The 57,671-nt window shown below is 31.8% G+C and carries 49 protein-coding genes (2 of these 49 only partly in view); 11 read left to right on the top strand and 38 right to left on the bottom strand.

All coding sequences use genetic code 11. The features are described from left to right. From lpxB to surE, 3 genes are all read right to left on the bottom strand, one after another. Positions 1-1,048 carry the 5' portion of a lipid-A-disaccharide synthase gene (gene lpxB, locus GQ47_RS05000; protein ID WP_035645778.1) on the bottom strand. 71 nt of this gene lie to the left of the window's left edge, so 1,048 of the gene's 1,119 nt are visible here — the first part of the coding sequence; it begins with the start codon at positions 1,046-1,048; its stop codon lies beyond the left edge, outside the window. 68 nt (positions 1,049-1,116) lie between these two features. Further along, positions 1,117-1,389, bottom strand: a complete 273-nt coding sequence (locus tag GQ47_RS04995) for a hypothetical protein (protein ID WP_035645776.1) — start codon at positions 1,387-1,389, stop codon at positions 1,117-1,119. Beyond that, positions 1,382-2,161: a 5'/3'-nucleotidase SurE gene (gene surE / locus GQ47_RS04990; RefSeq protein WP_035645774.1), complete on the bottom strand. Its 780-nt coding sequence runs from the start codon at positions 2,159-2,161 to the stop codon at positions 1,382-1,384. The genes GQ47_RS04995 and surE overlap by 8 nt, the downstream gene beginning before the upstream one ends. Positions 2,162-2,374: 213 nt before the next feature. Between surE and GQ47_RS04985 the strand changes: the two genes are divergently transcribed. Together GQ47_RS04985 and GQ47_RS04980 are read left to right on the top strand one after the other, a co-directional pair. Continuing rightward, positions 2,375-4,558: a carboxy terminal-processing peptidase gene (locus GQ47_RS04985; protein ID WP_035645772.1), complete on the top strand. Its 2,184-nt coding sequence runs from the start codon at positions 2,375-2,377 to the stop codon at positions 4,556-4,558. A gap of 93 nt (positions 4,559-4,651) precedes the next feature. Next, positions 4,652-5,440 (top strand): DNA/RNA non-specific endonuclease, encoded by a 789-nt coding sequence (locus GQ47_RS04980; protein ID WP_035645771.1) that lies wholly within the window; start codon positions 4,652-4,654, stop codon positions 5,438-5,440. On the opposite strand, the gene rpe is transcribed toward GQ47_RS04980, so the two are convergent. The 21 genes from rpe to GQ47_RS04875 form a co-directional block, all read right to left on the bottom strand. Continuing rightward, positions 5,417-6,079: a ribulose-phosphate 3-epimerase gene (gene rpe / locus GQ47_RS04975; protein WP_035645769.1), complete on the bottom strand. Its 663-nt coding sequence runs from the start codon at positions 6,077-6,079 to the stop codon at positions 5,417-5,419. The genes GQ47_RS04980 and rpe overlap by 24 nt on opposite strands. Before the next feature lie 360 nt (positions 6,080-6,439). Further along, positions 6,440-7,303 (bottom strand): sigma-70 family RNA polymerase sigma factor, encoded by an 864-nt coding sequence (locus tag GQ47_RS04970; protein WP_007804760.1) that lies wholly within the window; start codon positions 7,301-7,303, stop codon positions 6,440-6,442. Between the two features lie 83 nt (positions 7,304-7,386). After that, a complete protein-coding gene (locus tag GQ47_RS04965; protein WP_035645766.1) occupies positions 7,387-8,868 on the bottom strand; it encodes a PorT family protein in 1,482 nt (493 codons plus the stop codon). Beyond that, the gene (locus GQ47_RS04960) at positions 8,858-9,409 is read right to left on the bottom strand and encodes an RNA polymerase sigma factor (RefSeq protein ID WP_035645763.1); all 552 of its coding nucleotides are present in this window, start codon (positions 9,407-9,409) and stop codon (positions 8,858-8,860) included. Before GQ47_RS04960 ends, GQ47_RS04965 begins: the two co-directional genes overlap by 11 nt. A gap of 160 nt (positions 9,410-9,569) precedes the next feature. After that, a complete protein-coding gene (locus tag GQ47_RS04955) occupies positions 9,570-11,285 on the bottom strand; it encodes a hypothetical protein (protein ID WP_035645760.1) in 1,716 nt (571 codons plus the stop codon). Continuing rightward, on the bottom strand, positions 11,273-12,511 hold the full coding sequence (locus GQ47_RS04950) for a DUF4249 domain-containing protein (RefSeq protein WP_035645757.1): 1,239 nt from the start codon (positions 12,509-12,511) through the stop codon (positions 11,273-11,275). Before GQ47_RS04950 ends, GQ47_RS04955 begins: the two co-directional genes overlap by 13 nt. Positions 12,512-12,516: 5 nt before the next feature. Beyond that, complete coding sequence (locus GQ47_RS04945) at positions 12,517-15,255, bottom strand: TonB-dependent receptor (RefSeq protein ID WP_035645754.1); 2,739 nt, start codon at positions 15,253-15,255, stop codon at positions 12,517-12,519. A 19-nt stretch (positions 15,256-15,274) separates the two neighbouring features. Beyond that, a complete protein-coding gene (locus tag GQ47_RS04940) occupies positions 15,275-15,994 on the bottom strand; it encodes a hypothetical protein (protein WP_035645751.1) in 720 nt (239 codons plus the stop codon). Between the two features lie 209 nt (positions 15,995-16,203). Then, a complete protein-coding gene (locus GQ47_RS04935; RefSeq protein ID WP_081909317.1) occupies positions 16,204-17,922 on the bottom strand; it encodes a hypothetical protein in 1,719 nt (572 codons plus the stop codon). Positions 17,923-17,942: 20 nt separating this feature from the next. Then, entirely contained in the window at positions 17,943-19,166 is a 1,224-nt protein-coding gene (locus GQ47_RS04930; protein ID WP_035645746.1) for a DUF4249 domain-containing protein, read from the bottom strand. 12 nt (positions 19,167-19,178) lie between these two features. Then, positions 19,179-21,941 (bottom strand): TonB-dependent receptor, encoded by a 2,763-nt coding sequence (locus GQ47_RS04925; RefSeq protein ID WP_035645743.1) that lies wholly within the window; start codon positions 21,939-21,941, stop codon positions 19,179-19,181. A gap of 2 nt (positions 21,942-21,943) precedes the next feature. Next, complete coding sequence (locus tag GQ47_RS23405; RefSeq protein WP_035645740.1) at positions 21,944-22,717, bottom strand: hypothetical protein; 774 nt, start codon at positions 22,715-22,717, stop codon at positions 21,944-21,946. Between the two features lie 176 nt (positions 22,718-22,893). Beyond that, entirely contained in the window at positions 22,894-23,145 is a 252-nt protein-coding gene (locus GQ47_RS04915; RefSeq protein ID WP_035645737.1) for a hypothetical protein, read from the bottom strand. A gap of 189 nt (positions 23,146-23,334) precedes the next feature. Continuing rightward, entirely contained in the window at positions 23,335-24,081 is a 747-nt protein-coding gene (locus tag GQ47_RS04910; RefSeq protein ID WP_035645734.1) for a LytR/AlgR family response regulator transcription factor, read from the bottom strand. Next, positions 24,074-25,615, bottom strand: a complete 1,542-nt coding sequence (locus tag GQ47_RS04905; protein WP_152561000.1) for a tetratricopeptide repeat-containing sensor histidine kinase — start codon at positions 25,613-25,615, stop codon at positions 24,074-24,076. The genes GQ47_RS04910 and GQ47_RS04905 overlap by 8 nt, the downstream gene beginning before the upstream one ends. A gap of 292 nt (positions 25,616-25,907) precedes the next feature. Then, entirely contained in the window at positions 25,908-26,303 is a 396-nt protein-coding gene (locus GQ47_RS04900; protein WP_035645729.1) for a hypothetical protein, read from the bottom strand. Between the two features lie 326 nt (positions 26,304-26,629). Then, positions 26,630-28,234, bottom strand: a complete 1,605-nt coding sequence (locus GQ47_RS04895; RefSeq protein WP_152560991.1) for a hypothetical protein — start codon at positions 28,232-28,234, stop codon at positions 26,630-26,632. Between the two features lie 71 nt (positions 28,235-28,305). Then, on the bottom strand, positions 28,306-29,478 hold the full coding sequence (locus GQ47_RS04890; protein WP_035645727.1) for a DUF4249 domain-containing protein: 1,173 nt from the start codon (positions 29,476-29,478) through the stop codon (positions 28,306-28,308). 18 nt (positions 29,479-29,496) lie between these two features. Beyond that, positions 29,497-32,259, bottom strand: a complete 2,763-nt coding sequence (locus GQ47_RS04885; RefSeq protein WP_035645726.1) for a TonB-dependent receptor — start codon at positions 32,257-32,259, stop codon at positions 29,497-29,499. A 19-nt stretch (positions 32,260-32,278) separates the two neighbouring features. Beyond that, complete coding sequence (locus GQ47_RS04880) at positions 32,279-32,992, bottom strand: hypothetical protein (RefSeq protein WP_152560990.1); 714 nt, start codon at positions 32,990-32,992, stop codon at positions 32,279-32,281. Positions 32,993-33,350: 358 nt separating this feature from the next. Then, positions 33,351-34,313, bottom strand: coding sequence for a helix-turn-helix domain-containing protein (locus GQ47_RS04875; protein ID WP_035645723.1), 963 nt, complete (start codon positions 34,311-34,313; stop codon positions 33,351-33,353). A 107-nt stretch (positions 34,314-34,420) separates the two neighbouring features. Here GQ47_RS04875 and GQ47_RS04870 point away from each other — a divergent pair, with 107 nt between their 5' ends. Further along, entirely contained in the window at positions 34,421-35,497 is a 1,077-nt protein-coding gene (locus GQ47_RS04870; RefSeq protein ID WP_035645720.1) for a fatty acid desaturase family protein, read from the top strand. Between the two features lie 73 nt (positions 35,498-35,570). On the opposite strand, the gene GQ47_RS04865 is transcribed toward GQ47_RS04870, so the two are convergent. From GQ47_RS04865 to GQ47_RS04845, 5 genes are all read right to left on the bottom strand, one after another. Beyond that, positions 35,571-37,706, bottom strand: coding sequence for a polyribonucleotide nucleotidyltransferase (locus GQ47_RS04865; protein WP_035645717.1), 2,136 nt, complete (start codon positions 37,704-37,706; stop codon positions 35,571-35,573). Between the two features lie 166 nt (positions 37,707-37,872). After that, entirely contained in the window at positions 37,873-38,139 is a 267-nt protein-coding gene (gene rpsO, locus GQ47_RS04860) for a 30S ribosomal protein S15 (protein ID WP_007804772.1), read from the bottom strand. A 92-nt stretch (positions 38,140-38,231) separates the two neighbouring features. Continuing rightward, positions 38,232-39,182, bottom strand: a complete 951-nt coding sequence (locus GQ47_RS04855) for an energy transducer TonB (RefSeq protein ID WP_035645716.1) — start codon at positions 39,180-39,182, stop codon at positions 38,232-38,234. Between the two features lie 99 nt (positions 39,183-39,281). Beyond that, a complete protein-coding gene (locus GQ47_RS04850) occupies positions 39,282-39,890 on the bottom strand; it encodes a toxin-antitoxin system YwqK family antitoxin (protein ID WP_238567946.1) in 609 nt (202 codons plus the stop codon). Between the two features lie 119 nt (positions 39,891-40,009). Then, the gene (locus GQ47_RS04845) at positions 40,010-40,465 is read right to left on the bottom strand and encodes a GAF domain-containing protein (protein ID WP_035645710.1); all 456 of its coding nucleotides are present in this window, start codon (positions 40,463-40,465) and stop codon (positions 40,010-40,012) included. 71 nt (positions 40,466-40,536) lie between these two features. Between GQ47_RS04845 and xrtF the strand changes: the two genes are divergently transcribed. The 6 genes from xrtF to GQ47_RS04815 all read left to right on the top strand — a co-directional run bounded on the left by xrtF (position 40,537) and on the right by GQ47_RS04815 (position 45,259). Continuing rightward, positions 40,537-41,073, top strand: coding sequence for an exosortase family protein XrtF (xrtF, locus tag GQ47_RS04840; RefSeq protein WP_035645707.1), 537 nt, complete (start codon positions 40,537-40,539; stop codon positions 41,071-41,073). Then, a complete protein-coding gene (locus tag GQ47_RS04835) occupies positions 41,063-41,509 on the top strand; it encodes an exosortase F system-associated membrane protein (protein WP_035645704.1) in 447 nt (148 codons plus the stop codon). The genes xrtF and GQ47_RS04835 overlap by 11 nt, the downstream gene beginning before the upstream one ends. Positions 41,510-41,554: 45 nt before the next feature. Continuing rightward, a complete protein-coding gene (locus GQ47_RS04830; RefSeq protein ID WP_035645701.1) occupies positions 41,555-41,953 on the top strand; it encodes an HYC_CC_PP family protein in 399 nt (132 codons plus the stop codon). A 103-nt stretch (positions 41,954-42,056) separates the two neighbouring features. Next, positions 42,057-44,063: a TonB-dependent receptor plug domain-containing protein gene (locus GQ47_RS04825; protein ID WP_035646813.1), complete on the top strand. Its 2,007-nt coding sequence runs from the start codon at positions 42,057-42,059 to the stop codon at positions 44,061-44,063. 30 nt (positions 44,064-44,093) lie between these two features. Further along, entirely contained in the window at positions 44,094-44,435 is a 342-nt protein-coding gene (locus GQ47_RS04820) for a heavy-metal-associated domain-containing protein (RefSeq protein WP_035645699.1), read from the top strand. 137 nt (positions 44,436-44,572) lie between these two features. Next, on the top strand, positions 44,573-45,259 hold the full coding sequence (locus GQ47_RS04815; RefSeq protein WP_035645697.1) for a DedA family protein: 687 nt from the start codon (positions 44,573-44,575) through the stop codon (positions 45,257-45,259). 175 nt (positions 45,260-45,434) lie between these two features. Here GQ47_RS04815 and rodA read toward each other — a convergent pair whose 3' ends face one another. The 6 genes from rodA to purH form a co-directional block, all read right to left on the bottom strand. After that, on the bottom strand, positions 45,435-46,670 hold the full coding sequence (rodA, locus tag GQ47_RS04810) for a rod shape-determining protein RodA (protein WP_035645694.1): 1,236 nt from the start codon (positions 46,668-46,670) through the stop codon (positions 45,435-45,437). Positions 46,671-46,685: 15 nt separating this feature from the next. After that, positions 46,686-48,650 (bottom strand): penicillin-binding protein 2, encoded by a 1,965-nt coding sequence (gene mrdA, locus GQ47_RS04805; protein ID WP_035645691.1) that lies wholly within the window; start codon positions 48,648-48,650, stop codon positions 46,686-46,688. Next, positions 48,647-49,153, bottom strand: coding sequence for a hypothetical protein (locus GQ47_RS04800; protein ID WP_035645688.1), 507 nt, complete (start codon positions 49,151-49,153; stop codon positions 48,647-48,649). Before GQ47_RS04800 ends, mrdA begins: the two co-directional genes overlap by 4 nt. Continuing rightward, positions 49,146-49,970, bottom strand: coding sequence for a rod shape-determining protein MreC (gene mreC, locus GQ47_RS04795; RefSeq protein WP_035645686.1), 825 nt, complete (start codon positions 49,968-49,970; stop codon positions 49,146-49,148). The genes GQ47_RS04800 and mreC overlap by 8 nt, the downstream gene beginning before the upstream one ends. Positions 49,971-50,079: 109 nt before the next feature. Continuing rightward, positions 50,080-51,108 (bottom strand): rod shape-determining protein, encoded by a 1,029-nt coding sequence (locus tag GQ47_RS04790; protein ID WP_008466528.1) that lies wholly within the window; start codon positions 51,106-51,108, stop codon positions 50,080-50,082. A gap of 56 nt (positions 51,109-51,164) precedes the next feature. Then, positions 51,165-52,691, bottom strand: coding sequence for a bifunctional phosphoribosylaminoimidazolecarboxamide formyltransferase/IMP cyclohydrolase (gene purH, locus GQ47_RS04785; protein WP_035645682.1), 1,527 nt, complete (start codon positions 52,689-52,691; stop codon positions 51,165-51,167). Positions 52,692-52,857: 166 nt separating this feature from the next. Here purH and GQ47_RS04780 point away from each other — a divergent pair, with 166 nt between their 5' ends. Then, entirely contained in the window at positions 52,858-54,105 is a 1,248-nt protein-coding gene (locus GQ47_RS04780; RefSeq protein WP_035645679.1) for an ABC transporter permease, read from the top strand. 89 nt (positions 54,106-54,194) lie between these two features. Continuing rightward, positions 54,195-55,082, top strand: a complete 888-nt coding sequence (locus tag GQ47_RS04775; RefSeq protein ID WP_035645676.1) for a cupin-like domain-containing protein — start codon at positions 54,195-54,197, stop codon at positions 55,080-55,082. Between the two features lie 125 nt (positions 55,083-55,207). On the opposite strand, the gene GQ47_RS04770 is transcribed toward GQ47_RS04775, so the two are convergent. The 3 genes from GQ47_RS04770 to fbaA all read right to left on the bottom strand — a co-directional run. After that, entirely contained in the window at positions 55,208-55,825 is a 618-nt protein-coding gene (locus GQ47_RS04770) for a hypothetical protein (RefSeq protein WP_035645673.1), read from the bottom strand. Between the two features lie 82 nt (positions 55,826-55,907). After that, positions 55,908-56,762 carry an acetyl-CoA carboxylase, carboxyltransferase subunit beta gene (accD, locus tag GQ47_RS04765; RefSeq protein ID WP_026728501.1) on the bottom strand — a complete coding sequence of 285 codons (855 nt, stop codon included), beginning with the start codon at positions 56,760-56,762 and terminating at the stop codon, positions 55,908-55,910. Positions 56,763-56,871: 109 nt separating this feature from the next. Continuing rightward, positions 56,872-57,671: the 3' portion of a class II fructose-bisphosphate aldolase gene (gene fbaA / locus GQ47_RS04760; RefSeq protein WP_035645669.1), read on the bottom strand. The gene runs 268 nt beyond the window's last position; the window shows 800 of its 1,068 coding nt (coding positions 269-1,068); its start codon lies beyond the right edge, outside the window; its stop codon occupies positions 56,872-56,874.

The raw sequence follows: 57,671 nt of genomic DNA, 5'->3' as shown, positions 1-57,671 counted from the left end.
GTTCCAAAACATCATAGTTCTTCAATAATTTTTCGCGGTAAGCTGGCTCTAATAATTTTTGAAGTTCTTCTTTGATTCGTTTTGTGTTGCATTCACTTTGAATCAATTCAGTCACAACTTCCTGATCCATAATTAAATTGACAAGCGAAATGTATTTTAAAGTGATAATGCGTTTTGCAATTTGATATGAAATCGCACTTCCTTTATAGCATACAACTTCGGGAACTTTAAAAAGAGCTGTTTCTAAAGTTGCTGTTCCAGAAGTTACTAAAGCCGCAGTTGAAGAACGCAACAAATCGTAAGTTCTGTTAGAAACAAAGGCAATATTTTTATTTTTTATAAACTGCTGATAAAACTCGTAATCCTGACTTGGAGCGCCGGCAATTACAAATTCATAATCCTGAAAATCATCTACAACGCTCAACATAACACTTAGCATTTTTGTGATTTCCTGTTTACGGCTTCCCGGCAAAACGGCAATAATTGGTTTTTCGCCTAATTTATTTTCTTTTCTAAATGTTGCTTCATCAAAAGCAGGCTGATTCTGGATAGCATCAATTAACGGATGCCCGACAAAATCAACTGGAAAATGATGCTTGTCTTCATAAAAACTTTTTTCGAAAGGAAGAATCACAAACATCTTATCGACATCTTGTTTGATTGCTGTAATTCTATTTTCTTTCCAAGCCCAAATTTGCGGCGAAATATAATAGTGTGTTTTGTAATTTAAGGCTTTTGCCCATTTTGCAATACGCATATTGAAACCCGGATAATCAATAAAAATTAATACATCAGGCTTGAATTCAGAAATGTCTTTTTTGCAGATTTTAATATTATTCAAGATTGTTTTTAAATTAAAAACAACTTCAACAAATCCCATAAAAGCTAAGTCGCGATAGTGTTTTACTAAAGTTCCGCCAGCTTTCTGCATTAAATCACCACCCCAAAATCTGATTTCAGCCTGCGGATCTTCTTCATACAAAGCTTTCATTAAATTAGAACCATGTAAATCTCCAGAAGCTTCGCCAGCTATTATGTAATATTTCATATTGAGTTTTTTAAAAGTGTGCTGTAATTTTAAAGCACAGCATTTTTTTTGCAGAACAAAGATAAGATTTAAATAAACAAAGTCGAAATTGCCAAAACAATCACAGCAAAAACAACGCCTCTCGCCATTAATTCTTTGTTTCTTTTTAACAGAAATAAGAATAAAAGAAGATCTAAAACGGTTCCTAAAGTGATTACTTTCCCTAAATATCCGTATTGTTTTATGGTTTGAAGCCCATTTGAAAGATCAAAAGAGGTAAATAATTTAATGAAAAGATAACTTCCTATAAGTGAAGTGATAATTCCGATAATAAAACCAATAAGTATGTCTAATTTATTCATTTAATTTCCAAGTATTAAGTTGTTGCATTGAATGATGAGCCGTTAAGTCAAACTGAACGGGAACAACAGAAATATAACCATTTTCGAGAGCCCATTCATCTGTATCTTCACCCTTGTCTTCGTTTGTGAATTTTCCGGTCAGCCAGTAATAATCTTTTCCAAAAGGGGTTTGTCGTTTGTCAAATTTCTGTGCATAATACGCTTTCGCCTGGCGACAAATTTTAATTCCCTTTATTTCGTTTTCTTTTAATTTCGGAAAATTTACATTTAAAACGACACCTGTAGGCAATTTATTGGCAAGCGTTTCAAGAACTATTTTTTTAACGAAGGATTTTACGGGCTCAAAATTGGCATTCCAGTCAAAGTCAAGAAGAGAAAAACCTATTGCCTGAATTCCTTCGATTCCCGCTTCGACAGCAGCGCTCATTGTTCCAGAATAAATTACATTGATCGAAGAGTTTGAGCCGTGATTTATTCCCGAAACACAAAGGTCTGGTTTTCTTTTCAAAATTTCATTTACTGCCAGTTTTACACAATCTACGGGAGTTCCAGAACAGCTGTATTCGGTTACAGCATCATCATCTTTAGAAATTTTATCTAGAAATAAAGTGTTGTTGATTGTTATGGCATGCCCCATTGCACTTTGCGGCTTATCAGGTGCAACAACCACAACTTCTCCAATAGTTTCCATAACACTAATCAAGGCTCTAATTCCGGGAGCCAGAATTCCGTCGTCATTGGTTACTAATATTAAGGGTTTTTCGTCTTTCATGCTATGGTTGAATTTTTTGTTTTATCAAAATTAAAGCTTCTTTAGGCAAATGTAGTAACAGATTTTGGTAGATTTCTAACAAATAAATAAAAATTCTAAACTAAATCTTAAAGGACTTTTGAACAACAAACAATTTTATATCTTTAACAAAAAATTATAGTGAGCTTGGCTTTGTTGGCACAGTTTTTACCGTAACTTAGATTAAAAAATTTGATGAATGCTATTATTAAGTTTATGAAAAGAAATTATAAAATACTTATAGCCGTATTATGCTTATCTGTTACCCTGTTTGCATTTAAAATAAATGCTGATAAGTCTGAAGATCCGGATCCAAATAGAGACAAAACGCTTTTAGAACTGCTTGCCTTTGTTATTGAAAAAGGACACTATAGTCCGGCTGAGATAAATGATGAATTTTCTAAGGGAATTTTTAAAGATTATATTGATGCACTGGATCCTTCAAAAAGGTTTTTCCTGCAGTCAGATATTGATGAATTTAAGCAGTACGAATTACAGCTTGATGACCAGTTTTTAAACAAAGATCTTACGTTTTTTAATCTTACTTATACAAGATTGATGAAGCGTATGGAAGAAAGTAAAAAACGTTACAAAACAATTTTAGCACAGCCTTTCAACTATAATGTTGACGAGACTTTTAATGCCGATTATGAGCATCTTCCTTATGCTAAAAATGCAACTGAAATCAATGAAAGATGGAGAAAACAGATTAAATTATCTACACTTTCTTCATTGGTTACAAAACAAAAATTAGAAGATGATAAAAAGAAAAGCGATCCTGCTTATAAAGAAAAATCATTTGAGACTTTAGAGAAAGAAACTCGCGAGAGTTCTTTAAAATCGTTAGATGATAATTTCAGTTTGATTAAAGATTTGAATAAAGGAGATTGGTTTTCTGTATATGTTAACTCAATCATGACTCGTTTTGATCCTCATACAAGTTATTTTGCTCCAGAAGAAAAAGATCGTTTTGATGTTAACATCAGTGGAAAATTAGAAGGAATTGGAGCTCGTTTAACGAAGAAAAATGATTTCACTCAAATTGATGAATTAATTTCTGGTGGGCCAGCATGGAAAGGAAAACAGCTTGAGGCAGGTGATATGATTTTGAAAGTGGCACAAGGAAACGAAGAGCCAGTTGATGTTGTAGGAATGCGTCTTGATGATGTTGTGAAAAAAATTAAAGGTCACAAAGGGACTGAAGTAAAACTTACAGTTAAAAAAGTTGACGGTACTATTAAAGTAATTTCAATTATCAGAGATGTTGTTGAAATTGAAGAAACATACGCTAAATCAAGTATTGTTGAAAGAAACGGATTGAAATACGGTGTAATTTATTTGCCAAAATTCTATATTGATTTTGAAAATAAAGATGGCCGTGACGCCGGAAAAGATATTGCTCTTGAAGTTGAAAGACTGAAAAAAGAAGATATTAACGGTATTGTTCTTGACGTTCGTGATGACGGAGGAGGATCTCTTTCTACAGTTGTTGATATTGCTGGTTTATTCATTGAAGAAGGACCAATTGTACAGGTAAAATCTGCTGGTAAAAAGAAAGAAGTTTTATACGATAAAGATAAAAAAATCGAGTGGGATGGACCATTGGTAATTATGGTGAACAGTTTCTCAGCTTCGGCTTCAGAGATTTTGGCTGCTGCAATTCAGGATTACAAACGTGGAGTTATCATTGGAAGTAAACAAACTTACGGAAAAGGAACAGTGCAAAATGTTCTTGATTTGAATCAGTTTGTGCGTAACGCAAATTATGGTGATCTTGGAGCTTTGAAAATCACAGGGCAAAAATTCTACAGAATCAACGGTGGATCAACTCAGTTAGAAGGTGTTCATAGTGATGTTGTGATGCCAGATCGTTATGCTTATTTAAAAATGGGTGAGCGTGATATTGATAACGCAATGCCTTGGGACAAAATTGATCCAGCTGATTACAGCACTTGGACTTCTAATGAAAAATTCAACCAAGCAATCAATAACAGCCGTAACAGAATTGCTAATAATGATCAATTCAAATTAATTGAAGACAATGCAAAATGGATTGACATTAAAAATAAAGAGAACACTTATAGTTTAAATATTAAAAACTTTAAAGCGACTCAGGAACAAGTTGAAAGTGAAGGTAAAAAATACAAACCAATTGCTGATTACAAAAACAATCTGGTTTTTAAATCATTGCCTTATGAAGAACTTGAAATGAATAATGATGCTACATTAAAAGAAAAAAGAGAAGCTTGGCACCAGGCATTAGCTAAAGACGTTTATGTAGAAGAAGCTTTAAATGTTTTAGATGATTTGCAAACTAAAGGCTATGTAAAAAATACGGTTACTCCAAAAATGAAAAAGGATAAACTGGTAAAATCTTAGTTCGAAAAGAATTAATTTGTTATTAAAATGCTCCATAGATGTACTATTTATGGAGCATTTTTTTGTAAGTTTATTTCGTAATAAAAATAAAAGATGAAGAATTATATTGTTTTAGTTTTGATAGGTTTGGTATTGTTTTCTTGTAAAAAAGAGAATTCAGAAAGAGTAGAAGCACTGCCAGAAAAACCGGCACCTTTTACTTCGGCTTCAGTGCAAAACACTACAGATTCTTTGTATACTGTTTCCTATTTGCCAACTTCAACCACAGGACAGATTGTAAAGCACAAATACTATACACTTTCATATAATGAAAAATTTGAACAGGCTGAATGGGTTGCGTACGAATTAAAAAAGGAATATTTAAAAAATAATGAATACAAACGTCCTTATTTTATTGAAGATCCAAAAGTAACAACGGGTTCTGCAGATTGGAGAAATTATAAAAAATCAGGTTATGATAAAGGGCATCTCTGTCCTGCCGGCGATATGGAATTCAATAAAGATGCTTATAACGATACTTTTTATACCTCTAATATTTCTCCTCAAAAACACGATTTCAATAGCGGAATCTGGAACAGAATTGAACAAAAAACACGTTATTGGGCTGGAAAGTATAATGATATTTATGTAGTAACGGGAGGAATTCTGAAAGATTCAGACAAAAAAATAGGGACAGAAAATGTTGCTGTCCCTAAATATTTTTATAAAATTGTTCTAGCTAAATCTGGGAAAGAACATAAAGCAATTGCTTTTTTGGTTCCGAATGAAGACAGTGACAAGTCTATTTATGATTTCGTTGTTCCGATTGAAACTTTGGAAAAAATGACTGGAATTGATTTCTTTCCGAATTTGAAAAACTTAAAAAGCAGTAAGGACTTTTAATTCTTGAATAGTCTGAGTTGGATTTTCGGCTTTAAAAACAAAGCTTCCTGCAACTAAAACATCAGCTCCGGCTTCTACTAATTGTTTTGCATTTTTGCTGGTAACTCCGCCGTCAATTTCAATTAAAGTTGAAGCGTTTTTGCGTGTAATTAAAGCTTTTAGTTTTTGAATTTTTGCATAAGTATTTTCAATAAAAGATTGCCCTCCAAAACCTGGATTAACGCTCATAATGCAAACTAAATCAATATCATTTATAACATCTTCTAATAAATCGATATTTGTATGAGGATTAATAGCAACTCCGGCTTTCATTCCTTCAGCTTTAATGGCTTGCAAAGTTCTGTGCAAATGCGTACAAGCTTCATAATGTACTGTTAGTCCATTCGCTCCTAAATCTGCAAAAGTTTTAATGTAGCGATCGGGATCGATAATCATTAAATGTACATCAATATATTTTTTTGCATGTTTTGAAATAGCTTCTAAAACGGGCATTCCAAAAGAGATATTCGGAACAAAAACTCCATCCATGATATCGATATGAAACCAGTCAGCTTGGCTGTTGTTTATCATTTCTACATCGCGTTGCAGATTTGCAAAATCGGCAGCAAGAACTGAAGGAGCTATAAGTGTATTTTTCATTGTGTAGTGGTGTGTTGTTTTTTACAAAGATAAATTTTTTATGATTTGCATTGAAATTTAACCGCAAAGTGCGCTAAGATTTACGCAAAGCACACAAAGTTTTTTAAAGAATCTCGCAAAGTCGCAGAGTCGCAAAGAATAATAAACTTTGCGACTCTGCGACTTTGCGAGCATATTTCTATAAATAACAAACTTTTCAGCTAAATATAAAATAAAAAACTCCGGTAATCAGCCGGAGTTTCAATCATCAATCAAAAAACGAACAGTCAATCAAACTGTTGTTTGCGTTACAAAGGTTTCATGTTTTATGTTTCAAATTACAAAAACAACCTGAAACTTTAAACCTGAAACAAATATTGTTTATCCTAAATAAGTTTTAAGGATTTTACTTCTAGAAGTGTGTTTCAATCTACGGATTGCTTTTTCTTTAATCTGACGAACACGCTCACGAGTTAAGTCGAAAGTTTCTCCAATTTCCTCAAGAGTCATTGGGTGTTGATCGCCAAGACCAAAATACAAACGAACTACATCAGCCTCTCTTGGAGTTAATGTTTCTAATGAACGCTCGATTTCAGTACGTAATGATTCGTGAATTAATTCTCTGTCTGGGTTTGGAGATTCTCCAGAACGTAAAACGTCATAAAGGTTAGAATCTTCACCTTCAACAAGAGGTGCATCCATAGATAAGTGACGACCAGAGTTTTTCATAGACTCTTTTACGTCATTTACAGTCATGTCAAGTTCTTTTGCAATTTCTTCAGCAGAAGGTGGGCGCTCATTAGATTGCTCTAATAATGCATACATTTTGTTGATTTTATTGATAGAACCAATTTTGTTCAAAGGTAAACGAACGATACGAGATTGTTCTGCCAACGCCTGAAGAATCGATTGACGAATCCACCAAACTGCGTAAGAGATAAATTTGAAACCACGAGTTTCATCAAAACGTTGTGCAGCTTTGATAAGACCTAAGTTTCCTTCGTTAATTAAGTCAGGAAGAGTTAATCCTTGATTTTGATATTGTTTAGCAACCGATACAACGAAACGTAGGTTGGCTTTTGTTAATTTTTCTAATGCTCTTTGATCACCCGCCTTAATTCTTTGTGCTAATTCTACCTCTTCATCAGCGGTAATTAGGTCAACTTTTCCGATTTCTTGTAGATATTTATCTAACGATGCAGTTTCACGATTGGTTACCTGCTTGGTGATTTTAAGTTGTCTCATGTTTTTGTCTCCTCAATTTTTAAGTGTACAAGTAGTTATACGTATGAAGTGTCAAAAAAGTTACAACTAAATAAAAAATATTTTTAAAATTTATAATTTATCCCTGTTTGAAGCGATAAACTATAGGGTTTTGCTTCTCCATTTTCTTTAAAAGTATTCAGATAATATTTGAAAATCGGATTTAAATCTAAGCCAATTTTATCGGTTAATTTGTATGTGAAGCCTATTCCGAGATCATAGGAAATATTGACTCCAGAAATATTTTTTGCTTCTCCAATTACTTGTTTTTCAACTTTTTCAGATTTCAAATAAAGCTCATTTTTGTCTAATATTAAAAAGCTGAATCCGGTAAAGGCATCGATTTCAAATTTAGTATCGTCTTTTTTTAGTGCATAATCAAAGGCCAGCGGAATTTCATAATAAGAAAGTTTTTGTTGCAATTCAATGTCGCTCGAATTTGCAAAAGTATCTTTTATATTAATGTCCGATTTCAAATCGATGTTATTATAATTTGTAATTAAATTTTGACCGAGTGCTGTCGTAATTTTTAAATTAATTTTTGAAAAACCAGCTCGGAAACCGAATTTATCAAACATAGTTTTGACATAAACTCCATAATGCGAGCTTACAGGATGACTTTTTGAAAGATCGTCCATAGTTGGGTTAATCAATGATTTGCCATTCAAAGAGCCAAACATTGCCGGACCATAAAAAGCATGAATACTCACATCTGGATTTAATTCATTTGTTTTAGTGTTGTAAATTGTTTTTTTGTATTCTCTTTTTGCCGTTGCTTTTACAGGGGTTTTTAGACTATCAATAGTTATAATGCTGTCTTTTTTTATTTCCGTAATTTTTGGAGATGTTTCAGCTTTTACGATTATTAAAGTGTCTTTTTGTACAATACTTTTTTGTGGAGTTGGTGTAAAAGGAGATTTTTTAATTTTCCCTTTGTTTTGTTTAGTGCTTTGGCTTTTATTTGTTTTTTTTGAATTTACTTTTGTAGTTTTTTCTTTTGATGATTTTTTTAAGTTTGCCGAAAAACTTGGTTTAGCTGTTTTTTTGACAGCTTCTGGTTTTATAGGTTTTGTATTTCTTTCTTCTTTTCTAATAACTACTTTATATTTTTTTACCACTTCATATTCTTCATATTCATTTGTAGAGGTAATTAACTTACTGGATTCTTTTATAAGTTTAACATTTTTGGTTTTTGAAACCGTAGTAATTTGGTCTGGTTCTGTTTTTAATAATATAGATTTTGGATTTGGAACTTTACTTGATTTTAAAGTCTGATTTTTTGTATTAGCTTCGCTTTTTGATTTTGTTTGCTGTGTTTGCTGTGTTTGCTGAGTTTGATTTTTTTCCTGAAAATCAGATTTAAGATAAAGTAATGAACAAGAAAGCACGACAGCAATTAAACTTGGAATTAACCAAGCCAAAACTCTTCTGCGTCTTTTTTGATTTAAATCTGTTTCAATTTTTGACCATAAAGCGTCATTCGGACTTTTGTCCAAATTATTTAAGTGATCTCGGATTGCTTTTCCTATTTCAGTTCTATTTTCCATTTTTTTGTTTAGAATAATAAAATGTACTTTTTGATTTAATTTTTTCCTTTAAAATTTGTTTTGCTCGATGCAAATTTGATTTTGAAGTGTTTTCAGAAATTGACAGCATTTCGGCAATTTCCTGATGTGAATAATCGTCTAATTCATATAAACTGAAAACCAATCGATATTGATGTGGCAATTCCTGAACAAAAGATAAAATTGTATCTAGCGACAAATCGATTTCATTTTCATTAATAAAATCATCATCCGGATATTCATCTTTAATTGCTGTTAAAAGATAAGATTGCTTATAGCGGGCTATTGCTTTGTTGATTGTTATTCTTTTGATCCAACCTTCAAAACTTCCTCTTCCTTTATAATTTTTTATATTGCTGAATATCTCTATAAAAGCATCATGAAGATTGTCCTCAGCCTCAACTTCATTGGTACAATACTTAAGACATAACACATAAAGCACTTTCTTATACTCTTGGTATAATTCTTCTTGCGCTTTTCGGTTTTGCTTAATGCACTTTTTTATGAGTTCGTCTAAATTCAAATTTTATCTTTTGATTTTGTAGTATTGTTGTAAAGAGATCTTCGGTTTATAATTAATAGTGTAAAAAAAAGAAAAAGGTTGCGTTAAATAAGAAAAAAAATAAACCTCTATTTCAAATTTAGAAACAGAGGTTTATTTGGATGTTTTGATCAGAATAAAACTAATTGCTGGCTTCTTCTTTTATTTCTATGAAATCTTTTATAAAAACGGGTTTTCCAGAAGCTGAAAATCCTTCAAGTGTCACTTCATATTTTCCTGATACATCAGAAGCATAAAATTTACTATTTGATGTTTTGCTCAAATCAATGTTTGGCTGCCATAGAAGCTGATGTCTGTAATCTGGAATTCTTACGTTCTTATTGCTTATGTAATCAGGACTAAAATAGTTTTTCTTTACCTGAGGTCTTAAAATTTCTGGCCTAACAATAAATTTTCCTTTGAGTTTAGTATCATAATCACCATTTTTTGTTGTGAACGAAACGATTCCATTAAAAGATTTTGAGCCATAATAATAAATTCCTCGCACTACATTTACTTTAAAAAGACTCTTAGGATTAAAGGCAAAAAACTCATTTAAGTCTTCAATAATTAATCCATCAACAATAATCATGGTTGGTAATGCCGATTCATAATTATCATTATTGTCAAAAACATGAATGGAGTAAATATTATCGTTTTTTCGATAGTAAACACCTTTTAGGATTTCTGTAATTGTTTCCTCGATATTTGGGAATCGCGTAAAATCATCTAATATAAATTCTTCAGATTTTGCTCCGAAAAAAGGAAGAGCTATTGCCGGTGATATTACGCTATCTTTTTTGACATCATAATAAGCATTTTCAACTTGAGTCGAAATTAAGCGGTCAGTGATATTTTGTTTGAAATCTGAATTGAATTGAACGACAGGAAAAGTTAAATTAGAAAAATCTACGTCCTTTTGTTTATCAATTTCAATTACATAATCTTCTTTGCCGCTTTCAAGAACTTGAACGATAATATTTGAATTTGAGTTCTCTTTTTCTAAAATAACAATGAATTTGCCTTGATCATCGGTTTTTACAATTTTCAGGTCGGCATTTTTTCCAACAATAGAAAGTGCTACTTTTTTGTTTTTAATTTCAGCATTTGCCGAAGATATTTTTCCTGTTATGATTTCACCTCGCAATTCAGGCAATACAAATTGGCCGCTTGTGATTTCGCCATTTTGGTAGGTTTTACCGCTAAAAATTGCTTTGTTTTGAACTAAAAAACCATCTGTTTTTCTAACGGACAAAGTATAATTTCCTTTTGTAAATTCGTCAGAATTTGATTTGACATTTAGTTCAATCAAATCTCGTGTATTGTAAGATTTGTTTTTTATATCAAATGAAATATTGCTGTTGTTTACAGTTTCTGAAGAAACGGAATTGTACGAAACTGTACTGCCACTTGGATTTTCTTTATACGGATTTACAATGTAAATATCGGTAGAAAAATAATCCGGTACAGTTTTATTAAGCATCCAGTTTGTATAACCAATCAATTTGTAGCTTCCGGTTTCCAATGTGGTTGGAATAAAAAAGTCACCATTTCCTGTTGCTTTATCAAGAAACAATTTATGTGCAAAAACCGTTTTTTTATTATTGTCAATTAACTGTACGTAAGCTATTTTGCTGAAAATTGAAGCAGTATTTGCTAGTTTGTCGATACAGAATAATTTGTATTGCAAAGTTTCGCCTGTCAAAAAAGAATTTGCATTTGTGCTGATATAAATTGACTCATTAATTTTTTTGTCAACTTCATTCAGTTCATTTACAGAATTGTTTTTTTGAGCAAATACAATCTGCTGGCTGCTAAAAGCGAGCGCTAGATATAATATGTATTTTAGTCTATCCAAAATGGTGGTTTTACGTTTGATGAAAATGAAGTACAGTCTCCGCATTCTACTGGATACAAAATATAGTTATTGGGTAATTCTGTCGGATAAAAGACTTTAATGCCGCTGGCCAATAAATTTAATATTACATCTCCTTGACATTCCAGTAATGGATCTTGGCTAAAGCAGTATTTGAATATATATTCTCCTCTAGAAATATCTGGAATTGGAGAAGGACATTCATATTGGTATTCTGGGAATGGCTGGCCATTTAGCAAGTCAGTGAAATTGAAAAAAATCCTTTTTTCAGAATATGACGACACATCAAAATAACCAATAACTTTTTCCTTTGGATTAGCAACTGATTGAATGTTGCCGTAAAAAAATCCTGGCTGTGTTTGTGATAAGATGCTTCCTATATTAGATATCTCTTTTAATGTTGCGAAAAAAGTATGTGCAGCAAGATTTTGCACATATTGTTTTACCAATATGCTGTATCTGTTTCTTATAATAGGATCAGTACTGGCAATAAATCGAACAGGGAAATTGATTACCTTATCTTCAGATAAATCGCTTGTGCTGGTTAAAATCAGTTCGTTTGAACTTTGGCTTAAGTAGCAAATTCTTGCTTCAGTTGTTCTGTCCTCAAAAACCACTTTTCCTGGAGGATTAGAACCAGGAGCAAAAAAAACAGGGACAGCTTTTTGAGCATACCATTTTGGTGCTACAACTTTATAAGCTTCGTCATATTCATATCTGTAATAATGCGAGCTATTTGTAGGATCTGTGCTATTTACAGTGATTTCAATACCAAGCTGATTGTTTTTGGTTTTTGCTTTGGCTTCTACACTTTCAATATTAGTTTGTTGTGGTAGTTTTTCAGTGGTTGAAACATAATCTCTTCCATCCTTAGTGCGAACATGCAATTGATATTGCCTATCTGGAGCGGCCTGAAACGGAGCAACAGAAGTATAATTTTCAGCATTTTGTTTGAAATCGTATTTATTGCCCATATTATCGGTAACAAAAACAGTAGCATTAGTTTCAAAAGTTGGCGTTTTTTCATCAAGCTTATAGGCTCTTGTAACTTTTACTTCATGAGTTTTATTTTGATTTGTGATAGTTGCTTCAATTACAATAACATCTTCATAAGCGCTACTAGATTGGTAATCGTATGGCGTTGTACAACCCAATACCGATAAAAATAAAGTTATTATTAGAAATCTAACTATAAAGACTTTTTTCATAACGGTTAAAATTTAAAATTATAAGTAATAGTTGGTACTGGAACTGCAAAGATTGAGGTTTGATAAGCTTTTACTTGACCATCTTTGGTTACAAAAAAGACTGAATACGGATTGTTTCTGCCCAATACGTTATAGATCGAAATATTCCAGAAACTATGTGCTAATTTCTTAATCTTATGGTTTCCTTCAATGTTTAATCCAATATCTAAACGGTAATAATCAGGTATTCTGAATTTGTTTCTGTCGGTATATAAGGTGTATTCTGCACCACTGTAATAATACTTTCCAATAGGATAAGTGATTGGTCTTCCTGTTTGATATACAAAATTAGAAGAAAAACTGTAACGATGCGTAAACTTGTAATTCATTACAATGCTGAAATCGTGTGGTTTATCAAAATTACTTGGAAAATATTCACCGTTGTTTACTTTTTCATCATTAAACTGACTGTCTAATTTTATGAATGACCTCGAATAGGTGTAACCAATCCAACCATTAAGTCTTCCGATCGATTTTCTTAATAAAAACTCAATTCCATAAGCTTTTCCATCACCTTGAAGTAATTCGGTCTCTAAATTTTGATTTAAAAGAAGCTGCGATCCTACTTTATAATCTAAAATGTTTTTTGAAGTTTTATAATATCCTTCAAGACTTAATTCAAGATCATTGTACTCCAGTTTTTTGAATATACCCAACGAATATTGTAAACCGCTTTCAGGTTTTACATTCAAATCAGATAATTTCCAAGTATCAGTTGGTGCTTGAGTCGTATTGTTTGTGAGCAAATGGATGTATTGGTAGTTTTTGTCGAAACCAGCTTTTACAAAAAGACTTTCGTTAAAAATATAACGCAAACCGACTCTTGGCTCAAAACCACCATTTCGGGTAATTACTTCGTTATTACCATACGTTTTTTGCTCAATTACAGTTGCAGGCGTTTTTGGCACGCCTTCCTGATAAATATTTTGCGTTGATGGGCCAAGAGCCATATAATAAGAATATCGGGCCCCAATATCTAATAATATTTTTTCAGAAATTTGAAATTTATCAGATAAGAAAGCGGCTGATTCCAATCCTTTTTCATTTTCAACAGTAATTGGAGTGACTATTGAGGTTTCTCCATATGGAGACAATTCTCCAGGATTTACTTTATAAAGTTTAGTCGAAACTCCATAAGTTAATTTATGTTTTGCATTAAGCTCGCTGCCAAATTTTAAAACGGCCTGACTTTCGTTTATTTTATATTTTAAAAGAAAAGACTCAGGATTAATAGATTGATATTTAATGCTGTATTTGTACTCACTATTTGTAACATTGAATTCACTATTGTTTTTTTCGTTGAAGGCGTGTTTCCATTTCAATGAAACTAATCTGTTGCTGTATTTAAATAACGAGTCTGGAGTCAAGGTATAAGAATCTTTGCTGTAATAACCTGTTCCTTCAACCGAATTGTTTTTGTTGATTTTATGATTGTATTTGGCAAATAGGTCATAGAAAGAAGCATGGCTGTTTTTTAATCTTTCGTCATCTAAGGTTTTTAAAATCCAATCCGAATAGGTTGCGCGTCCGCCAACTAACAAACTTGCTTTGTCTTTTACAACAGGTACAGAAAGAGTAAGATTGCTGGTTACTGGTCCAATTCCTCCTTCTCCAGAAATCTTTTCGGTATTTCCATTTTTAGAAACAATATCAAAAACAGAAGATAAACGCCCTCCAAATTCAGAAGGAATTCCTCCTTTGTAAATATCAACTTTGTTGATTGTATAAGGATTTATTGAAGAGAAAAAGCCAAAAAGGTGCATAGGATTGTAAATCGTAGCATTGTCCAGTAATACTAAATTTTGATCTTCTTTTCCGCCTCTGACATTGAATCCAGAAGATCCTTCGCCTGCCGTTTTGATACCAGGAATTGTTAATGCAACTTTCAAGACATCTCGCTCTCCAAGAACTAAAGGAATAGTTTTTACGCCTTCAGCTTCAATTGTTGTAACTCCTGTTATGGCAGTTCTAATGTTTTGATTGTCTTTTCCTTTTACTAAAACTTCGTCTAACTGATTGATTTTTTCAATAACAGAAAAATCTAATGTACCATTACTGTAAATCATTATTTTTCTGGAAGTACTGTTGTAAAATAATGATTCAACTTCAATTGTGCTTAGCCCTGTTGGAAGTTTAAAACTATAAAAACCTTCGGCATTGGTGGTCGAAATTATAGCGGTGTTTTTTACTTTGACATTAATATCGGCCAAAGGTTTTCCATCTTTCAGGTCCGTAATATGACCAGATAAAGTATATAAATCCACTTCTGAATCAACAGCTTCTTTTCCAATTAATGCAATTGGAGCTGTTGTTCCGGATTTGTCTTTTTTGACCGAATCATATTGCTGGAAAAAGATTGGAGCATTTGCATCTTTTTTATTGTTTTGAAACTTATCATAAATGATGCTGTTTTTTGTCAATATGATTTTATTCTTACTAATGTAAAAATTAAGCTCAGTATCTTGTAAAACTTTAGACAAAACTTCTTCAATAGTTTTGTTTTGATAATCTCCAGAAATTAATACGTTTTTATCAAACCAATTGTCTTGGAAATAAAACTTGTATGAAGTTGAAGCTTCAATTTTCTCCAAAACAGCCACTCTGTTTATATTGTTGAACGTAAGGTTTATTGTCTTTTTTTCGCCTTGTGAATGCAGAATCTGATTAAAACCGAAAAATAATAAAAGGATAGTAAATATTCTCATTTGTATGTTTCTTCGGGTTTTAATTATTAATGTATTTCATCAGGTTTTTCATGAATAATGGAGGGTTTTCTTTTCGTAAACTTCTATTCATGAGATAGAAATCATTTATATTTCTTTTACTTTCAGGGAATAGAGCTATAATTTCTTTTTTTTCATTGATTAAATTGAATTTGCTGTCTTTCCATAAAATAAATTCATACCGAGGCTTATAGTCGACCAAGTCTAATTCTTCCTTGATATTTTTCTTTTTTTCTTTGTAATATTTAATATAAAGCGCTTGATTATTTTTGATTACAGTTTCGTTATAATAACCACCTTTAAAAGAAGAATTGTTCAAGTCTTTTAGTTTTACAAAGTTTTCATCACCAATCTTAAAATGAGTAATGTTTGCTTTTATGAGATCTATTTTCGTGGTGTTTTGCAGATCATAAGGGCGTAAAACAAGTTGATCAGCGAAGATGTCATATTTTAAGTATACATCAAAATAATCTTGACCATTGTAGTTAATGCTTCCTTTTTTGAATTCATCAGCATCATAGTATCTGTGCTGATTGCCAATCGTTCTGTCAAAGTTTAAATGCGCAGGACCATTTTTAATGTCTAAGGATTCTATTCCTGCATTTTTATCAAACCAATTGAAGATTTCGGTTTCTTTGATACTTTGACTGTGTATCGAAGGAATGTTTAATAATAATCCAAATAAGCATAGTAATAGTATCGTTTTTTTGGAATTTTTCAAAGGATTGGTGGATTTTTGGTTTAGTTTTGGTTAATTTCAAAAGTATTAAAAAAAAGTTATAAATGGCAGTTAAAACTGTTAAAATGCGATAAAATATTCATGTTTTGTTTTAAAAAATCCGACAATGTTTAAACAAATTCAAAAAGGGGAAATCAGATTTCTTAGATTTTCTTCCTTGTGGATGACCATAATAAAGATATATTTTTAGATTATTTTACTTCAAAACTTTCTTTTAGCGATACTGGAACTCCATCTTTTGTAAATCCCTCTAAATTTATTTCATATTGTCCGGGAACATCAGAAGTAAAGAATGAAATTGTTTTTTCATTACTATCTAATAACAATTCAGGCTCCCAAAGCAATTGATATCTGTAATCAGGAACACGATCATATTTGCTTTTGTTCGTATAATCTTGTTTAAAAGATGTTATTTTGTTCAAAGGTCTTTGAATATCCGTTTTTAAAATATGAGAACCTTTTTCTTTGGTGCTGTAATCATTGTTTTTTGAAGTAAAATTGATGATGCCATCAAACGCAGTTGGTCCATAAATATACACTCCTGGAACTAGGCTGATTTTGTAAATTTCATCCATTTTAAGATCAACTAATTCATTTGTGTTTTGAATTAATACTCCATCGACCAACACTAATGAAGGTTCAGAGAAAAAATTAAGATCATAATTTATGTCTCTAACATGTAATGTGAAATTTTTGTTTTCTTCTCGATAATACATTTCCTTAACTACTTCTATGGTTGTTTCTTTCAAGGTTGGAAATTTGGTATAATCTCCAAGAATATATTCTTTTTCCAGAGGATGATAGAATGGAAACTTTTTAATCTCCGGCTGTATACTGTCTTTTTTTAAATGATAATACGAATTCTCTATTTGATTTGCAATCGATCTTTCTTCAAGACTAGCCTTATAATCAGAGCTAAGATAAAATTCTTCACCTTGTTTTAATTCAGATAGATTGTATCCTTCGTATTTGTCAAGTTCAACCGCATAATCATTTTTGTCTTCTCCGACAACCTGAATAATTGCATTAGAATAATTTGGGCTCTTTTCTAATATGAAATTAAATTTTCCCTCTTCATTTGTTTTAACAACTTTAAAAGCAAAATCTTTACCAGGTAAGGATAAGGCAATGTTTTTGTCGGCTATTTGCTTTGGATCTTTATTGTTTTTAATAGTTCCTGATATGACTTCTCCACGAAGTTCGGGTAGAAAAAATGAATTGTTATTTAACGTTTCACCACTATAAGATTTTGTGAATTCATATGAATTCATCTGTTTTTTTGAAGGTAAACTATTCGTTTTTCTTATCGAAAGAGAAAAGTTTCCATTGTTGGCAATTCCGTTTAATGATTTTATTTTAAGTAAAATTTGTTCCCTTTTTGTGGCAACTTTTTTATTTAATTCTAAGGCAAAAGATTGATCTTTTGCTGAAGAGTTTGTTGTAATTGATTGATTTTCCTGATTTTTCTCCTGGTCATTTTGAGTTTTAGAAACAGGTTTTTTTCTAGTACTAACAATGTAAGGGTTAATAATAATAAGATCGGTTACAGCTGTTTTGGTGTTTGTGTTATTTAACATCCAATTCGTATAAGCAATTAATTTGTAATTGCCTGTTTCGATTGTTGTTGGAATAAAAAAATCACCTTCGCCAGTGCCATTTTCAAGATAGATTTTGTTGGCAAAAATTACCTGATTTTCGTTGTTTATAAGTTCTACATGTGCAATTTTACTAATAGAACTAAAATTATTCTTAGGTGAATTTAAACAATAAAATTTGCAATGCAGGGTTTCTCCCGCTACTAATGTTGTATTGTTGGCGTGAACAAATATATTTTCGATGTTTAATTCCGTAGTTTCATTTTTAGCCAATGAACCACTTTGTGCAATAGCTGCATTTACAGCTATCAACATAATTGTGCGTATAATTTTTTTTAATCTATCCAAAATAAAGGTTTTATGTTAGATGAAACACTGGTGCAGTCACCACACGGAGTTGGAACAAAGACTATTATATCCATATTAAGGCGGCTACCATAATATATTTTTTCAGGCACAGGAGATTTAACTAGGGCCAATATGGTGGCGCCAGCACAGCCTTTTGCATCCCAGCAATTGCTTAATTCTTGCGGTTGACATTCCATAAAGAACGGCGGATATGGCTCGACTGGGAAGATGTCTCTAAAATTGAAAAAGATTCTTTTTGAAGAAACAGATGAGACTTCAAAATAGCCTATTACTTTTTCTTCAGGGTCGTCATTGTTTTTGATATTTCCGTAATTAAATCCAGGCTGTACTTGTGAAAATAAACTAGAAGAAGTAGAAAGCGTTTTTAATGTTTTATAATAAGTATAAGATTCAGAACTTTGTACATACTCGCGTACTATAATGCTATATCGTTCATTAAGAAGAGGGCTTGTCATCTCTATGAAACGTATCGGAAAATTGATACGATCTTCGCTTTGTCCCGCATTGCTAATTAAGATTAAATCATCTGATTTTTTTGTCGTGTAACAAACTCTTGTTTCTTTATTCCTTGGAACAACAAGAAAATTAGGCTCTGGATCATTGATCATACTTGGATCCACGATAAGTTTGTTGGGATTCCAGTAAGGCGATACGATTTTGTATGTTTCCTCGTATTCAAATCTATAAAATTTTGAACTTGCAGTAGGGTCATTGCTGCTGACCATTATTTGTACACCCTTCACATCGTCCACTGTTTCTACTTTTGGTTCTACATTAATTTCACTAACTGAAGTTAAAGTTTGTAAAGCAGATGAATAGGATTTACCATCTTGGGTAGTAATATTTAATTGATACGATCTTCCCGGAACTGCCTGAAAAGGATTTTTTGAAACATAAAGACCTGAAAAATCTTCAAGTTCAAATTCATAATTATTGTTTTCACTGTCAGTTACATAAACATTTGCTCCTTTTTCAAAAGTTGGTCCGTTTTCTTCAAGACGGTATGATTTGGTAAGTTTTACTTCTTGTTTCTTTAATTCATTTGTAATATTTGCCTGAACCACCAAAATGCTTTCAAATGTATTGGTCTGAAAAACGTATTGCTCAGTACAGCTACTAAAAGAAAGACAGAAAATTGTAAAAAACAATATCTTGTACAAGTGATTAATATGCTGGATTCTAAAATTCATTTATTTTGATGATTAAAATTTAATATTATATGTTATTGTTGGAATTGGCACAGAAAATATAGAAGTTTTGTATGCTTTTATTTCTCCATTTGTCGTTATAAAAAAGATCGAATATGGATTATTTCTGCCTAAGACATTGTAAACAGATATATTCCAAAAGCTATGAGAAAGTTTTTTTATTTTATGATTGCCTTCTATATTAAAACCAATATCTAATCGATAATAATCAGGAATTCTATATTTATTTCGGTCACTGTACAGTGTATATTCCATGCCATTATAAATATAACTTCCAATTGGGAAGGTGATAGGTCGTCCTGATTGATATACAAAATTACTCGATAAACTGTATCGTTGTGTAAACTTATAATTGAGCACGGCGCTTACTTCGTGCGGTTTGTCAAAGTTTGTTGGGAAATAATGTCCATTGTTGACTTTTTCATCAAGAAACTGACTGTCTGATTTTATAAAAGTTCGTGAATAAGTATAACCTAACCAGCCATTAAGTTTTCCGACATTTTTTTTCAATAATAACTCAACTCCATACGCTTTTCCTTCTCCTTGTAAAAGCTGTGTTTCGGTGTTTTCCTGCAACATTAATTCAGCACCTACTTTATAGTCGAGAAGATTGTATGATTTTTTATAATAACCTTCTAAACTTAATTCTAAATTGTCGTTATCTAGATTTTTATAAAACCCTAAAGAATATTGCTGTGCTTCCTGAGGCCTAATATTTAAATCGGATAATTTCCAGGCGTCAGTAGGAGATTGTGTTGTGTTGTTCGTTAATAAATGAATATACTGATATGTTTTGTCATAGCTGCCTTTTACAGAAAAATCGTCTGTAAACAGATAACGCATTGCTATTCTTGGTTCAAATCCGCCATAGGTTTTTATGACTTCATTTTTTTTGTAGTAGTTTGTACCAATTACATTATTGTCATTGACTGGAGCATTTGGCTGGTAAACACGCTGTGTAGATTCTCCCAATGCAGAATATGTTGAATATCGAAGTCCGAGACTAATTAATATTCTATCATTTAAAGTATAATTGTCAGAAAAATATAGAGCAGATTCCAAAGCCTGTTCATCGTCAATTTTTATTGGAATAATTTTAGAATCTGTAGTTTTTGGATTTAAATAACCAGGTTCAACATTGTAAAGCTTGCTCGATAAACCATAATTAAAAGCATGCTTGCTGTTTAATGAATAATTTGCATTTGCAATAAATTGAGTTTCGTTTAATTTGTATCCATAATCAAAAGAGTTTGGAGTTCCGTTATCAAAATCAATATTAAATTTATATTGGCTATTAGTGAAAATAAAATCGGCTTTAGTTTTCTCGCTGAATGCATGATTCCATTTTAATGAAATTAACGCATTACTGTATTTATAAACAGAATCAGAAGAAATACTAAAACGGTCTTTACTGTAATACAAAGTTGATTCAATGTTGTTTTTAGCGTTTATTTTGTGATTGTATTTTATGATACCATCAAAAAATGCAGCCTGACTATTATTTAGGTCTTCATTGTCTATTTTTTTTAAAATCCATTCTGAATAAGTAGTTCTGAATCCAACTAATACGCTGGCTTTGTTTTTTATAATTGGAGCTCCAATAGATAAATTACTCGTCACAGATCCAATTCCGCCTTCGCCAGAAAATTTTTCAGGATTACCATTTTTAGAAGCGATATCGAAAACAGAAGATAATCGACCTCCAAATCTTGCGGGAATACTTCCTTTATAAATATCAACTTTGCTTGTTGTATAAGGATTTACAGCAGAGAAAAAACCTAAGAAATGCGAAGTATTGTAAAGAACAGCATTGTCTAAAAGAATTAAATTCTGGTCATCTTTTCCTCCTCTAACATTAAATCCTGCCGATCCTTCACCAGTAGTTTTGATTCCAGGTAAGGTTGTGGCAACTCTAAAAATGTCTCTTTCGCCAAGAACAAGCGGAATGGTTTTTATTTTTTCAACATCGATAGTTGAAACCCCGGAAATAACATCTTTTACGTTTTTGTTTGCGCTGGTTTTAATAACAACTTCGTCTAATTCATTAAAGCTTTCTTCAAGAGATACATCAAGTTTTCCATCGTCATAAACCATTATCGTTTCTGTGGTTTTTTTGTGATTTACTAATTCAATGTCGATATAATTAAGACCGTAAGGCACTACAATTTTATAATGACCTTCATTATCAGTAACGGTGCTGCTATTTTTCCCACGGACTCTTATAGTAGCATTCGAGAGCGTATTTTTTGTTTTTACATTTTTTACAGAACCAGAAAGCGTGTATGATTTTAACTCACCTCCCTTTTTTTCTTTTCCAATATAGATAATTCCTGGAACGCTACTATTTTGCGCTATTGCATCATACTGCTGATGGAATAGTGGTTTTGCTACAGTATTATCAGATTGTGGTACTGTAGTTTCAAAATAACCTTCAGGCAATGAACTGTGGATTGTGCTGTTTTTGGTTAAAATTATTTCATTATTTCTTATGATGTAATTTAAAGAAGTATTTTCAAAAAGATTATTTAGCAAATCTTCAATAGAAATATTGTTATAGGTTTTATTAATTAAAATAGTTTCGGCTGTAAGCCAGTTTTCATCAAAATAAAATTTATAACCGGAGGCTTTTTCAATATTTTCTAAAGCAGTTTTTAGATTAGTATTGTTGAATTCGATAGATATTTTATTGCTTTTTTCCTGACTAAATGATATTGTATAAAAGGCTAATAAAAATAATGTTAGTATATTTTTTTTCATTTTTAATTAGATTCAGGGACTAGAAAATTGTTGATTTCCTTTATTAAATTTTCAATAAAGACTTTGTTATCTGATTCTTCTAATTGATCGTTATTACTGTAATAATCTTTTATTTTGCTTTTATATTCGGGGAAAATTTTAATGACATCATTTTTTGATGCTATTTTGTAGTAAGTATTTTTGTATTTCAATACAAATTCATTTTTTTCTATAAATGAATCTGTTGTAGATTGATTAGAGCCTTCTGCAATTGATTTGTTGTCAATTACTTTTGTTCTGTTTTTATGATGCTTGATGTATAAAATATTGTCTTTAGAAAATATAATTTCCTGATAATATCCATTCATAAAAGCGGGACATGAAGGATTGTTATAATTGATGTTAATGAATTGTTTGTCATAGATTTTAAAACTACCAACATTATCTTTTATAAGACTAATGCCTAAATAATCGAATTTGCCAATAGGCTTAAGTACTAAAACATCATTATTAATGTCATACTTTAAATCTACATTGTAATAGCTTTGATTTTGATAGTTTAAATCTCCGGAAATAAAGTTACCAGAGATGTAATAACAATGTGTATTGTCTAAAGATCTATAATAATTGATATAACGAGGCCCATTGAATATCGGTAAATTTTCATTTTCTACAGTCTTGTCAAAGAGATTATGAATCGATATCGTATTGCTGTTATTTTGGCTATAGATGGATATAATGTTTAAGAATAAACCAAATAAGATGAATATGGTATTCTTTTTTTGGGAATTTTTCAAAGGATCGGTGGATTTTTTAATTTGTTTTCGGCTGAATTCAAAAATATTAAAAAAAAGTTACAAATAACACTTTAAACTGTTAAAATGTAATAAAATGATTATATTTTAACGCAAAAAACACCTCAATTTTCGAAGAAACTGAAGTGTTTTTAAATAAAAAGGGGCAAAATTTATTTTTAATTTAAGGTGTCATCTGGGGTATCCAAAATTTCATCAAATATTTTTTTCAGCGATTTTAAATAAACAGGAAATGAGATAATTAGCAAAATGTACTCTTTTCTCAAAACAGTAACATCATCCAGAATGATATATAAACTTGGAATTATTATCGCTAGTGACGCTAAGGCGCCAATCCAGGGATTTGTTATGAATTGTTTTAAAAGTGATAAAAATTTCATTTCTGGTTTGTTGGTTAGCGCAATTTTCATTTAAAACTATTTTGGTTTATTTGTTGGGGCAAAAATAATTTCGATTTGGTTTGTTTGGTCTAAAAATGTCATGAAAGCCATTTTTCTTGTCATGAAATCCTGAAAAGTGAGAATGGTTTTAAAATGTAGCTCTTAAAAACAAAAAAATCCCCTTAAAAAGAGGATTTTGAAACGTTTTAAGATTGTGATTTATGATAAAATATTCATCTTTTTGATGAAATCTTTATAAGTATCGCTTAGATTTATTTTATGATTTCCTTTTAAAATAATAAGATTATCAGCCAGTATAATTTCTTCAATTTTATCTGAGTTTACAATCGTATTTCGATGTGTTTTTATGAATTTATTTTTATCCAGCAATTCATTTATTTTAGTCAATGAAATTAGAATTACGAATTTTTCTTTTTCAGTAACAATATTGCAGTAACGTTCTTCGACTTCAATATAAAGAATGTCGTTTGTAGCAACCTTTTTTAATACGTTTTTCTTTTTTATGAATAAATGATTATTGCTGATAACAGTATTTTGTTCCTCACTTAAAAAAACATTGATTTGATCATAAAATTTTTCAACAGCCATTTCAATTGCGTACAAAATTTCGAGTTCGTTGAAAGGCTTCATCAAAAAGCTGAAAGGTTTTGTAAGTTTGGCTCGCTCAAAAATTTGACGATCTTGTGAGCTGGTCAAAAACACAAAAGGTTTTGAGGCATTTGGAATAATATTAATTGACTCGGCAAAAGTAATTCCGTCTGGTTTCCCGTTCAGAAAAACATCAATAATAATAATGTCAATCGTGTTTTCGTAAAAAAGTTTCAATGCATCAGTAAAATTTCTTGCAACGCCCACAACTGTATAATTGTGTTGAAGCAATACTTTTTCCAGTGCATCACTTTGTTCTGGTGTATCTTCTATGATTAAAACATGAATATTATCCATTGTTTGTTATTTTTGGAAATGTCAATATTATTTTCGTCCCGATATTAATTTCACTTTCGATCGTAAAAGTGCCATTATTTTTCTTGATCATTTGTTTGCAAAGCTGCATTCCTAAGCCAGTCCCGATAATTTCAGAATCATTTTTTTTAGCTAAAAGATCATTGTCGGCAAGTAATTCTTTAATAGTCTCCTGACTCATTCCAATTCCGTTGTCTTCAATTACAAGCTCGCAATATTCAGAGTTATTTTCTCTTGTATAGAAACTAATTTTTCCATTTTCATTTGAAAATTTTATAGCATTGTCCAACAGATTTCGGAATATAATTTTTAGAGAATCAATATCTGCTAAGATAAAGATGTTTTTTGGGACTGAATTTTCAAAAGTAATCGATTTATCGAGTAGCAAAGGTTTGTAATTGTATTCTATTTGCTGAACAATAGAATTCAAATGAACAGATTCTTTATGGAAATACAATTGTTTTGTTTGCAGCATTGCCCAATGCAATAAATTATCCAATAAACTGTATGCGCCATTTGCAATAGCACTATTTTGAATAATAAGCTGGTTTAATTCCTCATAATTTTTAGTTTCGAGTGTCGTAGATAATTTGGAATTGCTCGTTTTTAATGCATTTACGGAAGAGCGCAAGTCATGACTTACAATCGAAAATAATTGATCTTTTGTGTTATTAAGCTGATCGAGTTTGTTTTTTTGTGTTAGTATGATTTTGCCATTTTTTGCTTTTTGCGCATATAGATAAACACCTCCTGTCAGGATTATTAACAAACCAATCGCGGAGAAAAACAAACTATTACGCTGCGTATTTTTTAGTTGATTTTCAACCTCAAGAACTTTGATTTGTTTTTGTTTTTGAGCAACAGCAAATTTTTTCTCATAATCGGCGAGCGCCCAAATCTTATTTTGATTCGTTAGTGAATCTTTCCATTGTTCGAATTCTTTTCTGTAAACTAAAGATTTTTTGAAGTTACCTCTGTTTTCTTCAACAACTGCCATGTTTAATGCTGCGTCTCTTTTTTTATCAAAATCTTTTATTTGCTTTGAAAGCGAATATGATTTTTCAAAATAAGTAATGGCCTTGTCGTCTTTGTATTGAATGTAATACAAATTAGCAATATTCATGTAGAGATACGTTAAAGAAGCATTGTCATTTTCTTTTTCTTTTAATTCCTTGCTTTTAAAAAGATATTCTTCTGCTTTGTCGAACTTTTGAAGATGTAAATAACAAAGACCTAAGTTTTGATAAATTACACTTATTTTATAATCGGGAGTTTGTGCAGGAGTTCGTTTTTCTAATTTTTCAAAATGGGAAATTGCTTTATCAAACTCTTTTAGTTCCAGATAAATTTCGCCTAAATATTTATCAGCCAAATAATAAAACGGAAAATCTTTTGAAATCAGATTAAGTTCTTTTTGGGCTTCTTTAAAAAGTTTTAATTGTCTGAAAGAATTTCCTCTTATATAATGGCAGTAATCGGATAATTCTTTGTTATTGCCAGAACTCAGTTGTTTCATGGAATATACCAAAGTTGAATCCCATTTTTTATTGATAAAAAAGTATTGAGCTTTGTTAAAGTTGCTTTCTTGGTCAAACTGAGCTGCCTTTTTCTTCAATATTTCGTTAAATGAATTTTTAACGGTTTGGTTTTGAGGATACAGTAAAATTGAATATAAACACAGAATAAAAACCAAATTTGTTTTTAGTTTACACATTTTATCTCTTGAGTTGTTTCGATAATTTGAATGAAAAAGCATCTATTTTAACAATCGTAATTGCTAAAATAGATACTTGTATTATGGTCAGGAATTAACTATCTACTCCTGTTACTGTTCCTCTTGATGTTTCAGGGTCAATATCTTTTAAGAATGAAACTACTTCGGTGATGTTACTGATTGTGGCAGAAGTATAGTCTACTTCAACATACCAAACATCACAACTCTCCGGGGTTTCTTCAGAAAAATTGTAATCAAAAAATATTTGTAGCGAATTGCCATTTTCTGTAGGTTCTTCAACCTTTGGGTTGTTTGGATCCTCAGAGTTGATATATAAGGTTGCTCTGATTTTCAATGTTAATTCTCCCCCTGGAGGTGTGTAGAATCTTGCAGAAACTAATGGGGAAACGGGGTAACTGACTGTTTTTGGGTGTAGAAAAATAAAATCACCGGTATTAATTTTGGTATTCTGTAAAACGGTATAAGCCATAAGAATGGTTTTTAAGATTAATACTATTATTTTTGGTGTGTTAAAGATATTTTTTTTCTTTCAATTAGCACTATAAAAACCTTGATTTTTAGCACTTTTAGATATTGTTTTATTTAAAAATTCAAAAAATATTTGTTTCAGAAAGCATTCAAAAGCTTAAACAAAACTGGATAAAAAAGAAACTTCCACTATTCACTTGACAGTTTAAGGAATAAGAAAGAGTATAGAAATGAAAACCAAAAACCCCAATTCCATTACATCAATTGGGGTTTTTGGCGAATAATTTTGGTAAGGTTAAAAATTTAATTTTAACAGAGTTGATTCACTTATTCAATTTTGAATGTTTTATAAAAACGAACATTCTTTCCCGTTTCTGTAAGTCCTTCCAATATGATTTCATAATCTCCAGAAATATCAGAGGCATAAAATGGGATGCTCATTTCGCTATTGTTAAAAGCAATATTAGGTTTCCAAAGTAATTGATATCTGTAGTCAGGAATTCGGCTGCGTGTATTAGGAGCTTCATGTTTCGGTTCAAAATATACTTTTGCCGATTCTGGTCTAAGGATGGTCGTTTTTAGAATATTTTTGTCAATATAAATAGTCGCAAAATCTTTGTTTTTTGTAATGATACAAACAATTCCGTTGAATATTTTAGGGCCATAACAATAAGGTCTGTCAACAACGCTAATACTTTCAATTTGAAAAGCATTGTAATTAAGTAATGCATTTATATTCTGAATTTGCAATCCATCAACCAAAACTAGGCAGGGTTCTGGCGATTGTGTTATATTGTATTTGATATCTCTTAAATATAGTGAAGGAACTTGATTGTAATCTTTAAAATTAAGTTCGGTTACAATTTCTACTATGGTTTCTTTAAAGGTTCTAAATCTTTCGAAATCATCTAGATTGTATTTTTTTTCGGTAGGTTGAAAAAAGAAGTCGGTATTGTTGGCTTCGATCAGGCTATCTTTTTTTTGCGAAAAATAAACGTTTTCTACCTGCGACGCCAATGAGCGTTCTTGAATCGCTTTTAAGTTTTTAGCAGAAATTGATGTTTTGTTGGAGAAAATTAAATTTGATAAATCCGGACTTGGTGTTTTGTCTATTTCAATAATATAATTTTCTCTGTTAGTTCCTGATAATTGCACATAACAGCCCGATGTACTGGTTTGCTTGTCTATCAAAAAAATAAATTTTCCGTTGCTATTTGTTTTGGTCGTTTTGAAGATGAAATTTTTTCCTGGAATAGAAAGTGTAACTATTTTAGTGTTTAAATCAGAATTGGCAACTTTCGATGTTATATAGCCAGTTATGATTTCACCTCTTGTTTCTGGAAGAACCGTTATATCTTCTTTTAAATTTATATTAGTATTGATAGTTTCGTTATTTGGGTATTCAGGTATAAAATCTATTTTTCTGATATTTAAAAAGTAATTTCCTCTGTCCAATGTTTTTGGCAGTAAAAGTGTCGCTTTTTCCCTCTTCGAATATTTTTCTTTGTCAAGGTTTAAGGAGATATTTTCAGATGTGTTTTTTGTTTCGTTTTTATAGACGTCAAGTTTCTTTGAAGTGCTATCAATAACCATATTGATATGTTCTTCAAATGGATTTATAATGGTAAAGTCTTTTTCAAAAAAGTTATTTTGACTGTTGTTTAACATCCAGTTCGTATAAGCAATAAGTTTATAATTTCCTGTTGTTAATATTGTTGGAATAAAATAATCCCCAGATCCAATTCCGTTTTTTAAACTAATTTTAGTTTTGAAAACACTTTCTTTATGATCATTAATTATTTCTAAATATGCAAGCTCACTAATGTCAGAAAAAACAGTTGTTTTATTTAAACAGTATAATTGATAGTATATCGTTTCGCCAGTTAATACCACCGAGGTATTGGTTTTGACTAATACTGATTCTGTACTCAAAACAGTATTATTTTGAGCACTGCTTTTATAAGTGAAATTTACTAATAACAGTAAAAAAGCTAATTTTATGTTTAATTTTCCCAAAATGAAGGTATTACGTTAGAAGAAAATGATGTACAATCTCCGCATGCCTTTTCAACCATGTAGAATCCTGTAGAAGTTAATCCGGGACCATCTCCAAGAAATTCATGTGTTTTAAGCAACTCATAATTATTTTTTTCTATTTCATCAAAGCCAAAGAGTCTGGCATCACAAGTTTTAAAATATTCGGTTGGTTTTTCGGAAGGGAAAAAATCTTTGAAACTAAAAAAGATTCTTTTTTTAGAGACAGAAGCAACTTCAAAAAATCCAACAACTTTTTCCCGGATATCCGATGTCGATTTTATGTTTCCCACAACATATCCAGGCTGATTTGGAGATAATAACTCTCCTGAATCAATCATTTTTTTTGATTTATAATAATAATCATATGCAGATTGGCTTTGTGTAAATTGAAAAACCATAATGCTGTAGCGATTTGTTAACATGTAATCGGTGTCGTTGATGAAACGGACAGGATATTTTACACGATCTTCAGTTAAATTGATCGTATTGGTTTGTCTTATTCCTGTAGAATGCTTGGTGGTGTAACAAACTTTGATGTTTGTATCGACAGGAACTTTTTGGTAGATGTAATGGCCATTTTGTTGTACCAATTTAATACGGTCATCGACCGCATATGGAGTTATTATTTTATAGGTTTCCTCATACTCGTAACGATAATATTTTGAAGTATTTGAAGGGTCAAAACTTTTAACGTTTACTTGAACGCCTCTAGCGCCGTCTTTTTCTGCAATTTCTGTTTCTAGGTCAATAGTGTTTTGTGTTGTTAAAACTTCTGGAGAAGAAATGTATGATTTTCCGGATTTGGTTGTTATTTTTAATTGATAGGTCTTATTTGGTTCAGCTTTAAATTCATTTGCAGAAATATATTTCCCGTTTTTTTCGTCAAAATGAAATGCATTACCATCGCTATCAACAACAATAACGTTAGCTCCAGATTCGGATTTTTTTACTGTATCGTTAAGAAATCTTGTTCTTGAAATGTTTATTTCCTGATATTTTAATTCGTTTGTTATTGTGGCTTCAACAGTCATTGCGTCTTCAAAATCTTGGTTTTGAAAAACATATTGTTCTGTACAGCCCGATAAAATAACACACGAAAAAAAAGCCAGCGTCGTTTTTTTGATGATTGATAAATTCATATTGATGTGATAAATGAATTAAAATTTAATGTTATACGTTATTGTCGGAATTGGAACAGAAAAAATGGATGTTTTATAAGCCTTTATTTTTCTGTCTTCTGTAACAAAATACACATTGTACGGATTATTTCTTCCAAGAACATTATAGACAGAAAGATTCCAGAAACTATGAGCCAGTTTTTTTATTTTGTGATTTCCTTCAAAATTAAGACCTATATCCAGCCTGTAGTAATCTGGAATTCTATATTGATTGCGATTGCTATATAAAGTAAAATCCTCTCCAGCGAAATCATATGACCCAATTGGAAAAGTGACAGGCCTGCCGGTTTGGTAAACAAAATTAGTCGACAAACTATATCGCTTTGTGAATTTATAGTTTAAAATAGCGCTGAAATCATGCGGTTTGTCATAATTCGTAGGGAAGTAATCTCCGTTGTTTATTTTTTCAGAATCAAATCTGCTGTCCAATTTTATTAGCGCTCGGGAATACGTGTAGCTTAGCCAGCCATTAAAATTTCCTTTTTCCTTTTTGATCAAAAATTCAATTCCATAAGCTTTTCCTTCTCCCTGAAGAAGTTCAGTTTCTATGTTTTTGTTCAAAAATAATTCGGCACCAACTTTATAATCCAGAATATTTTTTGAACGTTTATAATAACCTTCTATACTTAGTTCTAATGATTTTTCGATTATATTTTTGAAAAGCCCCAGTGAAAATTGATTAGAAGATTGTGGTTCAGTATTTAAATCTGAAAGCTTCCAGACATCCATCGGAGATTGGGTCGTATTCGTTGACAGTAAATGCATGTATTGATAGGTTCTGTCAAAACTTGCTTTGACGGATAAATCTGGAAGTATAAAATAACGAGCAGAAATTCTAGGTTCAAAACCTCCATAGGTTTTTATAGATTCATTATTTGAATAAGTTTTAGTATTAATAACAGTTCTTTCAGATTTAGGCAGTCCATCCTGATAGATGTTTTGGGTAGAAGGACCAAGTGCAGAATAAAAGGAATAACGCAAACCTAAATTGATTAAAAGTTGGTCATTGACTTTATAATTTTCGGTAAAAAACAAAGCCGATTCTAAAGCTTTTTCCTTCTCTAATGTGGTTTGTTTAATTTGAGAATCACCGCTTGTTGGTTCTAGAAAACCGGGATTAACATTGTAAATTTTGCTGCTTATGCTATAATTAAATAGATGCTTTTCATTCAGAATGTATTTCATTTTAAAAACAAACTGAGTTTCATTTACTTTATAACCATAATCAAATGATTTTTCAGGTTGAGAATCGTAATCGATGTTGAATTTATATTGACTATTAGTGACAATCAATGAAGATTTGTTTTTTGAATTGAAATCATGATCCCATTTTACTGTTGCTAATAGGTTGCTGTATTTGTAAATTGAGTCTGAATTGATGCTGTATTTGTCATGACTATAATATAAAGAGGTTTCCAGATCATCTTTTGTTGAGATTTTATGATTGTACTTCAAAAGCAAATCATAAAAAGAGGCTTGACTATTATCCAGTTCGGGATCTTTAATTGTCTTCAAAATCCAGTCAGAATAACTTGCTCTGCCGCCAAATAATAAGCTTGATTTTCCTTTTACTATCGGAATTTCGAGCGTAACGTTACTCATTACTGGACCAATTCCTGCTTCACCAGAAACTTTTTCGGTATTTCCACTTTTAGATTTAATATCAAAAACCGAAGAAAGACGCCCGCCAAATTCTGCAGGAATGCTTCCTTTGTATATATCGGCCGATTTTGTTGTAAATGGATTTACAGAAGAAAAGAAACCTAAAAAGTGAGATGGATTGTATAGAGAAGCATTGTCTAGTAAAAATAAGTTTTGATCGTCTTTTCCTCCACGAACATTAAAGCCCGCAGATCCTTCTCCCGCCGTTTTTATTCCGGGCAGAGTTGTAGCAACTTTAAAAATGTCTCTTTCGCCTAAAATTAAAGGTACGTTTTTGATGTTTTCGACATTAATACTTGTGAGACCTGCAACTGCTGAAGTTGTATTTTTTGTTCTTTTGTTTTCGATAACAACTTCTTTCAGGGCATTTACATTTTCATCTAAATTAAAATCAACTTTTCCATTGCTGTACAGTACAATTTTTTTAGTCTTTGATTCATGTTTGATAGATTGAGTTTCAATTATGTTGATGCCGGCGGGAACTCTAAAACTATAATAACCATTTTCATCACTTGTTGTACTTATATCTTTGTCCTTTACTTTGACAATAATATTATATTCTGGTTTTCCAGAAACCCGGTCTTTAATATAGCCGGAAAGGGTGTAAGACTGAGATGCGTTTAGTAAAGATTGTTTTCCAAGGGAAATAATTGAATCAGAATCTTTCTTAGAATCATTCAGATATTGCTTATTGTATATTGGAACAATTTGAAAATTTGAAGTTTTGCCGATATTTATGTTATCAGCATTTTTAAAATAATCCTCCGTTATAGCGTTTGATATCAAAAGACCATCGCTTAGAATAATATTGTTTCCATCGATAATATAATTTATGGTTGTATTATTAAAAATAGAATCTAAAATTATTGAAATAGATGTGTTGCTGAATTCGCCTGAAATACGTTCATTGTCAGAGAACCACTGATTCTCAAAGTAGAAGTGAAAAGAAGTGTTTTTTTCGACTATTTCAATAGCTTCTTTTCGTGTTACATTTGAATATTTTATAGAAATGTTTTTTTCTTGCGAAAAAAGAATGATTGGCAGTAAGAAAAATAAATAGAAGATTAAGTGTTTTTTCATTTATATTTAGGAGTAGAGCTTATAAATTGTTATCAATAAATTGTATCAAATCTGCTTTGAACTGATATGGATTTGTGTCCTCCGGAATTTTATTTTTTTTATAATAATCTCTTATTTCTTTTTTTAGTTGAGGAAATGCTGTGAGGATTTCTTTTTGAGTATTTACAGCTGTAAATGTTGAATTATAAAGAAGTTGATAATCGCTGTACTCTTTGAACTCATTATACAAACTAGACTCAATAATAGTTTCTTTAGCCGTTTTAAAGTGCTTTATATATAAGGAGATTTTTTTGCCTAAATATTTTTCTTCAAAAAAACCAGTGATGACTTTTGGGAATTTATATTTATTGTCAATATTGACAAATCGTTTGTCTTCGATTAAAAAATAATCTGTTTTTTCATTTGTGAGGGTTATACCAAATGAGTTGTTGTTTTCAAATGATTTAACAAGTTGGTCTTTGTAGATATCATACTTTATCAGAACGTTTTCGTATAGTTGACTGTCATAAAAAACAGATCCTTTGATAAAGTTTTTATTTGAATAATAATTGTGGCTGTTTTTTAAATTATAAGGATCAATATGAATTTTGCCGTTATTGATGTTTAAAATTTCTTCTCCAATTATTTTGTCAAAATAATTGGAGACTTCTTTTTTTTTATTAGTTTGAGAAAAACTGTTGATTGAAAGTAATAGTAAGATGAAAATTACTGATGAGCAATTTGTGGTTTTCAATGGTAGGTTTTTACAATAGAGTTTGAATTTAAAAGAGACAATAAATAATATTGTTTTAATTCTTGACCTTGCAATACCTTTTTTCATCAATATTTTAGTTTTGTAGTTGTTTTCTATATAAAACTATGTTAATGACAATCCTTTAAAAAATAAATTAAACCAACAACATTGATTTTTAAACCAACAACATTATTTAATCTATAATATGTTTTCTGAAAACGTTGTAGATTAGTATTTTGACCGTTTTATTTTAGGTTGGAAAGTAGATGTAAAAACCGAAAAACCCCAATTCAATTGAATGAATCGGGGTTTCTTATAAATAAACTTTTAATAAGTTAATATGGAAATGTTTTTGTATTTAAAATAATAAATCAACTTGAGAATTTATTCTTTCCATGTAGTAGTCTATTTTTCGGATAGCTCTGTTAAAAAAAAGATTTTGTTCTTTAATGCCAGATTGACCTAAAGGGATTGAATTTAAAATTTGCTGTTTAAAGAACTCATGAACATTTTTACAACTGTCTTCGTTGTCTGTAATGAAATATCCTAAAAGTGTATAAGGAACAAACATGGTTAGTCTTTCTTCAGTTTCTATAAGCATATTGTTGTTTAGTAGTATAAGCTCATTGTAATAAATAGAGAATTTTTTGTTTGGTTCATTGCATTTTACTTTTATCAAATCAATAATCCTTTTTAGGTCGATACAGAGTGCATAGGCGCTTTTTAAACTCAAAAGGCCGGCTTCATAAAAATAGAGGATCTGCTGTAAACTACTGTTTATGGTGGTGTCATTCCATACTTCGTTTACAACAGTGTTTTCATGGATTTTTTTCAGCTTTTGCATGTATTCTGTAAAAGATTCATCAATGACAAAATTTTCAAATGAAACTTTCTTTTGACTTGAATTCAAGAGATTGAGCCATACAAAAGCTTTAAACTTTGATAAAATAGTGCCATCCATAAAATAGAAAAGGGGAATGTCCTTTGCAGAATAAAAAAGTTTTGTTTTCTTATTTTTTGTAAGCGCTTCTATATTTTCAGCCGATGATTTGAAATACTGAAGCATATCTTTTAAGTTTTCTATTTCAATTGTTTTTTCCACAATTACTTTTTCCTTATTTGAAAATAAATTATCCAATGAAATATTGTAATGGCTAGCCAGTTTGATGGTTTCGTCAATAGAAAATTTACTCTTTCCTGAAATTCTTCGGTGTGAGGCATCATAGCTGATCTCTAAAACTCCTGCAATCTCATCTATTAAAGAAACTGATTGCGAGATTTTCTGTCTAATTGCTTTTAAAAATAATTCTTGTGATTTCATTTTTTTTTGCGATAATCACAAATATATAAAAATGTTTTATTGGTTTACGCAAATTGATATGTGATAAATGCAATAGGTTTGCCCTGTAATTTTAAAAAGACAGTTTCATGAAAGCTAAATATTTTAATAAGTTAGAAGAAGAGAAAGTATTTTTTATGGCCTTAAAAGAGAAAGTACATGAAAAACTAAAGGGTAAAAGTATTTCTCACGGAGATGCCAGATTTTGGTTTAAAGGATTGTTTTGGACTTTGATTTGCTATTCTTCCTATTCATTGCTTTTTTTGGATTCTGTGAGTAAAATATATTTTTGGATATTTTATGTGATTTTTCAGTTATCCGGATTGCTTATCGGATTTAGTTTTGGTCACGATGCTTCTCATAATACGGCATTCAAAAATAAAAAGGCAAATTCGGTACTGCATTTTTTTAGTTTTTTAACCGTTGGAATAGACCCATTGCTTTGGGGATTAAGGCATATTCGTTCACATCATTTGTATGCAAATGTTGAAGGAAGCGATATTGACATCGACAAAAATCCATTTTTGAGATTGAGTCCAACGCATCCGTGGAAACCAAAGCATAAATATCAGGCTTATTACGCACCATTTGTTTACATGTTTACCTTGTTGCATTCTGTTTTTATGAGTGACTGGATCTATTTGTTTTCAAACGAATATGATTGGATGAAAAGAGGGGTTTCTAAAGCTGCATTGTATTTTAGATTTTTATTGTATAAAGTATTTTATTTTTCTCTAGTATTGGTTTTTCCATTGTTATATGCTCACTTTTCATTGTCTTTTATTGTTTTAACCTTTCTAACGGCAAGTGCTTTTACTTCGATGGTTTTTATTATAATGCTTGTAGGAACGCATTTCTTTGATGGAGCAGATTATCCACAGCCCGAAGGAGAGTTTTTAGAACATACTTGGGCAGTTCATCAGCTTTATACCAGCTGCGATTGGGATGCTAATAAAAGCTGGGCAAGATTTTTAAGCGGTGGGTCTAATTGTCACGCTGCGCATCATCTTTTCCCGAATATCTGTCATACGAATTATAGTGAAATCAATAATATAATTGAAGAGACTACAAAAGAATACAAACAGCCTTATCATCATAAAACATTATTTGAAATGATGTTTTCTCATTTTAAACATTTACATAAAATGGGAAATCCGAAAGAATAAAATTTAAAAACCCCAATTCAAATAAATGAATTGGGGTTTTTTATGAATAAACCTTTAGTAAACTAAGATCTGATTACTCTTTTTTCTCCTCACGTGGAGGTCTTGGAACAAGTGCTTTTTTAGACACTTTTTCTTTTTTAGTTTTTGGGTCAACTCCTAAGTATTTCACTTGGAAAACATCTCCCATTTTAACTACATCAGCAACGTTTTCAGTACGTTCCCAAGCTAGTTCAGATACGTGAAGCAATACTTCATTTCCTGGTGCAGCAGTGTATTCAACTACAGCTCCAAAATCAAGCATTTTGATTACCTTAACTTCATAAGCTTCTCCCATTTGTGGTTTGAAAGTAATAGAAGCAATTTTTGCTAATACCGCTTCAATTCCAGCAGGATCTGTACCTAAAATTTCGATAACACCTTGCTCATCAACTTCGTTGATTACAATAGTTGTTCCAGTAGCTTTTTGTAATTCCTGAATTACTTTTCCACCAGGTCCAATTAATGCTCCAATAAAGTTTCCAGGAATAGTTCTTGTGATGATTTTTGGCGCATGAGCTTTTACGTCAGCTCTTGGAGCAGCGATTGTCTCAGTTAATTTTCCTAAAATATGCAAACGTCCATCACGAGCTTGAGCTAAAGCTTGCTCCATAATGTCATAACGTAAACCATCAATTTTGATGTCCATTTGACAAGCAGTGATACCATCAGCAGTTCCGGTTACTTTAAAGTCCATATCTCCTAAGTGATCTTCGTCACCTAAAATATCAGACAATACAGCAAATTTCTCTCCGTCAGTAATCAATCCCATAGCAATTCCAGAAACTGGTTTTACCATTTGAACTCCAGCATCCATCAAAGCCATTGTTCCAGCACAAACTGTTGCCATAGAAGAAGAACCGTTAGATTCTAAAACCTCAGAAACAATACGAATTGTGTAAGGACAATCAGCAGGAATCATATTTTTTAATGCTCTTTGAGCTAAGTTACCGTGACCAACTTCTCTTCTTGAAGTTCCTCTTAATGGTTTTGCTTCACCAGTTGAGAAAGGAGGGAAGTTATAGTGTAAGTAGAATTTCTCTTCACCTTGTTCAGACGGAGAATCGATTTGGTTTGCTTCTCTGGAAGTTCCTAAAGTTACAGTTGCCAAAGCTTGAGTTTCTCCACGAGTAAATAAAGATGAACCGTGTACTCTTGGTAAATAATCAGTTTCACACCAAATTGGTCTGATGTCTGTAGTTTTTCTACCATCTAAACGAACACCTAATTCTAATACAACATTACGAACAGCTTCTTTGTTTGTTTTGTAGAAATATTTAGAAACTAAATCACCATCAGCAGCTAATTCTTCTTCAGTAAATAAAGCTTTTACTTCTTCTTTTACTTCAGCAAATGCAGCGCCTCTTTCGTGTTTAGCTGAACCAACTTTTGCAATAGCATAGATTTTATCGTATGCTGCAGCTTTTACTTTTTTGTAAATTTCTTCGTTTTCTTTCTCACCTTCGTAAGTACGAATTTCTTTTTTACCAAAAGCTTCTTGTAAACGGTATTGAGCCTGAATTTGAACTTTGATAGCTTCGTGAGCAAACTTAATAGCTTCGATCATTTCAGCTTCTGAAATTTCTTTCATCTCACCTTCAACCATCGCAACTGAGTCCATAGAAGCTCCAATCATCATATCGATGTCTGATTTTTCTAATTCTTCTCTGCTTGGGTTGATTACTAATTTTCCGTCGATACGTGCAACACGAACTTCAGAAATCAAGTTGTAAAATGGAATATCTGAAACGGCTAATGCTGCAGAAGCAGCTAAACCAGCTAAAGCATCTGGCATAACAGTTTCGTCATGAGACATTAATTGAATCATAACTTGTGTTTCAGCATGGTAATCGTCTGGGAAAAGCGGACGCAAAACACGGTCAACTAATCTCATTGTCAATACTTCGCTGTCGCTTGGACGTGCTTCTCTTTTAAAGAAACCTCCCGGGAAACGACCTGCTGCTGCGAATTTTTCGCGGTAATCTACCGTTAACGGTAAAAAATCAACGCCTGGGTTTGATGTGCGAGCTGAAACTGCTGTTGCAAGAATCATAGTGTCGCCCATTCTAACTACTACAGAACCATCAGCTTGTTTAGCTAAACGTCCTGTCTCGATTGTGATGCTTCTGCCATCACCTAAATCGATCTTTTCTACAAATAATTGTGGAATCATAAATTTTTTCCTTATTGATTATACAATGGGTTTTAGTTGTGTTGTAGTGTTGTTGTGTGTAGTTGTTGTTATCTAAAACCCAATGAAAAACCAAACTTTTTTTCTTGTATTATGCGTGTAATGTAAAAACAAAAAGAGGCACTTTCGCACCTCTTTTCTATATTGATTATTTTCTGATATTCAATACTTTGATAATCTCACGATATCTGTTAATTTCTTTCTTTTTCAAGTAATCTAACAAAGCTCTTCTTTTACCTACTAATAGTACAAGAGAACGCTCAGTGTTGTAATCGTGACGATTTTTTTTCAAGTGTTCAGTTAAGTGAGAAATTCTGTAAGTGAACAATGCAATTTGACCTTCTGCGCTTCCAGTGTTTGTTGCACCACCGTGTTGTGCGAAAATCTCTTCTTTCTTTTCTTTAGTTAAATACATTCCAATATTATTTAATGATTTTTATGTATGTCTTTACAACTTTTGTAAGACGGGTGCAAAATTAAAACTTTTTTTTCGAAAAATAAACTTTATTAGCTCTTTTTTGCAATTGTTATTGGTAATGAATAAAGAACTCGTACAGGAATACCTCGATATATACCTGGATTCCATTTTTTAGCTTCTTTAATAATTTTTATTGCATTCTCGTCTAAACCGTAACCTAGACCTTTTAATATTTTTGGTTCAACCAGATTTCCTTCTTCATCAACGATAAAGGTTAAAAAGATTTTTCCATAAACGGTATTTCTGGCTTCAACAGGAATATTCATTGATTTTCCAACATAGCTATAAAAAGAGTTTATGCCTTTTTTTGGAGCAGGCTGTTGGCGTATTTCGGTGTAGGGATGCTCAATGTTTAAAGAGTCTTTAGTGATGCCTGAAACTAATTTTCCATTTTCATAATTTTCAGAAAAACTTAATTTCTTTTTGAAATGTTTTCCTGTCCAGATTCCGTCAGGCTGACCATTTTTTAGTTTTCCGCTTTCTTCGCTATATTCGTCTTTGTATGTATAATCTCCATTGCCATCTATAACCGTATGCTCTTTTTGAGTATTCCAGAAATTATTGATTTTGTAATCTGTTGTTTTATCTTTTAATTCAAAGTATTCAAATTCCGATTTTATATCTCCGTTTTCATACCAATTGAATTCTCTTCCTGTCTTTTTGTTATTTACATAAGTTACAGTTGATTTCTTTTTGCCATTTTCATAATAGCTGATAAATTGTCCATCACGTTTTAAGATATCTTTATCTAATGTATGACCGATGGCTTTCAGTTTTTCAGATTTATAGTAATCTTTAAAAACATAAGATTTCTCATCAGAATAATACTTTTCAATAAGTCTTATATAATGATAATTGTCTGCTGTAGTTTCTGCCCAGGTCGAATCCAGATAAATTATTTTATTTGCTGGTAAGGCATTTTGCGAAACTAGTTTAGTCGAAATGAAAAGAAAAAATAATACGCGTAAAATAGCTTTCATGTTAGGTTTGTTAATGAAAAAGCTAAAGTAGTATTTTTAATACAAGCAAACAAGGATTCAGCGTTAGCTTAAAGTAATCTTTGCTTTTGATTTTAATTGCTATTTTAATTTTGGATTTTTTTTCAAAGCGTATTTTTCTGTTAAAGAAGAATATGTAGTTTTTACATTGTTTTGATCTATGCTTTCTCCAGAGATTAAAATTCCTTTATCGTAATTATCAATGAAAGTAATTTTTTGAGCATTATCATTTCCTTTCCAAATACCCTGTTTTAAACCATTTTTCAGGGTTCCTTTTTGAATTATGAATTTGTCAGTTTCTTCAAAATCTCCTTCACCATCAACGACGGTCTGATTTTTATCTTCATCCCAAGCATTAAGTATTAAAGTCTGAACACTTTTAGTTTTTGGGTTCCAGATATTCTGTTTTTCGGATTTTTTACTTTGGTTTTCATACCAGTTAATCTCTTTGCCTTCTTTATGATCCTGAGAATAATTTACCACAGATTCTTTTGCGCCGTTTTTATAGTAACAAATAAATTCTCCGTCCTTTTTTAGAACATCTTTGTCTAAAGTTGTGCCGGTCATTTTCTTTCTTCCGTTTTTGTAAAAATCGGTTACAACGTAGCGAACGCTTTTTTGGGAATAATTGGTGATTACTCTCGTGTAAGTATGTTTTTCAGGCGTACATTCATTATTTAACGAGTCCAAAAAGATTTTTTTTGAGACCATGTTAATTTGCGCGAAGAGATTAACTGAGAATATAAGAAGCAGAAAAATGAAGATGTTTCTTTTCATTCAGTTCTATTTTTTACCTAAAAATAGTTCTTCTAGAATAATTTAGCAACTTCTTGATTTACAAATTCTAAAAATCTTTCGTCTGCTTTAGTAAACGGATCAATAACGTGGCTGTCAATGTCGATTTGGCCAATGTTTACTCCATCAACAAATAATGGCACCACAATTTCTGATTTTACAGTAAAACTGCAGGCAATATAATTGTCTTGTGCGGCAACATCCGGAACGACAAAATTAGCATTGCTTTCTGCTACCTGACCGCAAATTCCTTTTCCAAACGGGATAACAGTATGATCTGTTTCGGCACCAACATAAGGTCCTAAATGAAGTGTTTTGTTTTCGTGATTGGCAAAATAAAAACCAACCCAGTTGTAGTATTCTACATTTTCGTTTAACAATTGACAGATTGCTAATAATTTTTCGTCTCTAACTATTTTTGTATCAGCAACAATAGCGCTTATTTTTGGTTGTAATTCTTGAAAAGTCATGATAAATAAATTTTATACAAAAGTATTTAAAGCCGGAGTTAAAAAATATATAAATTTGAAAAAAAAATCCGTTGAAAAAATATTTAATACAATTTAAACCTTTTCTGATTTTTATAGGCACTTTTTTCTTCGCTTATATTTTACTGACGATAATCTATAAATACTATCTGAACAGTTTTGATTCATTGGAAATTGACGGAATTTCAAAAATTGTTGGGCGAAATGTAGAACAGTTAATGCATTTTTTTAATTCTGATATTAGTATTGTAAAAAGTCTTTCTCAGCCTTCTTTAGAGGTTTGGTATAATAAACGATTTACGATCAGAATAGTAGAAGGCTGCAATGCGATCAGCGTTATTATATTGTTTGTTTCGTTTGTGATTGCTTTTTCAGGAAAATTCAAAACGACTTTGCTTTTTATTTTATTTGGATCTCTTTTTATTTATGTTTTAAATGTTCTCCGAATTGCTTTTTTAACGGTTTTACTTTTTAAATTTCCTGAGAATGAACACTTTTTGCACGGCGTTCTTTTTCCGTTGATTATTTACGGATTGGTTTTTCTTTTATGGGTGATTTGGGTGAATAAATTTTCGAAATATGCTAAGTAATTTACTGGAACATAAATTCAAAATCTTGCTTGCGGTTTGTGTAGTGATGTGTTTTGGTATCATTCGGGCATTTGAAAATAATCTTTTCTATGATCCTTTTTTAGAATATTTTGAGACCGATTTTAAAAATTTGCCTTATCCGGAAGTCAATATTCTGAAACTTTTTTTCGGACTTATCTTGAGGTATTTTTTAAATACAATTTTGTCTTTAGCCTTGATTTATGTGCTTTTTAGAAATGCTGACATTTTTAAGTTTAGTATTTTTTTATACGCATTTTTTCTGGTCATTCTGTTTATTGCCTTTTTTGTTATTTTGGATTATTTTCCAAATGCAAATTGGCTTCTTTTCTATGTCCGAAGATTTATAATTCAGCCCATATTTGTACTGCTTTTTATTCCCGCATTTTATTATCAGCAGCAAAATTTGAAAAAATAACAAATCATTAAATCTTTTTTCGGTCTTTTTAAATAATTTTGCAATATGAATTTAAAAAAGTGCACAGGATTATTTTTAGCTTTCCTATTGTTGGTTTCCAACATTGGGTTTGCTTTTGATGTGCATTATTGCGGAGGCGAAATCGCTTCTGTTTCTCTAAATACAACGTCGAACGCTGCTCCAGAAAAGAAATGCTGTGGAGATAATGAAAAGAAATCTTCTTGCTGTAAAGACAAAGTCGTTCATTTCGAAAAGAAATCAGATAATGCTACTGTCAAAATATTCTTTTTTCAGCTTGATTTTCCAGCTGTAATTCAGGAATATAAAACAATTGCTTTTTTAGCTGTTCCAAATTTTAAAAGCAATCAGATCACTTCGTATTATGCTGATGCTAATGCGCCGCCTTTATTTAAATTATACAATCAATACATTTTTTATTCCTGATTTTAATGTTTAGAATCAAGCCAATTTTTTGCGCTTGAAATTTGCTGTTTTTTCTAAAAGAAGAATTAGAAACAGCTTTTCTAATAACATTAAAATCATTTATATGCACAAAAATATAATGCTTTTGGGCATGATTTTGCTCTCTGTTACTGCCTTTTCGCAGGAAGATTTGCAGGAAGTAAAAGTCACCAAAAAGCAAAAGGGAATTAAAAAATCCTATACACTTACATCCAATACAACTGTTATTACAAGTAAAGAATTGCTAAAAGCGGCATGCTGTAATTTGGCAGAAAGCTTTGAAACGAATCCATCTATTGATGTCAATTTTTCAGATGCTTTAACGGGAACCAAGCAAATAAAAATGCTAGGTTTAACAAGTCCGTATTTGATGATTACCGAAGAAAATATTCCTTCAGTTCGTGGAGCTTCCCAAGCTTACGGATTGTCTTTTACGCCCGGAACATGGATTGAAAGTGTTCAGATTACAAAAGGAGCGGGGAGTGTTATTAATGGTTATGAAAGTATTTCGGGGCAGATTAATACCGAACTTTTAAAGCCCTTGAGCGATATTCCATTTTTCTTAAATGCTTATGGTTCTACAGATGCGCGTTTTGAATTGAATACACATTTCAATAAAAAACTATCTGATAAGTGGGCGACAAGCTTGTTTGTTCATGGAAATACTCGTGTCGCAAAAAACGATATGAATAATGACGGATTTTTAGATAATCCGTTAGGAAAACAAATCAATATTTTAAATCGCTATCAATATTATGATCCTGAAAGCGGTTTGGTAAGTTTTATCAATTTCAGATATATGAATGATAAGAAACAAACGGGAGAAGTTGATTTTGATAAAGATATTGACCGCGGAACTACAAATCACTGGGGTTCAGAAATCAACACAGAACGTTTTGATGTATCAACTAAGATCGGTTATGTTTTTAAAGATATGCCTTATCAAAGTATTGGTTTTCAAAATGCTTTTAATAGTCATAATCAAAATTCTTATTTCGGTTTGAATTTATATGATATTAAGCAGAATAGCTTTTATTCGAATTTGATTTTCAATTCGATTATCAATAATACAAAACATAAATTTACAACCGGATTGAATTTTACATACGATCAATATCAGGAATTTGTGAATGTAAATGATTACAGCCGAATTGATAATTCGGTTGGAGCATTCTTTGAGTATACTTATGATAATACGGATAATTTTAGTTTGATTTTAGGTGGAAGAGTTGATAATCATAATCGATTGGGCTTTTTTGTGACGCCTCGTCTGCATATGAGATATAATCCCTGGAAAAATGGAGTAATTCGTTTTTCTGCTGGAAGAGGAAAACGTTCAGCTAATATTTTTGCCGAGAATCAACAACTTTTTGCTAGTTCCAGAACATTTTCAATTTTGGATACAAACGGAAAAATCTACGGATTAAATCCAGAAATTGCGTGGAATTACGGAATCAGCTTTTCGCAAAAGTTTAGACTTTTTAATAAAAATGCCGAAGCTGGATTTGATTTCTACAGAACTGATTTTCAGAATCAGGCCGTTGTCGATTTAATGCAAAGTCCGCAAGATGTTTTGTTTTATAATTTAAAAGGAAGTTCATTTGCAAATAGTTTTCAACTAGAGTTTAATTATGAGCTTATTCATAATTTGAATTTAAGAACAGCTTATAAATATTATGATATTCAAACCGATTATTTGAGAGGAACTTTTCAGCGCCCGTTGCAGGCCAAACACCGTTTCCTGGGGAATCTGGAATATGAAACGACTTCAGATAATGGAAAACAATGGAAGTTTGATTATACGTTCAACTGGACAGGAAATCAACAATTGCCTTATACTGCATCAAATCCGACAGAAGATCAGTTTCCTGATTTTTCTCCAGCGTATGCTGTTATGAATGCACAGGTTACAAGAGTTTTTTCTGATGTTTTTGAAGTCTATATTGGCGGAGAGAATATCGGAAATTATAAACAGCAAAAAGCGATTTTAGGCGCTGATGATCCATTTGGACCAAATTTTGATGCTTCTGTTGCGTATTCTCCAATTTTTGGACAAATGTATTACGCAGGATTACGATTTAAAATAAAATAATTTCAATAACAATATCAAATTTAAAATAAAATGAAAAAAATAATTTTAATAGCAATAATTGGGTTTTTAGGTTTTTCGGCGCAAGCCCAAACTAAAAAGAATAAGAATTTAAAATACACAACAGAAGTTAACGGAAACTGTGAGCAATGTAAGAAACGTATTGAAAAAGCAGCTTTCAGTGTGCCTGGTGTAAAAACTGCAACTTGGGACATTACGTCGCATCAGCTTGCTGTGATTTTGAATGAAGAAAAATCATCGCCAGCCGATTTAAATAATGCTATTGCTAAAGTAGGCCATGACACTAAAGAGGTTAAAGCTACTCAGGCTGATTATGATAATTTGCATAGCTGTTGCAAGTATGTAAGAGAATAATAATATTTGAAGCCTCAAGTTTTTTCTTGAGGCTTTTTTTATAGTTAATTAATCTTTAAAATACCGCATTTTATTGTGGTTGAAGTAAATTATTGTTACTTTCACCATCTTAAAATAAGTATAACCAAACCATTTTTATGAATAATTTTGATTGGACACAATTAGTTAACCCTGAATTTTATATCACTTTAAGCATCGGCGGTTTTCAAATTGGTTTATACATAGTGCTGTTTATTGTTTTTGCAGAAACCGGACTCTTTGCTGGTTTTTTCCTTCCTGGTGACAGTTTACTTTTTTTATCAGGGATTTACAGCCGTGACTTAATCGAAAATGTTATTTCTATTCCAAGTGATTTTGTAAATGTGTTCATTCTCTCAACCTTAGTCGCTATTATGGGAGTTTTAGGAAATATGACCGGATATTGGTTTGGAGCAAAAAGTGGTTATTATCTGTTTAAAAAAGAAGATACATTTTGGTTCAAGAAAAAATACTTATTACAATCTAAAGACTTTTTTGAAAAATATGGTGGGAAGGCTATTATTTATGCTCGTTTCCTTCCAATCTTTAGAACTTTTGCACCAATTATTGCAGGAATAGTTTCAATGGATAAAAAGAAATTTATGTTCTATAATATCTTAAGTTCATTTTTATGGTCTTTCATCTTGATCTTTTCCGGACATTATTTATACGGAGTATTTTTAGAACATGGAATTGATTTAAAAGAACACATTGAAGTTATTGTAATAGGAATAATAATTGTTTCAACATTCCCAGTTTTCTTAAAGCTTATTAAAAAGAGAACAAGTCATCAAGAAAAAATATAAACATAAAAAAGTCCGAAGTTTTAAAGCTTCGGACTTTTTTTATTTAGATTATTCTGGAGATATTTTTGAAGAAAAATTATCTTTTGGATTTACTATAATTATGTTTCTCAATATTAATATTCGAAAATAACAGTTCAGTGTATTTTGGAATTTAAATATTCAAATTTTAAAAAACCTACCATTCATTTACTTTGTTGGCATCCATTTTTAAGAAGATAAACAACAAAATTGTGAAGCCCCAGAGTCCGGAGCCACCATATGAAAAGAAGGGCAAAGGAACTCCAATAGTTGGGAAAATACCGATAACCATAGCAATGTTTACAAAAAAGTGAATGAATAAGATTCCTGCGACACAGTAACCATAAACACGGCTAAATTTAGTTTTTTGTCTTTCTGCTAAATAAATTACTCTTAAAAATAAACCGACAAAAAGTGCGATCACAACTAATGAGCCTACAAAACCCCATTCTTCACCAACGGTTGTAAAAATATAATCGGTATGTTGTTCAGGTACAAATCCTCCTTTGGTTTGTGTGCCTTGTAAAAAACCTTTTCCAAGCCATCCACCTGATCCAATAGCAATTTCAGATTGGTTAGTGTTATAACCAATACCTTTCATATCGACTGTTTTTCCAAGTAAAATATTAAAACGGTCTCTGTGATGTTGTTTGAAAACATGGTCAAATACATAGTCAACAGAGAAAACAAAAGCAGAAATAATAGCCAAAAGTATACTACTCATTAATAAATTCCTGTCCACAACTCGGCCTTTGAAATGTATAATTGCTAGAACAACCGCAGCTATAATAATAACTACATAAGGTTCAAGAATAAGTGTTAATACAAATAATAAAATAGTAATAAAACCGGTCCATACATACCAAGAAGGTAAACCTTCTCTGTATAAAACAATAATAAAAATACTGTAAATTAAAGCACTTCCAGGATCAGGCTGAGGTAAAATCAGCAAGACAGGCAAAAATACAATAGCAAGCGCCTGTATCTGCCTATTGACATCCTTGAGGTTGATTTGTGTGTCGCTCAGATATTTTGCCAGCGCTAATGACGTGGCTGCTTTTGCAAATTCTGAAGGTTGTAAAGTAAAACTTCCTATAGCATACCAGCATCGTTGTCCGGCAATTGTTTTTCCAAAAAGAAACAATCCGGCAAGAGATAATAGTGCAACTCCAAATATTATACTAGCATATTTCTCATAGAATTTTCCGTCAACAAAAAGCACCACAAAAATTAATGGCACTGTACAGCCAATAAAAATAAGCTGTTTTTGATACGTTCCTTCTGTAGATAGTAATGAAGACGAATAAATATTCAACCACCCTAATATTACTAACGTGATGTAGATAAAAACACTTATCCAGTCAATATTATTTTTTACACTTTGATTTTTCATTTGAAATAATCTTTCTTAGTTTTCTTTAGTGGTATCGGTTGCTATTTTCTTCATTTCTGTTTTAGGAACACCTGGCTTAGGAGTAACTATTTTAGCTTTTAAAATCGAATCTTTTGGTGTAGATTCAATTGCGCTTGCTTCACTTATTCCGCCTAATTTAGCATATTCAGCAACCAGACTTTTATTCAAAACACGAACTTCTAAATCAGTTCTTGTAATCTTCTTTCTTAAATATTTTTCAATCATCAAACTTGCAATTGGTCCGGCAACTGTTGCACCAAAACCTCCGTTTTCAATCATAATTGCAATAGCGATTTTTGGATTGTCTTTTGGAGCAAATGCCACAAAAATAGAGTGGTCTTTTAGTTTTGTTCGTACTCCGTTGATTTTTGCAAAATTCTCAGCTGTACCTGTTTTTCCGCAGATATCAATACCTTCAACTCTAAGAGCATAAGCCGTTCCTTTGTTGTAAACGTCAAATAAACCATTTATAACCGGAGGGAAATACTTTTTATCAATCGTAGTTTCGTGTTTAGTTGTAAATTTTGCATCTATTTTTTTACCCTCGATTTTTTTAATAATGTGAGGAGTGTAATAATAACCTTGATTTGCAACAGTCGCCATCATATTCGCTAATTGAATAGGGGTCATTAAAACTTCACCTTGACCAATAGCATTAGATACAATTGTGGTGCTTCTCCAGCCACCATTTGGGTATATTTTTTTGTAAGTTTTAGAAGTTGGAATATTTCCTTTTCTTCCCGTTGGCAAATCATATCCCATAAATTGGCCAAGACCAAAACTTTTCACGTGCCCGCTCCAAACATCAACTGCGTACCCGGGATTCTTGTATTTGTTAATCGTTAGCATGTAAGATTGTGCAAAATAAGTATTACAAGAATTGTAAATCCCGTTATTTAATTGATGAGGTCCAAAGCCGTGACACTTCATAAAGCGCCCTCGTCCGTAGCTAAAACCGTGATGACACATAAAAGTCGTATGCTCATCAATAACTCCTTCTTGAAGCGCAACCAGTCCAGTTAAAATTTTAAATGGCGATCCTGGCGGATATTCTGCTAAAAGCCCTCTGTCGTATAAAGGTTTTGCTATTGAATCGTGATATAAAAGTGTATAATTCTTGGATTTTTGTCTTCCTACTAAAATTCCAGGGTCGAAAGATGGAGCGGTCACTAATGCTAGAATTTCACCGGTTTTAGGCTCAATAGCAACAATTCCACCTCTTTTATTGATCATTAACTCTTGGCCATACTTTTGAAGTTCGCCATCAATAGTTAAATTGATATCTTCTCCGGCAACAGCAATTGTATCGTATTTTCCGTCTTTATACGAACCAATTTCTCGGTTGTATTTGTCTTTCTGAATGTATTTTACACCTTTTATACCGCGCAAAACTTCTTCGTAGCTTTGTTCAACACCTTGCTGTCCAATTAAATCTCCACTATTATAATATGGATTTTTTTTAATTAAGTTTTCATTTACCTGAGTGATAAAACCAAATATATTGGCGCCATAATCTACTTCGTAATCACGAAGTGAACGTTTTTGGAAATAGAAACCTTCAAATTTTCTGATTTTTTCTTGAAAAGCAGCAAATTCATTTTTATTTAATTGAGCCAAAAATACAGAAGGAAGACGAGGACTATATACTTTAGCCTTCGCAATTCTTTTGTCGTATTCTTCTTTTGTGATGTTTAGTAAAGAACAAAACTCCGTAACATTCAAATCTTCTTTGATATCGCGCGGAATAACCATGATATCATAAGAAGCCTGATTGGCAACTAAAAGTTTACCATTTCTATCGTAAATGTAACCTCTCTCGGGATAATCGTACTGTTTTTTTATTGCGTTGTTTTCTGATTTTAGCTTAAATGAATCGTCTACAATTTGCAAATAAAATACCCTGATCACCAGTAAAGATCCTGCAATAATAATTAAAGCGGGCAGCAGAACTTTTCTCATCGTTTATTGGGCTTAATAAGATAAATGATTATGATTGAGGTTATAATTGTAAAAATTGAGCTAAACAGCGTTCGGAGTAAAATATCCCAAATGAATTTGAATTGGAACGCTTCGAGCACAAACAATACGATATGATGCAGCAAAACTGATACCAAAATAAATGAAAACCGTTCTGGCGTTAAGGATTCGTTTAATTTGATGGTTTGATATTCATAACTCAGTCCAAATGAAAATTTAAAAATATAAGGCCTGTAGTAAGCAAGAATTACGCATGATGTTGCATGAATTCCTCCTGAATTACAAAACATATCCATTGTTAATCCGAGTAAAAAACTCGAAATAATCAATCCTGATTTATTACTGTTTACAGGATAAAGAATGATATACAGAATATACGGAAAAGGACTTATGTATCCTAAAAAATTCATATTGTTGAAAATAACAATCTGAATTGCCAGTAACATAATAAATCGAAAAATATTGACTAACAATGCGCTATTCATCTTTTTCCTTTTTTTCTAAATTAATAAGTTCTTCTCTGTCTTTGCTTTTGATAATGTAAACATGCCCAAGGTTTGTCATATCGTTAAATAACTTAACTTTTATAACATAAAAACTGGTTTGTTCCTCTTTGTAAACGGTTTCAACAGTTCCAATGTTGATTCCTTCAGGGAAAATTACAGATTGCCCTCCTGTTACGATAGTATCGCCTTTTCTAACAGAAGCTAATCTTGGAACATCTTTCAGCTGGACAAAACCGGTACTTTTTCCGTCCCATGTTAAAGAACCAAAGTGATTTGATTTTTTAAGTTTGGCGTTGATCTGTGATTTCATGTTCAAAATACTAACCACAGTTGAATATCTAGGTGAGGTGTTATCGATTACTCCAACAATCCCTAAACTGTTTATCACTCCCATATCTGGTTTTACACCTTCATTGGATCCAGAATTTAAAGTAAGAAAGTTTTCGTGTGTACTGTATGTATTGTGAATCACTTTTGATACAATAATGTCAGCAGGTTTTACTCCTTTAATTGTATCAGGTAAAGGCAATTTTGTGGTGTCTTCTTTATTGAATAAAAGACTTTTTAATCTTGCATTTTCGAGTACAAGCTCTTCATTTTCAGCTCTTAAATTCAAATATTCGTCTATGCGATTAATTCTTTCATAAACACCTCCGCTCAAAAAGTTGGCAGAGCTGATTATTTTGCTTCTATGGTAAGAATGTGATTGAATTGTGAGCGTCAACGAAATACCTAAAAGCAGCAAAAACAGCAATCGATTACTGTTTCTTATAATGAAATTAAATATTTGCTGCATTTCTTGTCTGGTTATTTTGTTTCAGGATATGCTTAAAGTTTCAAAATTTTATTAGAGTTAAATGTTTGAATTTAACTCTAATAAAAAGTATAATTATTTGTTTTGAATCTTATTTTATTAAGATGCTTTTGAATTTTGCAATGTTTTTAAGTGCCATTCCAGTACCGCGAACAACAGCTCTCAACGGATCTTCAGCAATATAAACTGGTAAATCAGTTTTTTGAGAAATACGTTTGTCAAGACCTCTTAACATAGATCCTCCACCAGCTAAATAAATACCGGTATTGTAAATATCAGCCGCTAATTCAGGAGGAGTTTGAGATAATGTTTCCATTACTGCATCCTCGATACGCTGAATAGATTTGTCTAATGCTTTTGCGATTTCACGGTAAGAAACATCAACTTGTTTTGGTTTACCAGTAAGTAAATCTCTACCTTGAACTGACATATCTTCTGGCGGTCCGTCTAAATCTTCGATAGCCGCTCCGATTTGAATTTTAATTTTTTCAGCAGTACTTTCTCCAACAAATAAGTTGTGCTGTGTACGCATGTAATAAACGATATCATTTGTGAAAACGTCACCTGCAATTTTTACAGATTTGTCGCAAACAATTCCACCTAAAGCGATAACTGCAATTTCAGTTGTACCACCTCCGATATCTACAATCATGTTTCCTTTTGGTTGCATAATGTCAATACCAATACCGATTGCTGCTGCCATTGGCTCGTGAATTAAATAAACTTCTTTTCCGTTTACTCTTTCACAAGATTCTTTTACTGCACGCATTTCAACCTCAGTAATTCCAGACGGAATACATACAACCATTCTTAAAGCTGGTGTAAACATTCTTTTTTTCAATGCAGGAATACTCTTAATGAACATATTGATCATTTTTTCAGAAGCATCAAAATCAGCAATTACTCCATCTTTCAATGGCCTTATGGTCTTGATGTTTTCATGCGTTTTACCTTGCATCATATTGGCTTCTTTACCAACAGCGATGATTTTGCCTGATACTCTGTCGCGTGCTACGATAGAGGGGCTGTCAATAACAACTTTATCATTATGAATGATTAAAGTGTTTGCGGTACCAAGGTCTATTGCAATATCCTCAGTCATGAAATCAAAAAATCCCATAAGTTTTTTAGGGGTTTAAAATGTTATAAATTATTTATCGAACAAAGTTAAACAAATTAATGTTTAAAATGACGCGTTCCTGTAAATACCATTGCAAGATTATTTTCGTTGCAATAATTTATGCTTAATTCGTCTTTTATCGAACCTCCTGGCTGAATTACAGCAGTAATTCCTGCTTTTTTAGCTAATTCTACACAGTCCGGAAATGGGAAAAATGCATCACTCGCCATTGAAGCTCCAGTTAAATCAAATCCAAATGCTTTCGCTTTGTCTACAGCCTGCATTAATGCATCGACTCTTGATGTCTGACCTGTACCTGATGAAATTAGTGTTCCGTTTTTTGCGAATACAATAGTGTTTGATTTTGTATTCTTGCAAATTTTCGAAGCAAAGATCAAATCTTCGATCTCCTGAGCAGTAGGTTCTGTTATTGTAACGGTTTTTAAATGCTCTTTATTATCCGTAATATTATTTCTGTCCTGAATTAACAAACCATTAAGACAAGTTCTTACTTGACGATTTGGTAATTCAACTTCATTTTGAATTAAAATGATTCTGTTTTTCTTCTCTTGTAAAACAGTAACTGCTTCATTATCATATGCTGGAGCGATTACCACTTCGCAGAATAATTTGTTGATTTCCTGTGCAGTTTCTAAATCAATTTTTGTGTTAGAAATTAACACTCCTCCAAAAGCAGAAGTAGGATCACAAGCCAAAGCTGCTAAATAAGCTTCGCTGATTGTTTTTCTAGAAGCCAATCCGCAAGCATTATTGTGTTTTAAAATCGCGAACGTTGGTCCGTCAGTTTTAAATTCAGCAATTAAATTTACTGCAGCATCAACATCTAATAAATTATTGTATGATAATTCTTTTCCGTGAATTTTGTTGAATATTGCGTCAAAATCTCCAAAGAAGAAACCTTTTTGGTGAGGGTTTTCACCGTATCTTAAAACTTGACCGTTTGCAATGCTTTCTTTGTAAATAGTCTCGTCTGTGTTGAAATAATTAAAAATAGCTCCGTCGTAATGAGAAGAAACGTGGAATGCTTTTGTAGCCAACAATCTTCTGTTTTCAAGAGTTGTTGCTCCGTCTTGCTCTGTAATCAAATCTAAAAGAAGACTGTATTCGTTGACTGAAGCAACAATTACAGTGTCTTTGAAATTTTTAGCACCTGCACGGATTAGTGAAATTCCGCCGATATCAATTTTTTCGATGATATCTTGTTCGCTTGCACCTGAAGCAACTGTTTTTTCAAAAGGATACAAATCAACAATTACCAAATCAATTTGAGGAATGTCAAATTCTTTCATTTGTTGAACATCGCTCTCGTTATCCTGACGGTTTAGAATTCCTCCAAAAATTTTCGGGTGCAATGTTTTTACTCTTCCTCCAAGAATTTCTGGAAAAGAAGTAATATCTTCAACAGGAACTACTGGAATTCCAAGGTTTTTAATGAAATCTTCAGTTCCTCCAGTAGAGTAAAGTGTTACATTTTGTTCGTGTAATTTTCTAACGATTGGCTCTAATCCATCTTTCGAAAAAACAGAAATTAATGCTGATTGTATTTTTTTAGTTGTGCTCATTGTGTAGTTATGATTTTTGAGACTGCAAAAGTAGTTTTTTTAAATATTATTTTAAAGAAAATTAATGTAACATTATGCTAAAAAAATCTACTGATGAGTAAGTTAACTTTTATTAGGTTTTTGATTTTAAATTATTGAATTTTACTTTATTGAAAAATACTACTATATGCTTCTTTACCTTCGATTATTAAAAGAAAGTCTGAGCTTTGCTATAAATGCTTTACGAAATAATAAATTAAGAACTTTATTGTCGCTCTTGGGGGTTACAATTGGTATTTTTTCGATTATTGCTGTTTTGGCTGCCGTCGATTCTTTAGATAGAAAAATTTCTAAAGATTTGAGCAGTTTAGATAAAAATACGATTTATTTAATGAAATATTGCTTTGGTCCATCTGAAATTCCACAATGGAAGAGAGAGCAGTTCCCAAATGTAAAATATGATGAATATATTGGTTTGAAAAATTCGCTAAATAACACCGATCAGGTAGGTTATCAGCTTTTTGTAGCCAGAGAAAGTTTAAAGTACGATTCGAAAACTGTTGCCGATGTGAACATTATTCCATCTTCATTTGAAATGGTCGATATTGACGGATTAAGTTTTGATAAAGGAAGATTTTACAATGAATCTGAATCTAACTCAGGAACGGCTGTAATTGTTTTGGGATATGATATTGCCGAAGGACTTTTTGGAACAAGTGATCCTCTCGGAAAAAATATTCGTTTGTACGGACAGCGTTTTACGGTTATTGGTGTAATTGCAAAACAAGGAGCAGGATTTTTTGGGGATAGTAATGATACTTCGGTTTATTTGCCTGCAAATTTCCTTCGACGCATGTATGGCGATAGTGATGCGATGACGCCAGTAATAGTTTTGAAGCCTGTTAAAGGTGTAGATATGGATGCTTATAAAGCTGAAGTTGCGCAAAAACTTCGTGCCACTCGTGGCATGAAAGCAGGCGAAATGGATAATTTCTTTGTAAATGTCCTTTCTGGTTTTACTGATTTTATTGATGGAATTTTGGGTACTTTAAGAACTGCCGGAATTTTTATCAGTATTTTTTCCTTTTTAGTTGGTGGTTTTGGAGTTGCGAATATTATGTTTGTTTCTGTTAAAGAACGTACTAATTTAATTGGAATTCAAAAATCATTAGGAGCAAAAAACCGTTTTATATTATTTCAATTTTTATTTGAAGCTGTTATGCTTTGTTTAATTGGCGGTATAATTGGTTTGTTTATTGTTTGGCTTCTTTCGCTTCTTTTGACTAATTTATTAGAATTCGAATTTGTTTTAAGTTTCTGGAATATCTTTATTGGAGCAGGATTGTCCATTTTCGTAGGTATAATTTCAGGTATCCTTCCAGCAGTTTCAGCAGCAAATCTCGATCCGGTTGAAGCGATTAGAACAGGAATGTAATATTGTTTTTGTGTTATTTTACTGTAAATTTTGATGCGTAAAAATAATTAGATACTTTTGATAGAGTAAGAACTTAAATCGCTAAATAAATGAGCTTTAACCTTAAATCTGTTGATACTGTTGAGTCTATTTCCAAAGAGGATTTTAAAAAGAATTATTTGGATAAAAGAAAGCCTTTAATCATAAAAGGGCTTACAAAAGACTGGCCTGCAAGAGAAAAATGGTCAACAGAATATTTTAAGCAGATTGCAGGTGATATTGAGGTTAAATTGGTAGATAATTCAAAAGCAGATCCGAAAAAAGTAATCAATGCTTCGATTGCGAGTATGAAATTTGGCGAGTATCTTGATTTGATAAAACGTGAGCCAACACAACTGCGTATTTTTTTCTTCAATCTTTTCAAACACAGACCCGAATTAATTGACGATGTAAAAATTCCGAAAGAATTAATGGGCGGTTTTATAGAAAGCATGCCAGCCATGTTTTTTGGAGGCTCAAAGGCAATTACTTTTTTGCATTATGACATTGATTTGCCGCATCTTTTTCATACTCATTTTGGAGGACGAAAACATATCATACTATTTGACAATAAATGGAAAAAACGACTTTATTGTCTTCCAAATACAACTTACGCATTAGAAGATTATGATGTAGCAAATCCTGATTTTGAAAAATTTCCTGCGCTAAAAGGTGTTGAAGGATATGAGGTTTTTCTGGAACATGGCGATACTTTGTTTATGCCAACGGGAATGTGGCACTGGATGCGATATATAGACGGTTCTTTTTCTTTAACACTTCGTGCTTGGGATTCATCGATTTCTCGAAAAATTGCAAGCGTTTGGAGTTTATTTATGCACGGTGCAGTTGACAGTGCTATTAAGGTTGTTTTTAGAGAACGTTATGCAATCTGGCGTGAAAAATTAGTTTTTAAAATTGCAGAAAAAGAATTAAAAAAGGATTTGAAAAAAGCGGGGTAATTTAAAGATTGTATTTAGGAAATGAAAAATTCCGTAGGAATGAAATATTGGTAGCGACGGAATTTATTCCGTTGAAAAATGAAATTCCGCGTTCAGAAGTTCCGTAGGAACGATATGTGTTTGTTTTAATGGTTTAATTTTGGTTTTGTAAAAGGAAGCTGTATTTTGTTCTCATCCCATTTAATATCTTCGGAATAATAAAATTTATTGTTTTTTTTATATTTAAGAACCGTATCTTCTTCTTGAGTAGTTCTTCTGATTAAGTATGTGTCTATATTGTTTTTATTTATGAAATTAAAAAGAGAACTGTTTTTAATAGTGTCACATTGAGATGCAATCGTTAAAATTCGTCTGTCTTTTTCTTTAGTAAGTATGTTTTCAGAAAGAAAATCATTTAAACTCTTTTGAGGTATTCGAACAATGTCATTGGGTTTTAAGCCTATAAGATGAGGAAGAGTATCATATGGAGAGCGAGTACCGCACATTTTTACTATATTATCTCTTTGATAGAAATAAAAATTTCCTTTTTTATCAATTATAAGCTGGCTTTCACCATAAATTCTTCGAGGTGGTATTACGATTAGATTACTGTTGCTGTTTTTTAATGAATCACTATGTTTTTGAAGTTTTTTATTTTCATATGAAATAATATAAGTAAAATTATGTTCAATTGCCTGGTCTTCTTTTTTGGCGCAATTCCAAAGAAGAAAACAAATCATAAAACCAATTAAAGGTCTCCACATAGAAATAAGATTTAAAATAAAGATATAAAAAAATCCCAAGAAGTGATTTCTTGGGATTTTCTATTTTGTATAGTTTAAAAAACTATCGAATATCATTATTTTGAATCAAATCGATATATAAGTTAATCTTATCTTTCAATTCTTTTCTAGGCGTGATAAAGTCTAAGAAACCGTGCTCTAAAAGAAACTCAGCAGTTTGGAAACCTTCTGGTAAATCTTTTCCTGTAGTGTCACGAACAACACGTGGACCAGCAAAACCAATCAAAGCGCCCGGCTCAGAGATATTGATATCTCCTAACATTGCGTAAGATGCAGTTGTTCCACCCGTTGTAGGGTCTGTACAAAGAGAAATGTAAGGTAATTTAGCTTCAGCTAATTGAGCCAGTTTTACAGAAGTTTTTGCTAATTGCATTAAAGAATAAGCAGCTTCCATCATACGAGCTCCACCAGATTTAGAAATCATTACAAAAGGAAGTTTGTTTTTGATCGCGTGATCAATTCCTCTTGCAATTTTTTCACCTACAACAGCTCCCATAGATCCACCAATAAAAGCGAAATCCATACAGCAAATTACAAGTTCTCTTCCTTTAGATTTTCCTACTCCCGTACGTACAGCGTCTTTAAGATGAGTTTTTTCCATTACATCTTTCAATCTTTCTGCATATTTCTTTGTATCCACAAAATGCAGAGGATCTTTTGATGTCATGTTTTTATCTAACTCAACAAATTCGTTGTTGTCGAATAAAATTTCAAAATAGGTTGCGCTTCCAATTCGAACGTGAAAATCATCTTCAGGGCTTACGAATAAGTTTCTCGCTAATTCGTCTGCATCAATAATTTTTCCAGTTGGAGATTTGTACCACAATCCTTTCGGAACGTCCATCTTGTCTTCTGTAGCGGTCGTAATCCCTTTTTCTTGTCTTTTAAACCAAGCCATTTTTTTAATTTTAGAATGTAGATTTTAAAGTTTAGATTTCAATCCTATTTCAAAAATTAGATTTCAGGCTTTTTTAGAAGTCTGAAATCTAAAATCAGAAATCTAAATTTTAAAGCGTGTTTACGTTATTTAAATCAGCAAAAGCTTGTTCAAGTCTTGCGTTGAATGTTACTTCGCTTTCACGAACCCATCTTCTTGGATCGTAATATTTTTTGTTTGGAGCATCAGCACCTTCTGGGTTACCAATTTGAGATTTTAAATAGTCAAGGTTTTTAACCATATAATCACGAATTCCTTCAGTATATGCAAATTGTAAATCTGTATCGATGTTCATTTTGATAACTCCGTAGCTAATTCCTTCTCTAATTTCTTCAAGTGTAGAACCTGAACCTCCGTGGAAAACGAAATCAACTGGATTGTGTCCTGTGTTGAATTTGTTTTGTACGAAATCCTGAGAATTTTTTAAGATTTTTGGAGTTAATTTTACGTTTCCTGGTTTGTAAACACCGTGAACGTTTCCGAAAGCAGCTGCAATTGTAAATTTAGGACTTACTTTAGATAATTCTTCGTAAGCGTAAGCTACTTCTTCTGGTTGAGTATATAATTTTGAGCTATCAACATCAGAGTTGTCAACACCATCTTCTTCACCACCTGTAATACCAAGCTCGATTTCTAATGTCATACCCATTTTGCTCATTCTTGCTAAATACTCTTTACAGATCTCGATGTTTTCTTCGATTGGCTCCTCAGACAAATCGATCATATGAGAACTGAATAATGGTTTTCCTGTTTCTGCGAAATGTTTTTCAGAAGCATCTAATAAACCATCAATCCAAGGCAATAATTTTTTTGCGCAGTGGTCAGTGTGTAAAATTACAGTTGCACCGTAAGCTTCTGCCAAAGTGTGAA

The organism is Flavobacterium sp. ASV13, assembly GCF_000745775.1.
In the GTDB taxonomy this organism is placed as follows: domain Bacteria; phylum Bacteroidota; class Bacteroidia; order Flavobacteriales; family Flavobacteriaceae; genus Flavobacterium.
The sequence above is the reverse complement of the archived record's forward strand: the minus strand, read 5'-3'. Positions and strand labels throughout refer to the sequence as shown.

What these genes read in the sequence shown, in the direction of transcription:
- GQ47_RS04995 (WP_035645776.1), bottom strand. Translation starts at nt 1,389, where the DNA reads ATGAATAAATTAGACATACTTATTGGTTTTATTATCGGAATTATCACT.
- surE (WP_035645774.1), bottom strand. Translation starts at nt 2,161, where the DNA reads ATGAAAGACGAAAAACCCTTAATATTAGTAACCAATGACGACGGAATT.
- GQ47_RS04985 (WP_035645772.1), top strand. Translation starts at nt 2,375, where the DNA reads ATGAATGCTATTATTAAGTTTATGAAAAGAAATTATAAAATACTTATA.
- GQ47_RS04980 (WP_035645771.1), top strand. Translation starts at nt 4,652, where the DNA reads ATGAAGAATTATATTGTTTTAGTTTTGATAGGTTTGGTATTGTTTTCT.
- rpe (WP_035645769.1), bottom strand. Translation starts at nt 6,079, where the DNA reads ATGAAAAATACACTTATAGCTCCTTCAGTTCTTGCTGCCGATTTTGCA.
- GQ47_RS04970 (WP_007804760.1), bottom strand. Translation starts at nt 7,303, where the DNA reads ATGAGACAACTTAAAATCACCAAGCAGGTAACCAATCGTGAAACTGCA.
- GQ47_RS04965 (WP_035645766.1), bottom strand. Translation starts at nt 8,868, where the DNA reads ATGGAAAATAGAACTGAAATAGGAAAAGCAATCCGAGATCACTTAAAT.
- GQ47_RS04950 (WP_035645757.1), bottom strand. Translation starts at nt 12,511, where the DNA reads ATGAAAAAAGTCTTTATAGTTAGATTTCTAATAATAACTTTATTTTTA.
- GQ47_RS04945 (WP_035645754.1), bottom strand. Translation starts at nt 15,255, where the DNA reads ATGAGAATATTTACTATCCTTTTATTATTTTTCGGTTTTAATCAGATT.
- GQ47_RS04935 (WP_081909317.1), bottom strand. Translation starts at nt 17,922, where the DNA reads ATGTTGATAGCTGTAAATGCAGCTATTGCACAAAGTGGTTCATTGGCT.
- GQ47_RS04930 (WP_035645746.1), bottom strand. Translation starts at nt 19,166, where the DNA reads ATGAATTTTAGAATCCAGCATATTAATCACTTGTACAAGATATTGTTT.
- GQ47_RS04925 (WP_035645743.1), bottom strand. Translation starts at nt 21,941, where the DNA reads ATGAAAAAAAATATACTAACATTATTTTTATTAGCCTTTTATACAATA.
- GQ47_RS04915 (WP_035645737.1), bottom strand. Translation starts at nt 23,145, where the DNA reads ATGAAAATTGCGCTAACCAACAAACCAGAAATGAAATTTTTATCACTT.
- GQ47_RS04910 (WP_035645734.1), bottom strand. Translation starts at nt 24,081, where the DNA reads ATGGATAATATTCATGTTTTAATCATAGAAGATACACCAGAACAAAGT.
- GQ47_RS04905 (WP_152561000.1), bottom strand. Translation starts at nt 25,615, where the DNA reads ATGAAACAACTGAGTTCTGGCAATAACAAAGAATTATCCGATTACTGC.
- GQ47_RS04900 (WP_035645729.1), bottom strand. Translation starts at nt 26,303, where the DNA reads ATGGCTTATACCGTTTTACAGAATACCAAAATTAATACCGGTGATTTT.
- GQ47_RS04890 (WP_035645727.1), bottom strand. Translation starts at nt 29,478, where the DNA reads ATGAATTTATCAATCATCAAAAAAACGACGCTGGCTTTTTTTTCGTGT.
- GQ47_RS04885 (WP_035645726.1), bottom strand. Translation starts at nt 32,259, where the DNA reads ATGAAAAAACACTTAATCTTCTATTTATTTTTCTTACTGCCAATCATT.
- GQ47_RS04875 (WP_035645723.1), bottom strand. Translation starts at nt 34,313, where the DNA reads ATGAAATCACAAGAATTATTTTTAAAAGCAATTAGACAGAAAATCTCG.
- GQ47_RS04870 (WP_035645720.1), top strand. Translation starts at nt 34,421, where the DNA reads ATGAAAGCTAAATATTTTAATAAGTTAGAAGAAGAGAAAGTATTTTTT.
- GQ47_RS04865 (WP_035645717.1), bottom strand. Translation starts at nt 37,706, where the DNA reads ATGATTCCACAATTATTTGTAGAAAAGATCGATTTAGGTGATGGCAGA.
- rpsO (WP_007804772.1), bottom strand. Translation starts at nt 38,139, where the DNA reads ATGTATTTAACTAAAGAAAAGAAAGAAGAGATTTTCGCACAACACGGT.
- GQ47_RS04855 (WP_035645716.1), bottom strand. Translation starts at nt 39,182, where the DNA reads ATGAAAGCTATTTTACGCGTATTATTTTTTCTTTTCATTTCGACTAAA.
- GQ47_RS04845 (WP_035645710.1), bottom strand. Translation starts at nt 40,465, where the DNA reads ATGACTTTTCAAGAATTACAACCAAAAATAAGCGCTATTGTTGCTGAT.
- GQ47_RS04835 (WP_035645704.1), top strand. Translation starts at nt 41,063, where the DNA reads ATGCTAAGTAATTTACTGGAACATAAATTCAAAATCTTGCTTGCGGTT.
- GQ47_RS04830 (WP_035645701.1), top strand. Translation starts at nt 41,555, where the DNA reads ATGAATTTAAAAAAGTGCACAGGATTATTTTTAGCTTTCCTATTGTTG.
- GQ47_RS04825 (WP_035646813.1), top strand. Translation starts at nt 42,057, where the DNA reads ATGCACAAAAATATAATGCTTTTGGGCATGATTTTGCTCTCTGTTACT.
- GQ47_RS04820 (WP_035645699.1), top strand. Translation starts at nt 44,094, where the DNA reads ATGAAAAAAATAATTTTAATAGCAATAATTGGGTTTTTAGGTTTTTCG.
- GQ47_RS04815 (WP_035645697.1), top strand. Translation starts at nt 44,573, where the DNA reads ATGAATAATTTTGATTGGACACAATTAGTTAACCCTGAATTTTATATC.
- rodA (WP_035645694.1), bottom strand. Translation starts at nt 46,670, where the DNA reads ATGAAAAATCAAAGTGTAAAAAATAATATTGACTGGATAAGTGTTTTT.
- mrdA (WP_035645691.1), bottom strand. Translation starts at nt 48,650, where the DNA reads ATGAGAAAAGTTCTGCTGCCCGCTTTAATTATTATTGCAGGATCTTTA.
- GQ47_RS04800 (WP_035645688.1), bottom strand. Translation starts at nt 49,153, where the DNA reads ATGAATAGCGCATTGTTAGTCAATATTTTTCGATTTATTATGTTACTG.
- mreC (WP_035645686.1), bottom strand. Translation starts at nt 49,970, where the DNA reads ATGCAGCAAATATTTAATTTCATTATAAGAAACAGTAATCGATTGCTG.
- GQ47_RS04790 (WP_008466528.1), bottom strand. Translation starts at nt 51,108, where the DNA reads ATGGGATTTTTTGATTTCATGACTGAGGATATTGCAATAGACCTTGGT.
- purH (WP_035645682.1), bottom strand. Translation starts at nt 52,691, where the DNA reads ATGAGCACAACTAAAAAAATACAATCAGCATTAATTTCTGTTTTTTCG.
- GQ47_RS04780 (WP_035645679.1), top strand. Translation starts at nt 52,858, where the DNA reads ATGCTTCTTTACCTTCGATTATTAAAAGAAAGTCTGAGCTTTGCTATA.
- GQ47_RS04775 (WP_035645676.1), top strand. Translation starts at nt 54,195, where the DNA reads ATGAGCTTTAACCTTAAATCTGTTGATACTGTTGAGTCTATTTCCAAA.
- GQ47_RS04770 (WP_035645673.1), bottom strand. Translation starts at nt 55,825, where the DNA reads ATGTGGAGACCTTTAATTGGTTTTATGATTTGTTTTCTTCTTTGGAAT.
- accD (WP_026728501.1), bottom strand. Translation starts at nt 56,762, where the DNA reads ATGGCTTGGTTTAAAAGACAAGAAAAAGGGATTACGACCGCTACAGAA.